Raw genomic sequence first — 55,544 nt, forward strand, 5'->3', positions numbered from 1 at the left:
CCCCGTCCTTCGACAAGCTCAGGATGAGGACTACTGGGCTTGCGGTGTGGTTCATTCCGAACCGTTGTATTTACGGGCGTCATCAACTCAACAGCCCTCATCCTGAGCTTGTCGAAGGACGGGGGCGCTTGGCACTGAACAACAGCAACGCTTCCTTCTCCCGCGAGCGGGGAGAAGGTGCCGGCAGGCGGATGAGGGGCCTGCACCCAGCCTCGAAGAAAACTGCTGCGCCTATTCGATCCGGTCCGCCATAAGCGGGCTCAGATAGGCGTCGAAACACTCATTGAGCGTGATCTGCTCATGGTCCTCGATGGCGGGCGCGTAGAGCGCCAGGAGGTCTGCATTCGCGGTCGTCAGCGGGCAGGTGGGGTGCAGAATGAGATCGGCTTCGCGCACCGCCTCCAGCGCCTCGGCGTCCGGCGGGGGCACGGTGCGGGTCGGGTCCGCGCCGATGGAGACGTGCCGTGGCGCTTCCCTGTCCATCAGCCAGGGGAAGGGGTTCACGAAATTGAGGTTCATGACCGTGTCGAAGGTGACGCCCTGTTCCGCCTCCAGTTCGCGGATCGCGGTGATGGCCTCGTCGATGGCCATCAGATGCGCGATCTGGAAATCGAATTCCGAGTAGAACACATAGGAGGGCAGTTCCTGAATGCGGATGAAGTCCGCATAGGTCTCGCGATGCTTCGCGTAAAAGCCCATCATCTTCTCCGCCCGTGCGAGGATTTCCGGACGCATGTTGAGGCGGCCAAGTGTCTTCAAATTTTCGCTTGGCATCGTCACGTTCTTGATCGCGCCGACATAGGTGCGTGCGGCCCGCTCGGCGGTGTTCACCACTGGCGGAAGTGCTGCAGCGGCGGCAAGCAGGCCGGCGGCGATGAAGGCGCTGCGCGGTGCATCGCTCTGCCAGAGCCGCATCAGGACCGGCAGAAGCACCGGCCAGATGAAGATCAGCGCCTGGCTGCCGGTGTTCTGCGTCTCGAAGAAGATGCCTGCAAAAAGCACCACCATGATCCAGAAAGCGTCATGATCGAGGAAGCGCGCAATGGCCTGAAGGCGTGGCTTGCTGCGCAGGGTTTCTGTGAGTGTCGCGCGGTCCCGGTAGAGCATGAACAGCGCCAGAAGCCCCGCCGGCACCACGATGCCGAATGTGTGCGATGCCGCCTGCAGGAAGCGGGGCAGGAGGCTGCCTTCGTTCATCACCACGAGCGCCAGAATATCGTTGATATAGGCGAGGGTGATGCCGTTCCACAGTTGCAGAACGCCCAGAATGGCGAAGAAGATCAGCGCCGAGGCGATGGCCGTGCGGAGCTGCACGCGCCCTGCCGCAAAGGCGAAGGCGCACAGAATGCCGCCTGAGGCAAAGCCGGTGATCTTGGTCAGGAACAGCGCCGTCATGCCTGCCACGATGGAGATGAGCAGCAGGCGCTGGTCGCGCAGATAAACGAGCGCCACCGTCAGTACATAGAGAAGCTGACAGATCTGCCGGTTGTAGACGGCGAACCCGTCCGAACCCGGAAACGGATAGAACTCGCGTGTGTTGAAGGGCAGAACGGCAAAGGCGAGGAAGGGCAGGAGCAGCGCCAGAGAAACACCGCGTGACGTCCTGTCGACCTGCCACAGCGCCAGCGCCATCAGCGGTGCGGTCACAACGAAGAGCGACCAGTGCACCAGAAGCAGCGGCTGGGCGTTCGAGAAGAGTTTCACGCCGCCGGCGAACAGATAATAGCCGAGCGGTCCCACAGGAGCGAAGAAATCGGTTGCCGGAACCTGCCCGGAAAAGATCCGGTTGGCCGCATCGAAATAGATGAAGAGATCCCAGTACATCGGCCCGATGGGCACGTTGAGCGGCAGCATCAAAACGACCGCCATGGCGATGGCCGTCATGCCGAGGATGGCGATCGGACTTGTCAGGCGCATGCGCTGCCCTGCCGCCGTGCCGTGTTCTACTGCCGTTGCCATGTCGTGCCCCCGGGGTGCCTTCTGCCTGTCGTCGCGTCGTTTCTACAGAAGAGGCGATCAGAAGAAGTTAATCTGGCAGCCTGATTGGCGCTTTTGCTTAATGGCGCGCGCCGTTTCGGCAATGTCGCATTCAGGCAAAGAGGCAAAGACTTTGGCGGACTAGGATCGGTCAGGGTCAAGGTGTCATCCAGCCTGCCTGCGCGGTTGGCCGGAGTGCGATCGAGGGAGTGAGAGACCATGAAGACGAAGGCGCGGGCGGTTGTCATCGGCGGTGGCGTGGTGGGCGTGTCCACGCTCTATCATCTTGCCAAAAAGGGCTGGTCGGATGTCGTTCTGGTCGAGCGCAAGGAGCTCACTTCCGGTTCCACCTGGCATGCCGCCGGTCTGCTGCCGCTGTTCAACATGAGCTATTCGGTCGGCCAGATCCACAAATACTCGGTGAAATTCTATCAGGAGCTTCAGGAGGAAACCGGCATGAATGTCGGTTTCACCCAATGCTCCAACATTCGTCTGGCGCGCACGAAGGATCGCTGGGACGAGTACATGTACTATGCCGGCATTGCCGAAACCATCGGCATTCCGGTCAACATCCTGACGCCCGAACAGGTGAAGGAGATCTGGCCGCTTTGCGAGACCGACGGGCTCCTTGGCGCGATCCAGCATCCTGACGATGGCTATATCCAGCCTGCCGATCTGACGCAGGCGCTCGCCAAGGGCGCGCGGGATCTCGGCGCAACCATCTATCGCAACACCGCCGTCACGGCGATTGCGCAGGGCGATGACGGGACATGGACCGTGACCACCGACAAGGGCGAGATTGCCTGCGAACACGTTATCTCCTGCACCGGCAATTTTGCCCGCAGGACCGGGGCCATGGTCGGGCTCGACGTGCCGGTGATCCCGGTCGAGCACCAATACATCGTCACCGAACCGCATCCGGCCATTGTCGCGCGCAAAAAGGAAGGCCTGCCGGAAATGGGCGTCCTGCGCGAGAGCGATTCCTCCTGGTACATGCGCGAGGAGAATGGCGGCCTCCTGCTTGGGCCTTACGAAGTCGGTGCGCCCTGCTGCTATGTGGACGGCCCGACCGACGACAGCGAATACGAGCTGTTTCAGGAAGATCTCGAACGCCTCATGCCCTATGTGGAAACGGCGATCGAGCGTGTTCCGGCCTTCGGCGAGGTGGGCATCAAGAAGATCTACAATGGCGCCATCGCCTATACGCCCGACGGCTCCCCCATCATCGGCCCCGCGCCGGGGCTCAAGAATTTCTGGCTGAATGAGGGCCATTCCTTCGGCGTCACGGCGGCTGGCGGTGCAGGCTGGCAGCTTGCCGAATGGATCGTCGAGGGCGAACCCTCCATCGACATGATGGGCGTCGACCCGCGCCGTTTCGGCCCCTATGCCACCGAGGGCTATCTGCGCGAGAAAAACGAGGAGGCCTATGCCAATGTCTTCACCGTTCACTATCCCGACGAGGAGCGTTCGGCGGCGCGTCCGCTCAAGACCACGCCGAGCTATGACCGGATGAAGGCGCTGGGAGCCGTGTTCGGTTCCGTCTATGGCTGGGAGCGGCCCAACTGGTTCGCGCCCGAGGGCTATGAAGTGCCCGAAAACGACCTTGGCGTCGGTGCGGATGTGCTTCTCAAGCACAATCATGCGCCGGCGCTTGAAGATGGCCGCGTGGTGGAGAAATGGTCCTTCCGCCGCTCCAACTATTTCGAGCATGTCGGCAGTGAAGTGAAGAGTGTTCACGAGAATGTCGGCCTGCTCGATATGTCGGCCTTCGCCAAGATCGAGGTTTCGGGATCGGGCGCAAGGGCCTGGCTCGACAGTATTTTTGCCAACCGTATTCCAAAGAAGCGTGGCCGTGTGGCGCTCTGCCATCTCTTGACGAAGAATGGCGGCGTGCGGTCCGAGTTCACCGTTTATGAGTGGAAGCCCGGCCGTTTCTATCTGGTCTCCGCCGGCGCTTACGAGGCGCATGACCACGACGTGCTGTTCAAGCTTCTGCCTGACGATGGCTCGGTCGTCCTGCAACCCATCACGCAGCAATATGGCGTCTTCGTTCTTGCCGGTCCGAAAAGCCGCGATGTTCTGGCAAAGCTCACCCGCACCGGGCTTTCCAATGCTGACTTCCCGTGGCTTTCGGGAAAGCCGGTCTCCATTGGCCGGGCGAGCGCCCATGCGCTGCGCGTGAATTTCGTCGGCGAACTGGGCTGGGAACTGCACCATCCCATCGAGCAGCAGAACCTTATCTTCGATCTCATCATGGAGGCCGGTGCGGCGTTCGGCATTCGCCCCTTCGGCATCCGCGCCATGACCTCCATGGCTATCGAGAAGAGTTATCGCCTGATCCCGCGCGAACTCTCCATCGAATACACGGCGTGGGAAAGCGGGCTCGACCGTTTCGTCCATCCGGACAAGGGCGAATTCATTGGCCGTGAGGCTCTGCTCAAGCAGCGCGATGCGGGGCTTGGCTGGAACTATGTCACGCTGGAAATCGGCGGCGTGCGCGATGCCGATGCGCGCGGCAATGAGGCGATCTACAGGGCCGGTGAACTGGTGGGCCGCGCCACCCATGGCGGCTATGGTTGGCGTGTGGGAAAAAGCTTGGCGCTCGCCATGGTGCGCCCGGAACATGCGGCCGAGGGCACGGAACTGGAGATCAAAATCCTTGGTGATCTGCATCCCGCCCGGGTGATCGGCGAAAGTCCGTTCGACCCGGAGAATGCAGCCTTGCGAACCGATGGTTGAATAAAGTTGGAAGAAAGCGCGCCTTGAGCGCGCTTTTTTTTATCCAGCGATCAGGAGCATCAGACCGAAAAGTGGAATCCGGTTTTCGGTTACAGGGATGCTCCTTCAATGATGTAGATCATTCTTTGTGCGTCCAAATGGACGCACGGCGATCCAGCCGAGTTGTTAGGCGACTACGTCCAATTGCCTGATTTTTGATGCCCTGTGCATGGTTTAAACTGGGGTATGTCCATTTCGTCAAAGCCCCGGCGCTTCACGAATGGCGGTTTTCTGGCCGCTCTCCTGGCGCTCTCTTGTGCTCTTCTTGCGGGCAACCGGCCCGCAGATGCGCAGGAGGCTGTCGATGTCCAGCTCGTCCTCGCCGTGGATGTCTCCCTTTCCATGTCGGCGGGCGAGCTGGAGATCCAGCGGCGCGGCTATGCCGAGGCCATGACGCATGAAGACGTCATCAAGGCCATTCTGAGCGGCCTGCACGGCAAGATCGCGGTCACCTATTTCGAATGGGCGGGCAACTACTCGCAGCGGGTTGTCGTGCCCTGGACCCGCATCGCTTCCGTCGAAGACGCGGCCGGCTTCGCTGCCCGTCTCTCGTCCAATCCGCCGGGCAGCGCGCGGCGCACCTCGATTTCAGGTGCGCTCGATTTCGCCGGCGATCTTCTGGCCGAAAGCGGTTTTCGCAGCCTGCGGCGCGTGGTCGACATTTCCGGCGACGGCCCCAACAATCAGGGCGGCCCGGTCGTTCCGGCCCGCGACCGGCTGGTGGCGCTCGGCATAACCATCAATGGCCTGCCGCTCATGACCAATGGCGGGCTCACCACCCGTTTCGATGTCGAGGATCTGGACGCCTATTACCGCGAATGCGTGATTGGAGGGCCGGGTGCTTTTGTGGTGCCGGTCAATGAATGGGCGCAGTTTCCAGAGGCGATCCGGCGCAAGCTGGTTCTGGAGCTGGCCGGTGCGCCCGGCGAGCGCCCACCGGTGATCCGCGCCCGCTATCACGACATCTATGATTGCCTGATCGGCGAAAAGATGTGGCAGGACCGCTCCTGGATGTGGACCGATCCGTGAGTCGATTCAGAGTCTTGCGGCGACCTCTTCCAGCTGTTCTGCACATTGGCCCCAGCCTTCGTGAAACCCCATCTTCTCATGCGCTGCGACGTCTTCGGCAGACCAGTGGAGGGCGCGGGCAATGTAGCGGGTCTTTCCTTCGCCCGCATCTTCAAGCGTCAGGATCATGGTCATGAAGGGTTTGGCCGCAGGCGTCCACGCATCGGTGTAGGCGTCCGTGGTCACGATCTTCTCGTTCTCCACCACCTCAAGAAAGACGCCGGGATTGGGATATTCGTTTCCCTCCGGATCGCGCATCACGATCAGCGATTTGCCACCCGGACGCACATCGAGCTCGGCCCTGGCAATGGTCCATGGTTTCGGCACGAACCATTGTTTCAGGATTTCCGGATCGGTCCAGGCGCGGAAAATCTTTTCGCGCGGCGCTGCGATGATGCGCGCCAGCACCAGTTCATGTTCGGTTTCGGGCTTTACGTCGATTGTCTCGGTCATCGCTGTGTCTCCTGCTTCTGATATTCGAGAAACGAATGAGAGCGGCCCGATCCGACACGCCCGGCGGATTTTTTCGCTCAGGCGACCAGAAGCTGCTTTCGGTCGGCGCGCTCCTGCTGCGGCGAGCGCGCGTAGAGTTCGCGGTAGCATTTGGAGAAATGCGATGCCGAGACGAAGCCGCAGGCGACTGCCACCTCCACCACCGGCAGGGAAGACTGGATGAGGAGATGCCGCGCGCGGTCGAGCCGGATTTCGAGATAATAGCGCGCCGGAGAACGCCCCATCTCCTGCCGGAAAAGCCGTTCGATCTGGCGGCGGGAAAGCCCGACAGTCTCCGCCACCTGCACCAGCGAAAGCGGCTCGGAGAGATTGGCCTCCATCAGTTCGATAATGGTCAGAACCTTCGAGTTCTGAACGCCGAGCCGGGCTCTCAGCGGCAGGCGCTGGCGGTCGGAGGGGCTGCGCACCCGGTCGGTAAGTAACTGCTCGCAGACGCGGTTGATCAGGTTCTCGTCAAAATCCTCGCCGATCAGCTTGAGCATCATGTCCATGGCGGCGGTGCCGCCGGCGCAGGTGTAGATGTTCGCTTCGGTCTCGAACAGATCCGCATAGACATTGGCGCGCGGGAACTTTTCTGCAAAGCCCGGCAGGTTTTCCCAATGGATCGCGCAGCGCCTGTCGGTCAGAAGGCCGGCGCTGGCGAGCACATGGGCGGCCGTGCAAAGCCCGCCCAGGGTCACACCGCGATTGTATTCCTCGCGCAGCCAGGCAAACACGGTCTTGTCGCTGTAATCCTCGACATTGAGGCCGCTGCACACGATCACCATCGAGGGGCGTTCATGGCCGGTCATCATCCGCCGTTCATCGGCCAATGACGAGCTGACGGCCACTTCAACACCGTTCGATGCGCGCACCGGCAGGCCATCGGCACTCGCCAGCCGCCATTGATAGGCCGCGTAGCCCGCCATGCGGTTGGCGGCGCGCAACGGCTCAAGCGCCGCGGCAAACGCCATCATGGTGAAGTCGGGGATCAGAAAGAAAACGATGGACCGCTTGCAGCTATGCTCTTCCGCCATATTGCCTCCCGATCGCGCATGATGCTCTCTCCTCATCATGCTGCTGTCGTCAAAGCGTCATCAGGAAAAGGGTTTTCTGTCAATGCGGCAGGCGCGGGCAGTCCCAGCTTTATGTGCGCCCAACCCAACTGTTTCGTGGCGAATTCTTAAACGGTAGAACGAAAAAGCCACCGTTCCGCGTGTCGGACGGTGGCTCTGAAACGGATGGGGTAACCGGGTCGGGGAACTCAGTTCACCAGAAATCCGAAACGCGCGCCGGCCAGCGCGCCGGTTTCGCCGGGCATGGTCCTGCCAAGCCGCTGGCGTGCGAAAACCGTGTTCGGATTGGAAACCCGCCTGCGGCGGAAAATGCGTGCGAAAAGCTTCATCCTGCGCTCCATGGAAACAGCAATATCGAAAGGACAGTCGGCTCTCACCGGGCGCCTTCCATGCGTGATGGAATGGGGTCGCTCGTTCGATGGCGGGAAACTAACCGCTGCGCGGGCGCTGTTGCATGGGAAATGCGAAGCGCTCCGCCGGGAAAACGACATTTCCGGCGAAATCGTCGTGTTTTCAGTGCCACCGGAGACAAAAAAGACCCCGGTGGTTTGGCCGGGGTCTTTCAATGCAGGGATGGTCTGGCTGCGGGTGCAACTAAGCGCGTGGCGGATTTGGCCATCTCAGTCCGCGTGTCTGGTCGACGACGCGTTCTTCTTCTCCGTTGGACGGAGGCCGTATTTTGCATGATGCGTCATTGCGTCGAATTCAATCGCGAAATCACGCACCGCTTTCAGGGCTTTTCCCAGCGATATCATTGAACGCACTCCTGTTTGATGCCCCGTTGTTCAGAGCCGCGAGATGCCGCGGTTGTCCTGACCATCCGATTGAAGGCCCGTATACTGGCTGGGCCAGCCGATATCCTTGCGGATCTCTGCCGGCAATGTGCCGATCAGACGCTCGGTGCGGCGGCGGTTGAGGGCTGTGCGGTAGTGACGGACAAAATGATTGACGCGTGTGAAAACAGACATCGTCTTCTCCTTTGGTTGGCTTTCGCCTCTCGTCGTTGCCTGACGCTGTTGACTATGCCGCAAGGTTGATGTTCAATCAAACACAATCGAATGATGCTTTCGTTCAAAGTTATTGAATGGAGAACGCCATGAATGCTCCCGTCAATCATCCCGTTCCCTTATTGGAGCTGGACGTTCTGCGAACCTTCGTCGCGATTGCGGAAACGGGCAGTTTCACTGCGGCGTCCAACGCCGTCTTCCGCACGCCATCGGCGGTTTCGATGCAGATCAAGAAGCTTGAGGAAATGCTCGGGCGCTCGGTCTTCGTGCGTGACGCGCGTTCGGTATCGCTCACCTCCGACGGCGAGTTATTATTAAGCTACGCCAGAAGGCTCCTGGCGTTAAACCGTGAAGCCGTCTCGAAATTCGTCATGCCCGACATCAGCGGCATCGTACGATTAGGATCGCCGGACGATTACGGCGAGCGCATCCTGCCAAACGTCCTGAAACGTTTTGCAGAAACCCATCCTGCCATTGCCGTTGACGTGGTCATCGACCAGAGCTTCAATCTGCGCAAGCGCATGGCCAACCGGCAACTTGATCTCACCCTACTCACATGCACGGACGACTCCGCTGAAAACGGCGTGCAGATCGTCTACACCGAGCCCATCGTCTGGGCCGGCGCAAAGGGCGGAAGCGCCCATCTGCGCGAACCCTTGCCGCTCTCCATCTGGGAAGAGGGCTGCGCCTGGCGCGCCGGCGCGCTGAAGGCCATGGAAAAAGACGGCCGCGATTATCGCATCGCCTATATGAGCGCCCATACGGCAGGCCAGCGCGCCGCCATCCTTTCCGATCTCGCCATCGCGCCGCTTCCCAAATCCTTCCTGCACGGAGATCTGGTGGAACTGGGCGTCAAGGACGGGCTGCCGAAACTTGGCAATTATCACATCGGCATGGTCGTCGCGCCCGACGCTTCCGCGCCGGTAAAGGCTGCAGCCGACCACATCCGCTCCACCTTCGATGCCTTCGTGGAGGACAATCGGTCCTGATCGCGGGGAGGCCATATACGATGCGTTCGGATGATCGGCCGCAGCTTGCCGGCATTGCGCTCTCCAGCCCCGACAAGGCGCTGTTTGGCGAGGCCGGCATCAGCAAGCTGGATCTGGCGCGCCATTATGAGCGTGTCGCAGGACGCATGCTCCCGCATGTTGAAAAGCGCCTCGTCAGCCTCGTGCGCTGCCCGGACGGGCAGGGCAGTCCCTGCTTCTTCCAGCGCCATGGCGGCAAGGGCTTTCCCGAAGCGGTCGGGCGCATGGAGATCACCGAGAAGAGCGGCGAGCGCGACGACTATCTCCATATTGACGATCTCGCCGGAATCATCGCCGCCGTGCAGATGAGCACGCTGGAGTTCCATGTCTGGGGATCGCGCATTGACCGTCTCGACGCGCCGGACCGGCTGGTTTTCGATCTCGATCCGGATGAAGAACTGGATTTCGCTGCCGTTCGCAGCGCCGCCTTCGCCGTGCGCACGCGGCTTTCCGATCTCGGCCTTGAAAGTCAGCCGCTCCTGACCGGCGGCAAGGGCATTCACGTGGTCGCGCCGCTGGAGCGCCGGCGCGAATGGCCTGATGTGAAGCGTTTTGCACGCGGCTTCGCGCGCAAACTGTCAAAGGACGAGCCGGATCGCTTTCTGGCGGAAGCCTCCAAAGAGAAACGGACAGGGCGGGTCTTTGTCGACTGGCTGCGCAATGAGCGCGCCGCAACCGCCATCGCCCCCTATTCGACACGGGCAAGGCCCGGCGCGCCGGTGGCGACGCCCGTTTCATGGGCGGAACTGAAAAGCATCGAAGCCGCAAACGCCTTCACGCTTGCCGATATGGCAGAACGTCTCTCCGGGCCTGATCCCTGGGCTGAAAGCGCCCGCTGGCGTCAGTCCATCACTGCGGACATGCTCAGCGCGGTTGACGCCGGCTGATACTCAGTCGCGCCGCCGCCGCGCCGCGCGTTCTTCGCGTGAGCGTCTGCGCGGGCGCGCTTCGCCATCGCCGTTTTGCGCATCCGCCAGCTGTCGTGGCGGCAGGGAAACCCGTTCGGCCAGCCTGGGAAAGGCGTCGATCTTGTTGGGCAGCGCCATGGCGTGCACGAAATGCTCCTGGAATTTCGGCTCCAGCGCCGTCTCGATCTTTTCGATGCGCTTCACCGTCTCCTCGATTTCGCGCCGGTGGTCGCGGTTCAAAAGCGCCATGCGCGCGCCGGTGCCCGCAGCATTGCCCACAGCTGAAACCCGGTCGGGGTCGCAATCGGGAATGAGCCCCAGCACCATGGCGTAAAGCGGATCGATGAAGGAGCCGAATGCACCGGCAAAGCGGATCGTGTCCACCGTCGCCACCGCCTGCTTTTCCATCAAAAGCCTGATGCCTGCATAGAGTGCGGCCTTGGCGAGCTGGATCGCCCGCACATCGTTCTGGGTCACGGTCAGCCGTGGTCCGCTCTCCTTCAGAACGTAGGAGAAGGTGCGTCCCTCGGCGATGATGCGCGGGTTCGTCTCTGCCAGTGCTCCGTTCACCACGCCATCTTCCGAGATGATGCCGCTCAGATACATCTCCGCAATCACCTCGATGATGCCCGAACCGCAAATGCCGGTTACGCCGGTTTCGCCCAGCGCTTCGGCAAAGCCGGGCTCGTCCGACCAGAGATCGCAGCCGATCACGCGATAGCGCGGAGCGAGTGTTTCGCGGTCGATGCGCACCCGCTCGATGGCGCCGGGGGCGGCGCGCTGGCCGGCGGAAATCTCGGCGCCCTCGAAGGCAGGGCCTGTCGGCGAGGAGGCAGCCACCACGCGCGCCCGGTTGCCAAGCACGATCTCCGCATTGGTGCCCACATCGACAATCAGCATCATCTCGTCCTGCCGGTGCGGACCTTCTGCCAGCGTCACGGCAGAAGCGTCCGCGCCCACATGGCCGGCGATGCAGGGCAGGAGATAGGTTCGCGCACCGGGGTTGAGCTTCAGCCTGAGATCGTCGGCCTTGAGCTTCACCGCGCCCGACACGGCCAGCGCGAAGGGCGCGCCGCCCAGTTCCGTCGGGTCGATCCCCAGAAACAGGTGGTGCATGATGGGGTTGGCGACGAACACCGCATCGAGAATGTCATGCCGTTCGATGCCGCCATCGTCCGCCACTTTCTGCACCAGTTTCGAGATTTCCTGCCGCACGGCGCGCGTCATGGCCTCGCGCCCGTCCGGGTTCATCATCACATAGGAAACCCGGCTCATCAGGTCTTCGCCAAACCGGATCTGCGGGTTCGACGCGCCGGCAGACGCCACCACGCGGCCCGACAGAAGCGAGACGAGATGCATGGCGATGGTCGTGGAGCCGATGTCGCAGGCAAGCCCATAGGCTTCGTTCTTCAGTCCCGGCCACAGCGCCACCAGCCTTGGAATGTCGTCTTCGGTATCCTGATGCACGGCTGCGGTGACCGCCCACTGGCCGGCGCGCAGTATGCCCTGAACCTGCGCCAGCAGGTGTGCATCCACTTCCATGCGCCCAAAGCCCCAGTCCTTCTGGAGCGCTGCCTTCAGCCGGTCGAGATCGCCGAGCGGCCTGTGCATGTCGGGTTCTTCCACCTCGACATAGCAAAGGTGCATTGCCGGGCGGCGCTCGATGACGCGGGTGTCGGCGTCCTTGCGCACCACCTGCGCGTTGATGACGGCATCCTGCGGCACGTCGATGACGAGATCGCCCTCGACAGTTGCCGAACAGGAGAGGCGGCGTCCCGCCGGCATGGCGCGTTTCTCCGCATAGCGCGCCTCGCGCGGGCCGACCTTCGAGATGTGATCCTCGGAGGACGTGATCCTGTGCTTTGCGAATTGGCCTTCCTGAACCTCGATCTGGCATCGCCCGCATGTGGCGCGGCCACCGCATACGCTCTCCACATAGACGCCAAGCTGTCGCGCCGCGTCCAGAATTGTCGTGCCTTTGGGAAAGCGCCCGCGCTTGCCCGACGGCATGAAGAGAACGAGCGGGTCCTGGCTCATGGCCATCCCCGCATGCCGGGAGCCTGTGTCATGTCCGATGCCCTTATGCATGTCGGTATGTCCAAGGTTATCTCACTCCCGTGCGCGGCGCGCCTCGCGACCGCCGCGCCGCCGCCCGCTGCCCGAGGCAGGTGCTGCAGCGGGGGGCGCTGCTCCGGCCGCGGCAGGCTGATGGTCGCGATAGGTCATGATCCAGCGGGAGCAGTTGGGGTCCGTGCCGTTCAGCACATTGGCTGCACGCACCATCTCCATTTCCTGCGGGCGGCAGGGGTTCATGATGGCGCTCGTCATGCCGGCCCCGATCACCATCGGAATGAAACCGGCATTGATGCCGTGCCTGTGCGGCAGGCCGAACGAGATGTTGGAAAGCCCGCAGGTGGTGTTCACCTTCAATTCCTCGCGCAGCCGCCTGAGCAGCCGGAACACCTGCTGGCCGGCCGTGCCCATGGCGCCGATCGGCATCACCAGCGGATCGACAACGATGTCATGCGCGGGAATGCCGAAATCGGCGGCGCGCTGGACGATCTTCTTCGCCACTTCGAAGCGCACATCGGGATCTTCCGAAATGCCGGTTTCGTCATTGGAAATGGCGACCACCGGCACATCGTATCTCTTGATCAGGGGCAGGATGGCTTCCAGCTTCTCTTCTTCGCCCGTCACCGAATTCACCAGCGGACGCCCCCTGGCAGCCTTGAGCCCGGCCTCGATGGCGGCGGAAACGGAAGAGTCGATGGAGAGCGGCACGTCCACCAGCTCCTGCACGATCTCCAGCGTCTGCACCAGAAGGCCGGGTTCGGTGGCGTTGGGATCGACCGCCGTCACACCGGCATTCACGTCCAGCATGGTTGCACCGGCCGCAACTTGCGCCAGCGCATCATTCTTCACCGTCTCGAAATTGCCTGCGACCATCTCTGCGGCGAGCTTCTTGCGCCCGGTCGGGTTGATGCGCTCGCCGATCACGCAAAAGGGCTGGTCGAAGCCGATCACGACTTCCTTTGTGGCAGAGGCGACGATGGTTCGGGTCATTCACTGTCCTCCTGGGAGACATGAAACGCGCTTCATGTCGCTGATCGATGATCTCAATTCGTATCGACACTCGTTTCGCTGGCGTCTTTCACCATCTCCACGGGCCGTTCGCTCGGGTTGTCATGCAGAATATGGTCGAGCCTTTCGGCGACCAGCGCATCGTCCAGACCGGGCTCGCGCTTCCATGGCCTGCGGCCTTTCAGGACGCCTGAATCGTGCACGATCTCGGCCACGAACTCCTCCTGCCGGTAGGCCATGACATGAACGCCGGAAACGCCTTCGATCTCCTTCACCTCATTGATGATGTCGATGCACAGGCGCTTGCCTTCCTCTTTCTGGTTTTCGGCCCCTTCAAGCCGTGCGATCACGGCGTCGGGAATGTGCACGCCCGGCACATTGGTGCGGATCCAGCGTGCCGTCTTTGCCGATGCGAGCGGGCCGACACCCACAAGGATGAAGCATTTTTCATCAAGCCCCATGTCGCGCACGCGCTTCATGTATTCCCTCAGCATCGGCACATCGTAGCAATACTGGCTCTGCACGAACTGTGCGCCGGCGGCGATCTTCTTGGCGAGCCGCTGGGGGCGAAAGTCACAGGGCGGCGCGAACGGATTGATCGCCGCGCCGAGAAACACCGCCGGCGGCGTGGTGAGCCTGCGGCCCGACAGGAATTTCTCCTCGTCGCGCATGGTCCGAACGGTTTCCAGAAGCGACATGCAGTCGAGGTCGAACACGGGTTTTGCGCCCGGCTGATCGCCGGCCTGCACGCCATCGCCCGTAAGGCACATGATGTTGCTCACGCCCATGGCCGCGGCCCCCAGCACGTCGCCCTGAATGGCGATGCGGTTCCGGTCGCGGCAGGCGATCTGCATGATGGTGGCGTAGCCCATGCGCGTCAGCAGCGCGCAGATGCCCATGGACGACATGTGGCAGTTCGCGCCCGACGCATCCACCGCGTTGATGCCGTCCACCCAGCCGTCGAAGATCGCCGCCCGCTCGTAGACATCCTGCGCATTGGCGCTGTCGGGCGGGTTCAGCTCTGCTGTCACCGCAAATTCGCCGCGCCGCAGAACGCGTTCCAGCCGCCCGCGCGAGGCGTGGCCGGGCAGGGGCTCCAGCGGCAGGTCGACGCCTTCGGGGTTCTCATCGATCTGCGGCGGGCGCGGGCTCATGCGGCACTGCTCCCGGCTGCATTTTCGCGTTCCTGTGCGGCCCGCGCCGTCACCCGCAGCCAGGCCGAGCTCTCCCGCAGTGACTGATCCACGGGCTTCTGCACGTCGAGGATCGCATCGCCATTCCGCATTGCCTGTGCGCCTTCCCAGGCCTTCACCCACACGCAGGGCATGTCCGGCTCCACCTCGCAGTGCCCATTGGCCCGCACGCCCCCGCAGGGGCCGTTGCGCAACTGTTTCGGGCAGTTCATCGGGCACGACATGCCGGTGGAGGAGAGGATGCACTGGCCGCACATGCGGCAGTCGAACATCAGGCCCTTCACCTGCCGTTCAACAAATTTTACCGGCTTTTCAGCCCGCGCATAGCCGACGGCGTTCCAGAACGGATGCAGCGCCAGAAACAGGCTGGAGAAGCGCGCATAGACCCATTCGAGAAACCGCGCATGCCGAACCGACCAGCGCCGCATCGTGTAGCGTCTTTGCACACGCCGCAGCGGCGACACGTCAGCCGGCCGGTAGGCAAGCCGCTCGCGGGTTTTCTTAACCAGCGTCGCCTGGGTTACCGTGGTCGTTTTTGTGCTGTCATTTCCCGTCATGACCGCCTGCCTTGACGAGCGCCACGAGGCGCGCCCTGTCATAATCGCGCTCGATGGTTTCGAGTGCTCTGTCGGCTTCCGCCTCCAGATCGTCGCTGACGGAAACCGGATCGCCGCGCCGCCACTCGGCCAGATAGGCGTCGCTGTCGCGCGCGCCCACCCGCATGGCGCACATGTCTATCGCCTCGGTGAAGCGCAGCGGCAGTTCGCGCCTGGCGTTCTGCCGTCCTTTCCGGACGATCACCTGCGCGGGGATATCACGCCAGTATACCACGATCAGATTGGCCATAAGCGCTTGTTCCTTCCTCCGTTTTCAGCATTGCCGAATGCACTGCGCGCCCGCTTGCTGGCGGGCGACGCGCGCGCATTCAAATGCGACGTGGAAGAAGGTGGAACGGCAACAGTCCGGATCGTCCTTTATGCGTCCTGTGGGACGCACAAGGGCGATCTAGTGCATCACGGCGCCGGCCATCATGCTGGCGCCGACCACGACGCCGGCAATCACCAGAAGCGAAAGCACGCCGCATGTGATGGCGATGCTGAGAAGGATGCCGTCACGCTCCGAAAGCGCGAGGCCCACCAGCACGCAGGAAAAGGCCGGGAACCAGTTGCCGAGCGGAATCGGCAGCGTCACCGCAATCGAGAGAACCAGCGCAATGAGGCCTATGACCCGGTCTGCATGGTCCCGCGCAAACGGCCAGTAACGCGGCTTGATCAGCCGTTCGACGAGGATCAGCCGGGGAATGAAGCGCTCGCTCATATGGCGAAACTTGTCGGCCCCGATGGATTTGTTGAGCAGGAAGTTGGGCAGCCAGACGGTACGGTTGCCCATCACCATCTGGATCGCAATCAGCACCAGCGGCGGTCCCAGGATCACCGTGCTGCCGGGCGGGAAAGGCAGGAGATTGAGGCAGGCGAAGAACACGAAAAGCGTCGCAAAGCTGCGATCGCCGAGCGCCTGGCGGATTTCGCCGATGGAAACCTTGTCTTCTGCACGTTTTGCCAGGTCGCGGAAAATGCGCGACAGCCGGCGCGGCGGCAGCTCAGCGGGCGGTGCGCCCAACACCGTGTCCAAGTCCGTTCCCTCAGCTTTCATCGTACTCGTCTTGCCCGCCCTGCGAATCCCAAAGGGGACGTCAAACAGTCTTGTTCGAATGCCGTTAAGCCTTCATGACAATGGCTGCAAGCTTCCGCCCCCATCCGATATGTTATTGCGCCCGTCGAATTTCCATGATGTCGAGGATGGATTCTCGCTCCGGCGCTGGAAATTCAATGCGCCATTGCGCTTCGCCGTCGCGGAAAACATAGCCCACCTGATCGGTGTCGCGCCCTGCGCCATAGGCGGGCGGTTGATCGCCGCTCACCGAAAAGACGCCGAGATAGATCATGCGCGAATCGCCATCGTCGAAAAAATGGCCGTCCGTCAGCTGCGATCCGGTCAGCTTTTCAAAGAACCAGCCCGATCCGTCGTCGCTGACCTCGCACCCGAACCAGCCATAGGCGATGAGTGGCGCAAGCCCCCCGGTCTTGATGGTGCGGCATTGCCACGCGCCGGAGAGGTCGAGCCCCTGAAAGGAGCGCTTCTGCCGCCCGTCTATCTCGTCGAGTAGCGCGATGTCTTCTGCCGCGCCGCCGGCTCTGGCCTGTTTGAAAGCCTCGCCGCGCATCCGCTCATAGGCATCAAGCCGCGCCGCATCGCGATAGGTGATCTTCTGTACGACCGTGTCTTTCTCAAAACCGGCCCGCTCCATGTCGAGTTTTTCCTGAACCAGCGACTGGGCATTGGCCGCGCCGGCCATGAGGCCGAGCGCCAGTGAAATGGTGATGAGACGGTGCATGAGTTTCTCCGGAACGCAGGTCAGCAAAGCACCGCCAATGTAACCATTTCATGGCGGTTTCCGAAGCGTCAGTGCTTTTGCAGCGCCCCCGCAAGGGCTGCCGGCAGGTCGCCATACCCGGTTTGCCGCTTTTCATAAGCGAGGCAAAGCAGGCGCGCCGCCTTCTGCGCCACGGCCTCAAGCGCAGGATCTTCCGTTTGCGCCAGATAGACAAGCTTTTGATAATTGCCGAAAAAGTCCTGAATGAGCTCCGGGTGCCGGTCGAGCCCCATCGGCTTCATGAAGAAGGCGTCGAACTGGCGGCAGAGAAAATCCGTCATGTAGAAGGAGAGCATGTCCGCCTCGGCAACCGCTTCAAAGCGGGAAAGCCCCTGGTAGAAGGCGAAGCAGTGCGGGCCTTCTATGCGTTCCACCCCATGCTTTTCGCAAACCCGGTCGAGCCCGCCGCCCGTGCCGCAATCGGCATAGCCCGCGAAAATGTGGCGATAGCCCTGCGCACGCGCCTCCCGGATGGCTTTGTCCATGGCAGGCGCGATGCGCTCGGGACGGTAGTGAAATTCCGCCGGCAGGCAGGTGAGTTCCAGATGGTCGAAGCCGTAGCGGTCGCGCACCGCAAGGATTTCGCGCGCAATCATCCCGCAAGCGATGACAAGAACGCGCTCCGGGACGGGAACTTTCGCGGGGCTGAGAACTTTTTCCGGTTTTGCGCGTTCATTCATCGTGGCGGCCCAGTCTGTTCGGGCGGTCTATCCGTGAGGGAGATAAACCATGAAACTTTCCACTCTTTCCCGTCTGGCGATCCTCGTTCTGGTCGCAGGCTCTGCAGCCGGCTGCGCCAACACGATCCGCGGCGTCGGTCAGGATACGGCCAATGCGGTCGATGCGACCCAGAATGCCGGTCGCAATGTCGTGCGCGCCGCCAACTGACATTTCGGGCAACACCCGGCCTTGAAGCATTTCGGGCACCGCCCGGCCTTGAAGAAGGTCAGGCGCCGGCCGTCAGATTGTGCTTGCGCCTGATCAGTTCCTTGGCGGTTTCCACCGTCACCGCCGCATCGCGGCAATAGGCGTCCGCGCCCACGGCCTGGCCAAATTCCTCGTTGAGCGGCGCTCCGCCCACCAGAACGATGTAATTGTCGCGGATGCCCTTTTCCTTCATCGTGTCGATCACGACCTTCATATAGGGCATGGTCGTCGTCAGCAGCGCCGACATGCCGACAATGTCGGGCTGGTGCTCTTCGATTGCCGCCAGATAGTTCTCGACCGGGTTGTTGATGCCGATGTCGATCACGTCGAAGCCCGCGCCCTCCATCATCATGCTGACGAGGTTCTTGCCGATGTCGTGAATGTCGCCCTTCACGGTGCCGATCACCATCTTGCCCTGTTTGGGTGCGCCGGTTTCGGCCAGAAGGGGCCTCAGGATCGCCATGCCAGCTTTCATGGCGTTGGCTGACAAAAGCACTTCGGGAACGAACAGAATGCCGTCGCGGAAATCCTCGCCGACGATCCGCATGCCTTCGACCAGCGCTTTTGTCAGAACCTCATAGGGCTTCCAGCCCCGGTCCAGAAGAATGCGCGTGCCTTCCTCGATCTCCTCCCTGAGCCCGTCATAGAGGTCGTCATGCATCTGCTGCACGAGTTCGTCGTCCGCAAGCTCGGACAGGATGATCTCGTCGTCGGACATTCTCTGGCTCCCGCTGCTCACATTGCGCGGGCAGGGCTTCCCGTTCCGCGCTCCGGATTGCTCGCAAACATGCGTCTCAAAGGAGAATAGGGCGCGATCTGCCGGTTCCCATGGCTGATTTGCGACCTGCAGCGCAGGGAAAGCGACGGGGGAGGGGCGGCTGGTATCTTTCCCCCGCTTCGGATGGCGCGCGTTCGCGGGTTCGGAAGGCGATAAAACTGTTAACCATGATCAGGAATAAATGCAACTTTAGATTACATTCTTCTTTTCTAAAATGCTTCCCATGGTAGTGTTTCTTCAAGGGGCGGCCCACGCGTATCAAGTAGGAGTCGCATATGCGTATGTCCCTTGTGGCGGGTGCCGTTCTCACGGTGCTTGCTTCACCATCCATCGCCTTTGCCGCCAGTGGCGTTATCCCGTTCCGTGGGGAGGTTAATTCCACCTGTGTCATTACGGTGGATTCTCCGGGAACCCTGGGTATCAGCGGTGATTTTACCGTCTTGAGTTCCGATTTGAGCGGCGGCATAGCCGGTCGCGCATCCGTTCTGGCGACGGGCGCGGGATACTCCTTGTCGACCACGGCGCCGACCGCATTTTCCTCGGCGCCGCCGACCGGCAATGCTCATGTAACTTTTGCATCCAAGTATACGACGACGGGCGCGACCAGCGTGACGGATATTCCTGGTCCAACTTTGACCCCACTTTCAACGGGCCTCACGATGGCTAGCGTCGACCTCACGGCGACGAAGTCCACGGGGATCTTTGCCGTCGGCACCTACATCGCCGACGTCACGATCACCTGCGAGTAGGAGGCAGCCATGATGGCGAAGTTTGTCGCGGCGATCGTCGTTCTGGCGACGGTCACGCCTGCCGCAGCACAATCCATGACACCAATGCGCGGGGAGATCAGAAGCTTCTCCGACAGCTTCGCCGTGCGGGTTCGCCCGCACAATCCGTACCGCCATCGCATTGAGGTGGCGGTGCGGGTCTACGACGAGGATTTCCGACCGATTGCGGCGAAGGTCGTACCCTCAAAAATGATGCTGGGGAGCGATGTGTCGCGTCCTGTTCTGGTCTCCGTCGATTTCGGCGAGAGCAGAACCAGACGCGTGCGGATTTGCACGGAGAGCATTCCCTTTCCCGATCAGAAAACGAGGATTAGAGCCCAGATATGTGGACGCTTCATCGCTTACCGCGCCAATTGAGCGTGGCCCTGTGTTTCCTGCTGGCTGGTGCGGCCGCCAGCCATGCAGAGGATCAGTACATCATCAATCAGAACCAGACAGGCGTGACCCTGCCGGGTGTCACAATGCCGAACGGGTTTGACGAAGTGCGTGCCGCAGACGGCACCACCTGTCGCGCTTCCATGTCCGGTTCCGGCGCGTATCTCGACTCCGGCGTCATTGGCGGGGCCAACGACAACGTGTCGGCCTATGGCCGTCTCGTTGTGCCCTTGGGAGAACGACCAACGCGCCTTAACTGCGACCGGCTTTATCAGCTGGAGATCGAGCGGCTGGAGCTTGAGGTTCAGCTCATGCGGCAGGGGCTGGACCCGCGCATGAGTTCCCGGTCATCGGGCAGTTGGGCGAGCGACGCCTCCTGGACCAACAAGGGCAGGCGCTGAAAAGCGCCTGCCTACTTTAAAGCAGATATGCAATGTTCCTTTATTTCATTTGACGATCTCTTTGGTTTGAGGAATTCTATATTTATTTTTCAAATGAGGTTTAAAGTGAAGTATTTATTTTCATTATTGTTATTATTACCCTATTCAACATCTGCCTCTGCATTGGAGGCCAATATTCCGTTCAAAGCAGTGATCGATGATACATGCAGCGTGGAGTTTCAGACCCCAGGCAAACTGGCGCGCGATGGCTTCTATGCGCTCGATTCTGCAGCGTCTGGCGGTCGCGCCGGTGTTGCCGCCATTTACACCACCTCGTCTGGTTTCAAGGTCAATCTGCGCAACCCGAAGAACTTCACCACCGCGCCCGCTGGTGATGCGTCTGCGACATTCACTTCCAGCTACAAAACCAGCGGTGGAACAACGACTTCCAGTGTTTCAGGGGCGACGAAGACCCCGCTGGAAATGGGCGTGACAAATGTCGTTGTAAACCTGCGCGCAGTCTCTCAGAAGTCGATCTTTCACAAGGGAAAATACGAAACCTTTGTCACGGTCGTTTGCGAGTAGGCACGGCCATGCTCCGGTTTGTCATGATGTTCGGTGCCGCTCTCGCCGCATCGACGCCACCTGCATTTTCGCAGTCAATGTCTCCCATGCGCGGTGTGGTCCGTAGCTATACGGACAGCTTTGCCGTCCGCGTTTATCCGCAAAACCCTTACAGCCACCGGATCGACGTCGCCGTGCGCGTTTACGATGCCGAATTCCGGCCCGTGAAAGCACGCGTGACGCCGCAGATTTTTACGCTCGGAGCAAAACAGTCGCGTCCGGTTGTTGTTGTGGTCAATTTCGAAGGCGAGCGCGAACGTCGCGTGCGGATATGCACGGAAAGCATCCCGTTTCCCGAAGCTCATCTTGGTATGAAGGCACAGATATGCGGAAAGTTCATTGCACACCGGCTGTGATCGGTTTGGCCGTCTGCATGGCCTCTCTAGCGGGTGGAGCCAGAGCAAGCGAGCAGGTCTATGCCGTCAGGCAGAACCACAGTGGTTTCGCCCTGCCGGGGGTCGTCTCACCCAATGGATATGACGAAGTTCGCGCGGCCGACGGCACGACGTGTCACTCATCGATATCCAGTGGCGGAAGCTATTTCGATACGGGCGTCATCAGCGATTCCCTGAACTCGCCCGACAAATCGCTGTCGGCTTATGGCCGGTTGGTCATTCCCCTGGGCGAACGGCCGAAGCGTCTCAATTGCGACCGGCTCTATCAACTCGAACTGCGGCGGTTGCAGCTTGAGGTCAAGCTTCTGGAACAGGGGCTTGATCCGCGGATGATCGGTCACCAGCCCGCAGACCGGGCAGACTGGTCGGAAAGCGGGGGCTGGACCGATGCCGGGCAAAGATGATGCGCCCTGACGTCCACAAGCCATGCCCTGCGACCGGCAGACCAGTTGCGACACCGCGTGCCGCTTGCGGAATGGAAGTCCATGCTGCAAACGCTAGGCTTGTGTTAGCACGATTGCTTGAGGACCCCTGACAGGGAGCTTGTGGGATGACGGTGATGGCTGGAGACGACGAAGCACAGGATCGGCCACGTCGTGGACGGGCAGGGCGTGGCGAGCGCGGTGGTGCGGCGGCCCGCAGGGCGGCGAGGGCCGGTGCAGGGCCCGGGCCGCAGCTGACCTATATTCGCCGCACGCTCAGGCCCTTCGAGGTTCTGGACGAAGAAGCGCTGGCCTTGATCGAGGCCAATGCCGATACGGTTCTCGAAGAGATTGGCATCGAGTTTCGCGACGATCCCGAGGCGCTCTCCATGTGGAAGGAGGCAGGTGCGGATGTGCAGGGCGACCGGGTGCATTTCCCCAAAGGGCTCTGCCGCGCGCTCCTGAAAACCGCGCCTTCCACCTTCACCCAGCATGCACGCAATCCCGAGCGCTCGGTCGAGATTGGCGGCAACACCACCGTATTCGCGCCGGTCTATGGCCCGCCCTTCGTGCGCGATCTCGATGGCGCGCGCCGTTATGCAACGATCGAGGATTTCCGCAATTTCGTGAAGCTCGCCTATATGGCGCCGTCCATTCATCATTCGGGCGGCACTGTCTGCGAACCGGTCGATGTGCCGGTCAACAAGCGGCATCTCGACATGGTGTTTGCGCATATGCGCTACTCCGACAAGCCCTTCATGGGCTCGGTAACAGCGCCGGATCGCGCCGAGGACACGGTGTCGATGGCCCGCATCCTGTTCGGCGAGAAGTTCGTCGATGAGAATGCGGTGGTGATCAACCTGATCAACGCCAATTCGCCCATGGTGTTTGACGAGACCATGCTGGGCGCGGCCAAGGTTTATGCGCGGGCCAATCAGGCCTGTATCGTCACGCCCTTCATTCTGGCCGGCGCCATGAGCCCGGTAACCGTGATCGGCACGCTGACGCAGGTTCTGGCCGAGGTCATGGCGGGCGCAGCCTTCACGCAGCTGGTGCGCCCCGGCGCGCCGGTTCTGTTCGGCACCTTCGCCTCGTCCATTTCCATGCAGTCGGGCGCGCCGACCTTTGGCACGCCGGAGCCCTCGCTGGTCTCCTACGGCGCAGCACAGCTCGCCCGCCGGCTGGGATTGCCGTTCCGTACGGGTGGTTCGCTGACGGGGTCCAAGATCCCCGACGCGCAGGCTGCCTATGAGAGCGCGAACACGCTGAACTCGACCGTTATGTCGGGCACCAATTTCGTGCTCCACGCCGCTGGCTGGCTGGAGGGCGGGCTGGTGTCGTCCTATGAGAAATTCATGATGGACATCGACCAGCTGGGCATGCAGCAGCGCTTTTGCGAGCCGCTGGATGTTTCGGAGAACGGGCAGGCCATGGACGCCATTCGCGAAGTGGGGCCGGGCAGCCATTATCTTGGATGCGCCCACACCCAGGCCAATTTCCAGGCCGCTTTCTACCGCTCTTCCATCGCCGACAACAATTCCTATGAACAGTGGGCGGCGGAAGGCGAGAAGGCGGCGCATCAGCGGGCGAACCAGCTCGCCCGCAACTGGCTGGAAGCCTATGAAGCGCCCCCGCTCGATGCGGGTATCGAAGAGGGGCTTCTGGACTTCATCGCCCGGCGCAAGGAATCGATGCCCGACGCCTTCACCTGAGCGCACCGGGCATCCGAAATCAGCCGGCCGGGAAGGCCTTGAGCGTGCGCCCGTCGACAGTCTGGAGGACGAGTGCGCCCTCGGGCGTCATGGTGAAGAAGATGACGTCTGCGAGAATCTCCAGGAATTTCTGTTCCTGATTCATCAGCGCTTCCGCGCAGGCCATGCGGGTCAACGCGGCCTGGCTGATGGTCAGCCTGCCATTGTCTTCTTCCCATCCGGCCGTGTAGCGATTGCACGAGGCGTTGCCGGCGACCCGGCCATCTTCGCCGAAGGTCACCGTGACATTTGAACTGTCGATGATGCCGCCGCCATCAATGTCCTCGACCACCCATTCGGTGCCCGTGATCTTGTCCATGCCGACAACGCCGAACGGGGCCGGGGCCTCGTAGGGCTTCATGATCAGCGTGCCCAGATCGATCTCGGTCTGGGCAATGTCGATGGTGACGGGCTCGGAGATCCAGCCGGGCTGGAGGCCATCAAGAATGCCGCCGCGCAGCTGATAGGTTCCGTCCTTGTCGAGCGTTTCCCGGTCGACCGAAAGCGTGAAGGGGATCGGCACCTGCCGGCCTTCCGTTGCAATGCGCGTCTCCGCTGCGACCGACTGCGAAGCGTCTGCGTCAGCCTCGCGCAGCTCGACGATGGCGAGGGCGTCTTCCGGCAGCGCGATCCGCGCGAAATAGGTCAGCTCACCGGTGATTTTCAGCATGCTCTCCTCCTGTGCGAAGGACGGTGCGCTCCAGATCGTGGTGGACAGAAGAGCAAGGCCAAGAAGAACCGAACGGCGTTGAAAGGACATGGAAACCTCGAATTTGAACGTGTTGTCGACTCTATACTCTAGCCGACATTCCGGATGAGCAATTGTTTTGCACTGTATTGTGACGTGATTGCGTTGATAGCGGCGCGAATGCGTCCTGCTTTGCGTGCGGATGCTTGCGCGCCCACTGAACGGCCTTATGATGCCGGCATTGGCGCGTTCGCGCCAGATTTCAGCATCCGGAGACTTTTGATGGAAAAGCGCCGTCTTGGACGCAGCGACCTCCTTGTTTCGCAGATTTGCCTGGGCACGATGACCTTTGGCGAACAGAACACCGAGGCAGAAGGCCACGAACAGATGGACCGCGCCGTCGAGCGTGGTGTGAATTTCCTCGACATGGCGGAACTCTATCCCATCCCGCCCAAAGCCGAGACACAGGGGCGCACCGAGCGCTATGTGGGCACATGGATGAAAGAGCGCGGCAACCGCGATCAGCTCATCATCGCCTCCAAGGTGATCGGCCGCACCGACAATGAATGGTTTCGCGGCGACCGTCCGTCGAAGCTCGTTCGCGCCGATATCATGGACGCCATCGACAAGTCGCTGGCGCGGCTTCAGACGGACTATATCGACCTCTATCAGATCCACTGGCCGGACCGGGAAAACCCTTTCGGTTCCAACCCCACGCGGGTGACCGCGTTGAACGAGCCGCTGGCCGACGAGACGCCGATTGCAGAGACGCTGGCCGTGTTCGACGATCTGGTGAAGGCTGGCAAAATCCGCCATTTCGGTCTGTCGAACGAAAGCTCCTGGGGCGTGATGCGCTACGTCGCCGAAGCCGACAAGGGCGTTGGTCCGCGTGTGGTTTCGCTCCAGAACGCCTACAGCCTGGTCAACCGCACCTATGAGGTGAACCTTGCCGAAACCTGCCAGCGCGAAGAAGTGGGCCTGCTTGCCTATTCGCCGCTGGCGCAGGGCTATCTGACCGGGAAATACGACGATGGCGCGCTGCCGGAAGGGTCGCGCAAGGCGCTGTTTGACCGTCTCAAACGCTATGAGAAGCTTGGCGCGCAGGATGCGGTCAAGGCTTACAACACCATGGCGCGCGCGTTCGGGTTGACGCCGGCCGCTTTTGCGCATGCCTTCGTCAATTCGCGCCCCTTCATGACGTCGAACATTATTGGCGCGACCAAGATGGAGCAGCTCGAAGAGGCGCTTGATGCGCTCGATGTGCGCTGGACCGAGGAAATGCAGACTGCCGTTGATGATCTGCATCAGAAAATCGGCAATCCCAGCCCCTAGAGCGTTTCCGCTTTTCGTTGAATCGCGAAAACGCTCTAATGTACTGATTTTGCACAATTCCGGACGGAAAACCGGTTTCCACTTTTCCTGGAATTGCTTTAGATAATGTCGGTTGCGGTGTTGCCGCAGTTGATGTGAAACAACGAAAAACCCCTGCCGTGTGGGAACATGGCAGGGGTTTTTGTCTGTCTGTCGCGCCGTAAGGTTCAGACCGTGCCGGGCTGCGGCTGGCCTGCGCCCAGAACAACCATGCGGGCGCCGCGTGGAACGCGCTTGTAGAGATCCATGATGTCGTGGTTCAGCAGGCGGATACAGCCCGAGGACACCGACTTGCCGATGGACCACGGCTCGGTGGTGCCGTGGATGCGGTAGAGCGTGTCCTTGCCATCCTTGTAGAGGTAGAGCGCACGCGAACCGAGCGGGTTGGTGAGGCCGCCCAGCATGCCGGCTGCCAGCGGCCGATAGCGCTCCGGCTCGCGCTCGATCATGGCGAGGGTGGGGGCCCAGTTCGGCCATTCGGCCTTGCGGCCGATCACGCCATCGCCTTCGTATTCGAGGCCGGCCTTGGCAACGCCGATGCCGTAGCGCATGGCCTTGCCGTTTTCCATGACCAGGTAGAGGAAGCGGTTGCCCGGATCGATGACAATCGTGCCCACGGGCTCGCTGGTCGGGTAGTCGACCATCTGGCGCAGATACTGGCGGTCGATCTTGGTCACGTCCACCGCAGGGATGACGATGCCGTTGTCTTCGATCTCGCCATACATGTCCTGATAATAGGAGAGCATCGGCCATGGGGCGTTTGCAGAGGTGCCGGGCCCGCTGCCGGTGGTGGTGCATGCCGCCGCGAAGGCGGGCAGAAGCAACAGCAGGAACACCCGCGCGCCGCGATTGGCTGCGCGTGCAACAGTGGTGTGGAACAAGGAAACTCTCCTTAAGTGTAAAATACCGGTCGGTTTTTGATGTCTTTCGCCCCGAAGGCGCGGCTGCGCAGAGGCGTTGCGGGGCACTTGCCACCCGGTTCTTGATAAATTGTGGCAAATCCCGGCGATCGTGCCCGAATGTCGCGTGAATCGTAGTGGGACTGGCCATTCTGATTGCGGGGTGAGGCATTTTTCCCACAGTGACGCTGCGTAAGGTTGTGCGTGCCCGAAAAGCGGTGTGCCGGGCCATGGCGCTTTTCCAACAGGCATGACGGGTGTATTCTTGAAACATGAGAGACCAGCAGGCGACCGGACGACGGTTTGGCGCGGCGCTGGCTTTCGCAAGGGGCGGTATGACGCCGCCCTTGTCCGCATATCCAGAACCGCGCCCGACGCGCCGGCTGACCGATGGGTCAGAAACCGGGCAGGGCCGATGCGCAATCCATGTCTGCATCCGCTGCCGGCCCGAAGGCAGGAAAGGAACGGTACCATGGGTATCGCCATGACGATGCATGAATTTCTGGAAGACAGCCACGTGCCCTATGACGTGGCCAGACACAACCGCACGGCAAGCTCTGCCATGACGGCGCGGGTGAGCCACATTCCGGGCCGCGAAATGGCCAAGGGCGTGGTGCTCAAATGGGATGACAGCTATCTGCTGGCCGTGGTGCCGGCCTCCAGGCAGGTCGATCTCGGCAAGGTGGCCGACATTCTGGGTGAGAAGGTCGTGCTCGCAAGCGAGGAGGAAACGGCGGCGCTGTTTCCCGATTGCGATGAGGGTGCGGTTCCCGTGTTTGGTGCGCCATACCGCATCGCATGCATGATTGATGAAGCGCTCGATGCCGATGACGACGTCTATTTCGAGGGCGGCGATCATCGCACGCTGGTGCATGTGACGCGGCAGGGGTTCGAGCAGTTGATGTATGGAATGCCAAGGGCGCATATCAGCAGCTAGAACCTTTGCCGGTTGCCAGTTTCCAGGTGGAGTGCAGGCGTGCGGAAACGCTCCCGCGCCTGCGCCGGGGTTTGGCTGGAGAAGGGGAAGACGGGCGGCTGAAGCGACGCTCATCTTTATTGTAAAACGTGCGACCCTTCAGCCACCCGCCCGGCTCTTGACAACTTCCGACAGGGATCGCCCTGGAACCGGGTGTTCAGGCTTCGCCCTGGGGCGGGCCATCGCACCAGACCGTGCTTGCGCACGACCCTTTGCCGGACCAGCCGCCCGCTAGCAGCGACCACACACGTTATGCGACCGGCCCGGGCACCGTCCCATCTCCGCGAGATCACCGTCGCGACCTGCTTTCCCACGAGATGGGCAGGGAGGAGGATAAGCCTGTTTGAACGGGAGGGGAGAAAACGCTCCCCGAAAGGGGAAGCGATGACCGGTCTTTATGGGATGTGCGGGGATGATGCGCTGGATCTATCCCCGTTCTGCGGGTCAGGCGGCCGTGATGGCCACCTGTTCGACCCGGTTGCGGCCACGCTTCTTGGCGGCGTAAAGGCCGCTGTCGGCGACGGAGAGAAGCGTTTCCAGATCGCGCGTGCGCTTCGCGTTGCTGTAGCAAAGACCGGCGCTCAGGGATGGGTGCATGACGCCGTTTTGGGTGGGCACCGCTATGGCTGCCACATTGGCGCGGAGCCTGTCGACGGCGAGTGCGGCCTCCACGGGGGAGAGGTCGGGCAGGAGGGCGACAAACTCCTCGCCACCCCAGCGCGCGATGATCGCAGACTGCTCGAAGGTTTCACGAAACGCCTCTGCGCAGGCCTCAAGAGTTCGGTCACCCGTGGCATGGCCGTGCTGGTCGTTGATCTGCTTGAAATGGTCGAGGTCGAAGATCGCAAGCGCGAAGGGCTGCTCGGGATTGCGCTCCAGAAAGCTGCGGGCCTCGGCTTCAAAGGCGCGGCGGTTCAGGAGGCCGGTCAGGCCGTCATGCGAAGCGAGGTGATGCAGCTTCTGCGCATCGCGTTCATAGGCAAGGGTAAGCGCAAAGGCGCTTGAAGCCAGAAAGTGGAAGAGGGCGACGTAAAGCTGGATGGTCAGGATCGTGTCGAGGGACATCTGGCGCACGAACCCATCGCCGACGAGCAACGCCTGTGCGAAGCGGATGATGAATGTGGCTGCGAGAATGCCGTAGGCGAGGATCAGCCCCTTGCGCGACAGGCTTTTGTCATCGTTGTCGCGCCAGAACTCATAGGCGCAAGCCAGGGCGATGGCTGTCTGAATGACGTTCGTGACCAGATGGAAGGCGGGGTAGGAGCCTGCGGCAAGGGGCGCCGCGCTCAAGACAAGGAAGAGCGCAAGCGGCAGGAAGAAGAGCGCCAGCGGGGCGTGCCTGTTTTCAAACTGGCGCGCGGCGCGCCAGCGCAGGCTGATGCCCAGCACGAGAAGCCCGTTGGGCAGTGCGCCGCGCAGCGCGTCGGGCAGATGGGCGCCGGCCATATAGCAAAGAAGCGCGAGACAGATCACGAGATTGGCGACGCCCCAGGTGTCCCAATAGGGCTCGCGCCGCGCCCGACCGGCGATGAAGAACACCGAAGCCATGACCAGAACGACAATCGCGTTTGCCGCAAATAGCGTGAAATTGTTCAAAACCGCGCGCCCGTTTTCCTGTGCAGCGGGCGGTGTAACGTCTCGCAGCCTAACGGCAGGTTTCAATCTGCGGTTTTTATTTGCCAGCTTGTGGATAGGGCGGCGCATTGGGGGCGGCGCATGGGGACGGAGGTGGGCCGACATCCTTGCAGCGTGGTTAACGGCTTGATTCAAACTTTATTGGTAAGTTGAGGCTATTACTGGCTATTCGCCCGGCGAAAGCTGCCGGGGACCCAGATCCCTCGAACCCATGCAGATCGTATATGCGTCTTCCCGCGTTCCTTCGACCTGTCGTTCTGACCCTTGGCCTTGCCGGTTGCACCGGTGGCCCCAGTATCGATACAGCGCTCAAGATTGACCCGCCCTCGAACGAGGTGACGAGCTCCATTGTGCGGCCCGGCGTCGGTGTCCCCGGGGCGGGGAGCGCCGATGTGATGGCCGAGCCTGCGAGCGAAGCGGGCATGATGGCGATTGCCGAGCCGGACCGGGTTTCCGCGCCTGCACTGCAGCAGGTGGCGATGATCACGCCGATGCCGGCGCCCTCCGTGCGGCCCAAAAGCTCTTCTTCCGGCAAGGTGTATCGCAGCCGGTTCGGGGATGCGCATCCGATCAATTTCGGCAAGGTGACGCCCAAGCATCATGCGGTGCATGGCGTCGATGTTTCGCGCTGGCAGGGCGACATTGACTGGGTGAAGCTGCGCTCGCGTGGCGCGAATTTCGCTTACATCAAGGCGACCGACGGCATCGATCATATCGACCCGATGTTCAAGACGAACTGGAACGGGGCCGCGAAGGCGGGCATTCGCCGGGGCGCCTATCACTTCTTCTTCTGGTGCCGGAAGGCGTCTGACCAGGCCGAGTGGTTCATTCGCAATGTGCCCAAGGTGAAGGGCGCGCTGCCGCCGGTTCTGGATGTGGAGTGGAACCACCAGTCGAGCTGCAAATGGAAGCCCTCGCGTGCCGAAGTTCTGGAGAAGATGAAGGTCTTCCTCGACCGGCTGGAGCGCCATTACGGCCAGCGGCCTGTCATCTACACCGCACCGGATTTCTATGAGGACAATCTGAAGGGCGCGTTCCCGAACCATCCGTTCTGGCTGCGCGCCGTGGCCGAACATCCCTCGAAGGTCTATCCGGGCCGTGACTGGGTGTTCTGGCAGTATTCGGGATCGGGCCTGAGCCAGGGCGTTGACGGCAAGATCGACCTGAACGTCTTCCACGGCAATGAAAGCGCCTGGTGGCGCTGGGTCGGGAAGGTGGCGGGCTGACCGCCTGTACGGAAATGACCGCTTGTTCGGGGGGCTTTACGCCCCCCCTTTCTTTTGCGGTGTTTCTGTTTTGCGCAATTTTGGACGCAAAACCGGTTCCCGTTTTTGCCGGAATTGCTTTAGCCACGGGCCTCGGCAATGGCGGCAACAATGTCGTTTCGGCGCATCGCGCCATACTGGATCTTGGTGTTGAAGAGGAATGCCGGCGTTCCGTTGAAGCCGAACGCATTGGCCTGCTCCATGTTGCGGGAGAGAATCCCTTCAATGCGTTGGCGGTCCTTCTTGAAGTTCGACAGGAGTTTTTCCGGGTCATGGCCGGCGGCGGCAAGCGTCTCGTCGACCTCGTCCTGCGTCAGTCGTCCAGGCGTGGCCATCAGCGCGTTGTGGACGGCTTCATAATCCGGGCCGGCGGCGAGGACGAGGCTTGCCGCATGGACGGACGGGCCGCCGAAAATGGGCCAGTCCTTCATCACCAGCCGGACATTGCCGTCTTCACGCACCACGTCGAGCAGGTCGGGGTGGCCGCGTTTGCAATAGGGGCACTGGTAATCGAAGAACTCGGCGATGGTTACGTCGCCATCCGGATTGCCGATGACCGGGATTTCGGGGTCGAACAGAACCTCTTCGACGGTCGGGTAAAGCTGGGCGCGGGCCGGACCGACGGCGGTGACGAGCGTCGCTGCGCCGGCGACGAGCAGGGTACGGCGGTTCATCATGGCCTTGTGTCTCCTGATGGGCTGATGCTGGTTTTGAGGTTCTCGATCTTTTCGACGAGCACCTCGCGTGAGATTTCGCCCAGATGTGCGTGTTGCAGGACGCCGTCGGCGTCGATGAACAGCGTGGCGGGCAGTCCGGGGGCGCTGTAGAAGCGCGACAGATCGCTGAACTGGTCGACAAGTATCGTGTCGAGCGAGAGGCCGGAGGCGGCGAGATAGCGCTGGATGGCGGTGCGGCCTTCGCCCTGATTGGCGAAGACGAAGGTGACGTCGTCCGTCGAGGCGGCGATGTCGGCCATCATGGGCATTTCACGCCGGCAGGGCGGGCACCACGTCGCCCACAGATTGACCACCTGCGGCGTGCCCTTGTGCTCTTCGAGGCGGTAGCCATTGCCCTCCAGCGTTTCAAAGGCCTGATCCGGGACGGCGAGCGGGTCGGTGCCGCCGGTGAGCTGCCATGTCGTGTTCCAGACGATGAGGGAGAGGGCGAGCGGCAGGACCGCCCAGAGGCGCTGGCGGCCGGTGGGCAGCATGACGAGCAGGCTGACGATGACGGCGGCTGCACCCGTTGGCCAGTAGAAGCCGCCCTGCCACACCGCGAAAATGCGCAGCGGGTCGGCCACAAAACTTTCCATGTTGATGAGCACATGGCCGAGGCGCGCGCCGATGATGCCGCCGAGAAACGCCCACCAGGACCAGGCGTTGAAGCGTTCGTCCACCTTGCGGGCCATGATGCCGGTGACGATGAGGAAGACGAAGATGGCGAGTACGACCGCGAAGCGGTCTGCCGCAAGCACGAGCGGCCCGAGAGATACGGCATTCATGATCAGAGCGCCCCTGCGGTTTTGGCCGAGCCGGTCAGGTTTTCCACCGTGACGGAGCCGACGAGGCGGGTGCCGGCGACCTCGCGGCCTGCGGGATCGAAGAAGAGCATGGTGGGCGGGCCTGCCACTTCAAGGGCTTTCATGAGAGCTGCGTTCTCGTCGTTGAAGTCAGACAGGTCGGCCTTGATGAGCTGGAAACCGCCAAGACCGTCGATCACGCCGGCATCCGGCAGGATCGAGCGCTCGATGACGCGGCAGGTGACGCACCAGTCGGCGGTGAAATAGACGAGGGTGGGCGCATCGCCGGCGCTGGCGAGCTGCGCTTTGAGCTCGGGGATCGAGCCGGCCTGCCCGAAGGCGAGTTCACGGGCCGGGGCGGATGCCTCGCTGCGCTGGGCGATCTGGGCCAGCGGCTTGAGCGGATCGGTGCCGCCGGACGCCGCGCCCAGCATCAGGATGATGCCGTAGATGAGCGACAGCGCGCCAACCGAGCGGACGGCGGCGAGCGGCGTCGTTTCGGCGATCTTTGCGCTGAAGGCGAAGCTTGCGATGGCGATGAGAAGGGCTGACCAGAGCGCGAGATCAAGGCCGGCGGGCAGGAGGGGTGTCGCCGTCCAGATGGCGGTGGCCAGGAAGCCGAAGCCGAACACGCGCTTGACGCTTTCCATCCATGCGCCGGCGCGCGGCAGGGCCTTGCCGCCGAGCGTGCCCATGATGATGAGCGGGATGCCCTTGCCGATGCCAAGGCCGAAAAGGGCTGCCGCCCCCAGCGCCACATCGGCGGTCTGGGCGATGTAGAGGAGTGCGCCGGCAAGCGGAACGGTGACGCAGGGGCCGACGATGAGGGCGGACGAGAAGCCGAGAATGGCCGCCGAGCGGCGTGAGCCGCCGACGCCGCCCGTGCGGTTTGCCACCCAGCTTGTCCATGCGGTGGGCAATTGCAGCTCAAACAGGCCGAACATGGAAAGCGCCAGAACCGCGAAGAGCGCGGACAGAATGCCGATCGTGACAGGCGACTGCAGAACGAGCTGCAGGTTCTGCCCGGACCAGCCGGCGGCAGCGCCCAGAAGCGCGAAGGCCGAGGCGAGCGCGATCACATAGATCGAGGAAAGCTCGAAGCCGCGCCAGGCGGTGAGCCGGTCGCCCTCGCGCGCCAGTGCGCCGGCCATGATGGGATACATGGGGAAGACGCAAGGGGTGAAGGCGAGAAGCAGGCCAAAGAGCGGGAAGCTGACCAGAACGAGCAGAACGCCGCCGCGACCGAGCAGCGACTGGATGAGCCCGTCATCTTCGGCAAGCGCGAAGCCGGTGTCTTCACTGGTTGCGGGGGCGGCGGGTGATGCGGCGGCCGGCGCTTCTTCCGTGACCCATTCCACGGGCGCTGCGGCCTGCGGGGCCGCCGGCGTGGTGACGGCAAGCGACAGGGCGTTTACCTGCCGGTTTTCCGGTGCATAGCAGATGCCGCCATCCTGACAGCCCTGAAACGTGACGTCGAATGTGCCGAAGACCTGTTCGGCTAAGTGTGCGCTCGCCGCATCGTAATAGACTTCGGAGAGGCCGAATGTGGGATCGTCCTTGCGGATGCCGGGGCTGGTTTCCAGTGGCAGTTCCGCGCCGTTTTGCGAAGCGCCGATGTGATCGCGATAAAGATAATAGCCTTCGGCGATCTGCCAGTTGAGGGCAAGCGTGCCGTCTTGCGTGCGGGTGACCTCAAGGGTGAAGGCGTCTTCGACCGGCAGCGGTTTTGCGGTCTGGGCCGAGGCGGGGGCGGGCGCAAGGCTGACGGACAGGAAAGCCACAAGCGCGATCAGGATCGTCTTCATTCTGTCACTTCAAATTGTGTGGACCGCCGGGTTCGTACCCTCATGGCGGGATGCTGGAGAGCGAATTGAACGCCTCAACTTAAGGCAGCCTTAAGGTGGGTGTTGTTTGGGCAGACGGCAAACAGCTCAATGCAGCAAGGAGTTTTCAGCATGGCGCATTTTCGCACGGGCATGAGCGCCCGGATGCGGGCGTCCGACCGACCGGACGAGGAACATATCGACGATGGACATTCTGTCGGTTCAGGACGGTTGGGGCGGCGTGGCTTTCTGGCCGGGTTAAGCGCGCTGGCGGTTTCGGGCTGCGTTGCGACGCCAAGGCCCGAGGCTCCCAAAGTGGTTGAGCCGCCCAAGCCCAGGCGCGTCGTTCCACCGATGTATTACGCCATGCCGAATGAGCGTTTTCCCATTCCCGAAGTGGATGTCAGTCATCTGGAAGAGCGCTGGTGGCGCAAGGATGTGGATTATCCCACCAGCGAGCGCAAGGGCACGCTGATCGTGGATACGCCGAACAGGTATCTTTACCACGTGACGGGACCGAACCGCGCGACGCGCTATGGCATTGGCGTCGGACGCGACGGCTTCTCCTGGGCAGGGCGTGCGATCATGGCCTATCGCCGTGAATGGCCGCGCTGGACGCCGCCGAACGAGATGGTGGCGCGGCGGCCGGAACTGGAGCCCTACAGCATCGCCAATGGCGGCATGCCGCCGGGCCTGCGCAATCCTCTTGGCGCACGCTCGCACTATATCCATCTGAACGGCAAGGACACGCTTTACCGCATTCATGGCACGCCGGAGCCGTGGAGCATCGGCAAGGCGGTGTCGTCCGGCTGTATCCGCCTGATCAACCAGGATGTGATTCACCTGCACGATAATGTAAGGGACGGCAGCCCGATTGTTGTCATTCCCGATCCGAAGATGGAACATCTTCTGGTGACCTGATGCGGGCCTTCGGGTCTGAATGCTTGATCGAATGAGACGCGTGCGATGCGACTTTTGGTGGTTGAAGACGATCCGCTGCTTCTGGACGGGCTGACCGTGGGGCTGGGGCTTGCCGGCTTTGCGGTCGATGCCGTGGCCACCTGCGAGGATGCTTTCGCCGCGCTCAGCGCGCAGGCCTATGAAGGGGTCGTACTCGATCTGATGCTGCCGGATGGCTCTGGCCTCGACGTGCTTTCGGATCTGCGCCGGCGGGGTGACGCCACGCCGGTGGTTCTTCTGACGGCGCGCGATCAGGTTCCCGACCGGATCGCCGGGCTGGACGCCGGCGCAGACGACTATGTGGGAAAGCCCTTTGATCTCGACGAATTGTCGGCGCGTGTGCGCGCGGCGGTGCGCCGGGGCAAGGGGCGCTCCAGCGCAACGCTTGCATGGGGCGGGGTGACGCTCGATCCGGCAAACCAGTCGGTGATCCGCGACGGTGATCCGGTGATCCTGACGCGGCGCGAATTCGCGCTTCTGGCGGCGCTGATGGAGCGGCCGGAAAGCATCCTTTCCAAGCCGGCGCTGGAAGAAACGATCTATGGCTGGCAGGAAGAGGTGGAGAGCAACGCCGTGGAGGTGCACATCCACAAGCTGCGCTCGAAGCTTGGCTCCGATTTCATCAAAACCGTGCGCGGGGTTGGCTATCGGCTCCGGGAGGCGGGCGCATGAGATCCATCCGCGCACGGCTGATCCTGATCCTCATGGGCTCGACCGGGCTCGTGTGGCTGCTCGCGGTCGGCTGGATCTATCTCAGCACGCAGGCCGAGGTGGAGCGGGTGCTGGATGCGCGGCTGATGGAAGCGGCGCGGATGGTCAATTCGCTCCTTTCCGACCACCGTATCGAGGTGGGGCTGGAGGAAAATGCCGCCCGCAAGGCGATGGGGGAGTTCGAACTCAGCAATCGCCCCTATGAACGCCAGCTCTCCTGCCAGATCTGGACGCTGGAAGGCAGCCTTGTGGGGCGCTCGGAAAATGCGCCGGAAGCCCAGCTGACGGAAATTCAGGACGGGTTTTCAGAGACCGAAGTGGGTGGCGAGCGCTGGCGCGTGTTCACCGTGGAAAACGAGGTTCTGGGCGTGCGGGTGATGGTGGGCGACAGCCTTCAGATCCGCGACAGCCTGGTGAGCGATGTGATCAAGGGGCTGGTGGTGCCGGCGCTTCTGATCCTGCCGTTTCTGGCCGGGGTCATTCTCGTTTCGGTGCGCCGCGGCCTTTCGCCCCTGAGCGACATGGCCGAAACGCTTTCGACGCGCGCGGCCAATGATCTGCGCCCGCTGGAGGCGGCCAGTCTGCCGAAGGAGATTGCGCCGGCGGTGAACGCGCTGAACGGACTTTTCAAGCGGGTGGAAGATGCGCGCGACCGCGAACGCAGCTTTACGGCTTTTGCCGCTCATGAACTGAAAACGCCGCTGGCCGGCGTGAAAACGCAGGCGCAGATTGCGCTGGCGAGCGATGACCCGACCGTGCACGCCAATGCGTTGCGGCAGATCACCATGGGCGTGGATCGAACGAGCCGGCTTGTGAAGCAGCTTCTCGACCTGACCGCGCTTGAGGCGAATGACAGTGAGCCGACCCTGCAACCCGTGAGCGCGCGGGCGCTGATGCGCAGTGTGGCGGCGGAGCTGCCGCTGCCGCAGGGCGCGGCGCGGCTGAGCGTGGAGGCGGATGGCGAAGGCGCGGACAGGGTGCTTGTCGAGCCGCATTTCCTCTCGCTGGCGCTGCGCAACCTGATCGAGAACGCGCTGAACCATGCGCCGGAAACCACGGGCGTGGTGTGCCGGGTGGAAAAGGCGAATGGCGGTGTGCGCCTTGTGGTGGAAGATCGCGGTCCGGGCATTCCCGAGGCAGAGCTTTCGCAGGTGGTGGAGAAATTCGTGCGCGGGCGAAACCGCTCGGCAACCGGCAGCGGGCTGGGGCTTGCCATTGCACAGGCGGCGATGGCGCGCATGGGCGGAACGCTGGCGCTCGAAAACCGCGACGGTGGTGGTCTGCGCGCCATTCTGACCGTGCGAAAGGCGGAGGCGGCTGCATGATTTCCCGACGTTTCTTTCTGGCTGGAGCCTCCGGCGCGCTGGCGGTTGCGCCGCTGGCGGCACGCGCCGCGCCCAGCCTGAACGACATGGTGCGCGACCCGTCGCTTCAGGCGCTGGGCAATCCGGCGGGCGATGTGACCATTGCGGAGTTCTTCGATTATCTCTGCCCCTCCTGCAAGGCGATCCACCCGGCGCTGAAGGAGATCGTGCGCTCTGACGGCAATCTGCGGCTGGTGATGAAGGACTGGCCGATCAATGGCGATGTGGCGTGGTATGCCTCGCGCATGGTGCATGCATCGGCGGCGCTGGGCGTCTATGAGGCGGCGCATAATGAAGTGATCGCCATTGAGGGCGGGTTGACGCATGGCAAGGTGGACGATGCGCTGCGCAGCGTGGGGGCGGACGCCGGCGCGGTGCGTGACATGCTGGATGTGCATCTGAAGGCAATCGATGCGCTGATTGGCCGAAACGAGGCCCATGCAAAGGCGCTCAAGCTTGCCGGAACGCCGAGTTTCCTGATCGGCAACCGGCTCTATCGCCGGCCGATGAGCGCGGACGAGATCGTGGAAGCGGTGGCGCTGGCGCGCTCCGGGCGCTGAGGCCGCGGCTTGACAGATCCGCCATGGCGGAGATTATGGCGTCATGATCGAACAGGACACCCACATCGTTTCCCGGATGGCCGGCATCTCTTCAGGCGAGATGCCGGGGTTTAAGACACGCTGACAACCAGACGCGGTCCATGATCCTGCAACCTCGCCGCAGTGCGGACGGGGTTTTGTGCGTGAAGCTGCGCCCCGTTCTTTTTCAAGGAATGGAGACTTTCAATGGCACAGAACATCTACGACAACCCGGAGTTCTTCGAAGGCTACAGCCAGCTGCCCAGGCAGGTGCATGGTCTGGCGGGCGCGCCGGAATGGCCGGCCATCAAGGCCATGCTGCCGGATATGACGGATCGGCGGGTGGTTGATCTGGGATGCGGGTTTGGCTGGGCGTCCCGCTATCTGCGCGAGGCCGGGGCGCGGAGCGTTCTTGGCCTCGATGTCTCGCAGAACATGATCGAGCGCGCCCGCGCCGACACGAATGATGCGGCCATCGAATACCGCATTGCCGATCTGGAAACGCTGGAACTGCCGCAGGGTGCGTTCGATTTCGCCTTCAGCGCGCTGACCTTCCACTATATCCGGGATTTTGACCGGCTGGTCCGGATGATCCATGCGGCGCTGACGCCGGGTGCGCAATTCGTGTTCACCATCGAGCATCCGATCTTCATGGCCGCCACACAGCCGCGCTGGCTGCCGGAAGAGGACGGGCACAAGACCTGGCCGGTCAATTGCTACGCGCTGGAGGGGGAACGGCGAACGGACTGGTTCGCAAGCGGCGTGCTCAAATATCACCGCACCATGGCGACGACGCTGAACACGCTTGTCGGCGCAGGGTTTGCGCTGCGTGAGATCAGGGAATTCGCCCCGACCAGGGCGCAGATCGCGGAGATGCCGGATCTGGCCGAGGAACTGGAGCGGCCGATGATGCTGCTGGTTTCGGCCGGACGGTGAGGGCGGGCAGGTCGCCCGTTTCAAGCTGAATGAGGCGGGGTTTCTCGCCTGTTTTCTCTGGGGCGCGGGCGCGGTGCCCTGTGTCCATGGACAGCAAACGCCATGGCGAAAGCCGCGCCCAGAAGATAAGCCGACACATGGCCGGGCTTTGGGTAGCCTGCGAATATGCAATCGAGCAGAAGTCCCGGAACCACGATCAAGGCGATGAGGCTGATTGCCCATTTGCGATTATCCTGATCCCTTTTCGAGACCCTGCATCCAGAGACGGCTCAACTGCCCGGCGGAGAACCCGGGGGCAGGGGGACTGGACTTCGACTGGTCTCCAAAAATTCGCTGTGCGACCTGTCGCCCCGCAGACTGCGCCGCAGACGTCTTCACGATGCGCGTCTCATAAAACCGCGAAAGCGCTGTCTCCAGACGATCATGTTCCGCCAGCATTCTGGAAAGATGCCACGCGTCTTCCAACGCCTGACAGGCACCCTGACCGGAGGTGGGCAGGGGAGCGTGGGCCGCATCCCCGATGATCAGGACATTGTCCCGATGCCAATGGGGCAGGGCATCGAGGTCATGGACGAAAATGCGATTGAGCGATGTTTCGTCACGCGATTGCAGCACATTCCGGACCGGGCCGGGCCAGTCCCGAAAACGCTGGTCCATCTCATCGTACCAGACGGGCAACGGCCGCGTCCTTTCGATCGGGGTGCGCCACGCGGCTGCCCAGAAACACAGACCATCACCAACAGGGACGATGCCGAAACGTTCTCCCGCCCCGCAGAAATCGTGAATGGCGGCATCGATGACTCCACGCTCCGGCTGGCTGATGCCGATAATGTTGATGAAACCCTGATAACGGGGGAGCACGTCTTCTGCATGGATCGCCTGACGCACCGCCGAGTTCATGCGGCCATCTGCGCCGACGACGAGATCATACTGCGTCCTGAGCCCCTCGATATCCTGCGCGGCAATTGAGCGATTGAACTTGATGTCGACGCCCAGTGCATGCAACGCCCCGGCCAGAATGCGCATGAGATCGCGACGCAATATGGTCACGCTTGGGAAGCCGCACAGCCTGTTCACTTCCAGAATATCGAATTCGGCCTTCTGGATGCCGTGCTGATCGAACTGGCGCATGAAGCGGGGTGCGCCGCCCTTGCGTTTGATGGCGTCTGCCAGCTCCATCTGCTCCATAACGAAGACGGCATTCGGCCACAGGGTGACCCCGGCTCCCATTGAGGAAACCGCACTGCCACGCTCAAAAAGGCTCACCTGATGGCCTTGTCTGGTGGCGAAAATGGCGAGCGCCATACCGGCGACACCGGCGCCCACGATGGCAATTCGCTTTGCACTGGTCATCCGCTCTCTCCTGATCAAGAAATCTGATGCAGCTTGTATCGAGCTCCTGATTGGCGATAAATCTGGCTTTGTTGCTTTGTTAATCCTGTTATTTGGGCGATTGGATGCTGGAAAAAATCGAACTTCAGTGGTTGCTCTGCTTCCAGGCGGTCTATGACAAGCTGAGCTTCAAGCTGGCGGCGGAGCAGCTTCAGTTGCCGACATCCAATGTCAGCCGGCATGTCGCCTTGCTGGAGCGGCAGCTCAATGTTCGTTTGCTGGAACGCACGACGCGGAAGATGATCCCGACGGCGGCAGGCAAGCAGCTTTACCGGTCCATGACACCGCTCACGCAAGCGATGGATGATGCGCTGGAAGAGGTGTCCCTGTTCGGGGATTCCCTGTCCGGTCACCTGCGGATCATCACGCCGGACCTCCCGTTCATGGCCGAAATCCTCGCGGATTTCTGCGTTCGGCATCCGCAGATACAGCTTAGCTGCGACACCCGGCTGGACCCGACGGACGGATTGCTGGAAGGGTTCGATCTGGTGTTGCGCTTTGGACGCGGACCGCTGGAGAATTCCGGCTGGGTTGCAAGGGAAATCCTGCGCTGGCCGAGCTGTGTGGTGGCTGCGCCAGAGCTTCTGGAGCGATACCCGGCGCCGCAATCGCTGGAGGCGTTGAGCAGGGCCCCGTGTATTACGAGCATGTCGGTGCTTCAGGGAATGCCCTGGCGTTTCAAACAGGGGCAGACCGTTCAGGTGCAATCCAGCTACAGGGTGAACAGCGGTCAGATGGCGCGGGCGGCTGCCCTGAAAGGATTGGGTTTTGCCGTTTTGCCCCTGCATGCCTGCCAGTCAGACATCGATGCCGGCTCCCTCATCAAAATTGACCTCGAGCCCGCGCCAGAGGATCTGGTGCTTTATGGGTTTTACTCAGGCAGAAAATATCCGCAGGTCAGGGTGAAGGCGTTCCTGGAGCACCTTCAATCGGCGCTCGCTGAGTTCTCTGCGGGGCCGGTCGAATGAAGGCTTCCGATAGCGCCTGAAACGAAAAAATCCGGGCCGATGGACCCGGATTTTCTCTGGTTCTGTCGTCGCATGGCGCCGGCAAATTACCAAACTGCCATTGCGGACATTTCAGGGTGCAGGAGGACAGACCATGTTGCCCTCCTCATGTGAGGGCGAGCATAGTTTGTCCCAATTCTGAAGCTAACTAATTGAAATTATTGAATACGGGGTGAAAAGCGGCAATTTAGTTTGTCCGCAATGGCAGCTTGGTGGTGTCCCAAAGTTGAGTGCTTTGAGCGGCAGGGAGCGAAGCGGTAAAAAAAAACGCCCCGGCATTGCCGAGGCGCTGATCTAGATACTCGTGTCTGTCGAGGCTTACTGGAGTTCGGCTCGTGGATAAAACCGGGCCCCGATAAGGTCGGCCACGAATGCAGGTTCGACACCACGGCTATTGAGCTCGTTCTTGACCTTTCTGAAATGCTCGCCACGCTCCTTGGCGAGGTTCATGAGGGACACGTAGGCCTGTTGGAAGCGAGCCAGGTCCTCCGGCATGACGACCGTTTGCGGGCACCGATTGATCGGGTTTACCGCAGTGCGCGCAGATAGGTGCCCGTGCTCGATCAGAGCTTTCACGACGTTGGTAGTCGCTCGCAGCTGACGTTCAACTTCACGCAGTGAGAGTCCGCCATGGTCTTCGAGCATTGTCTTTTCGCGAAGTTCGGTCGGGTCGATCAGCACTGCCATGTAGCCGTGCCGGCTGGGATCGCGGAAAGCGCGCTCTAGCTTCCCAGCCAACAGTAGATCCAGGATCTCGACCGTCTTGCAGTTCGCCCTCCGAACGGCCTGAGGGATGCTACACAATTCGGATTCCTGGTCCGTCAACTGCTTCGTGTTTGCCAGCAGTCGGTTTAAAAACACACTGACATCTTCGCGACGAAATCGGAATTGGAGGCCGTGTTTGGCTCCCGCCCCAACGTGGGGTGCAAGGTAACCCCGGTCGACCAGGATGCCCCAGTGAACCCGTGGTGCGTTGACGAGTTCCTGCGCCTCCTTCGCGGATACGGTGCCCTCGATCTCCGCAATAAATTCCGCGATCTCCTCAGCATCGAGCATGATGCGGGCATTGGCGAGCGTCGCAGCATCCTTGGAGAGGACATCCGCTTCGATGAGAAGCTTTCTTAGGCGCTTTGGGTGCACGCCGAATTCCTTGGAGGCTGACTGTACCGAATGCCAGCGTCGATCTGTGATCGGGCCGAAGAAGTCATCACCTGGGCCGAGAGGAAGGGTGTCGATCGCGTGCTCGCGGATCAGCTTTCGAACCGGATCGTAAGCGGGGTCGTCGCAGTCGTGTGCGAGCGTTTCGTACAGACGACCGTAGAGCGCCCGTCCTCCAACATCTCCGGTCTTACCCCCGAATGAGGCCTGCTTCTCCGATAGCCAGCTACGGATTCCATCTTCTCCGCAGGAGGTGACGGAAAAGCCGGCTGTCCCTGCTTGCCACCAGTCGTCCCCGCTGAAGCCGCGGATTGGAGCCTTGAGTCCCCGCGTCTCCACGGCACCCAATAGCTCGGTGAACCTTGCAGCGACATAGAAGGGCAGTGCGTCCAGGAAGGGAGCCGCACCGATATGTCCGTTAATCCGATCGAGGAGATAACGTTCGAAAGCTGAAGGTTCGCGCACAACCGAATGCTTGGCCGCTTCCAGGATTTCCCCGTGGTCCGCTTTTACCATCGCAGCAAAGTCATGGATCATCGAAGGCTCCTGCTGTACGGAGCACTCGACAAGCGAGACGTTGTGGACGTCACATGTCCGGATGAACGAGATCAGCCATTTCCTGCGGCCCCATGCCCGTGCCAGTGGATGTTCATCCTGGCTGCGCATGTCCTCAGCCAGGCATTCCGGACAGAGACGCAGGCGGTTGCGGATCATCAGGTTCCGTGTCACCCGCTGACCATCGGCTTCGTATCCGTCCGCCGTTCTCCGGATCGCGCTTTCCTGGAGAGATTTCACGTCGATGTCCGTAAGATATGCAAGCCTCGAAAGGGCACTGTCACTGCCGTCGACGACGTCCTGAAAGCTGAAGCCCATATCGGCGCAGAAGTGGCGTGCTTTCGGGCGGCCGTTCACAGCCGCTAATCTGGAGCAGAAGCTTGCCAGAGTTTCGCCGGAATGAAGACGGGTTCTGATCGTTAACTTGGGCATACCTGTCTCCTCAAAACTTGCTGGGGCGCTTCAAGGCAGGGGTGCCTCCTTCAGTCGGACGATTTCGGACGAGAGCCGCCGAAGGCTGTAGCATTTGCCAGTCGGTGCGAAGAAAAACGTTCTCGTCCTCCGTACAACCGGAGAAGCGGCTGTAAGCCGCCGCGAAATGTCTTGCCTTCACCTGTTCGCCTGCAGCTTCATCGGACATCGCTTGCTCGATCGCGCCGCGGACGATCTGAATTACAACGCCGAAGCGGCCGTAAGCGGCGTGGAGCAGGCGGTGGATGAACTCGTCTGGCAGGGCCGAGGCGAGCTGCATTTCGGCATGCTTCGTGACCATGTGTTCGATCATCCTTCGTACGGAGGCGGCGTGTTTAGCAAATTCCAGGTTACTGAATTCGAAGATGCGGGATCTGCGCATAAGCTGCACATCGGATGAGACCAAGCGGGCGAGTGTCGGAATACCAGACAGGATAAACGACACAGGCCAGTCCGGCTGCTGCATGACGTTCTTGATCGTATCCGACAGCTTCTGCTGTTCGTTGTCGTTCAGCGTGTTCACCGCATGCTGCATCTCATCGATATGAATAAACATCACCTTACGAATCCGGATCTGCTGACGGACGAGCTCCCACACCATGTGCTCTTTGATTTCTCGGGAGAGGGGATATCCTAGCGCTCTGAGTACCTCCCGGCCCAATTGCTTAAGCGTGCAAGGGGAGGGGGCAACGACGCTGATAAGGGGAGATGTCGAGATGCCGTAGCGGTCCTCATAGGGCGCAAATTCGGGTCTGTCCGCGATGATGCGTTTGAGAAGAGTCGTCTTCCCCGCCCCGGAATCTCCGATAACCACCAGCGCCGACCCATCACGGCGTACGCTGTCCTGCGAGCCGGCGGCATTCTGGATTAGCATCTCGATCTCAGTTGCAAGAGCGTCATCCCTTGGAGTGGAGACGTGCTTCGAATGCAGCTTTGCAAGGCGTTTTGCCCGCTCACGTGATCCGTCGGGCATTGCCGATCTCAGACGGTTGAGTGCCTCTGCGGCGTCTTCTGTAAAATGGGGGTGCTCCAACGTCTCCATGTTTGAGTTCCTTTCTCTTTTATCAGTCATCGAACGACCAGTCGTCAGTGCGATCGGCTTCGTTGGATCCGTCGTCGTCATCGGCGTAGGATTCAACTTGCATTTCGTAAGGGGATGGTTGCGGCTCCCGCACTACAGGGGCAGCGCGAACGTCATCATCATCGGGATTGAGGTCATCGGCTGGCCGGTCTTCTCGACTTCTCTCCGGAAGGGTGATGACTTCGCTGCCCCTAGGTGTGTGGACCTCGCCGTCTTCCATCATCTCGAATGTAAGGAAGAGCTTCCGGTCGGCTTCACTGAGGTCGTCAGTGTTCATCACTGGTGAGCCAAGCTCTGCGCGTTGGACAGCCATTTCGCCGAAGGTTCGGCATTCGGTGATGGTCTCGGCCACTACTGCTTGGGAAACACTGGCATTTTTGGCGTGGATACTGGTGAGGTGTCTGACTGCTGCAGTCCATTCCCACACGCTGACGCCCTTAAAACCTTCGAAACGTGGTCGGGCCACAGCCCATCCGCCGGTCTCCTCATGCCAGAACGAAATTTCGCCGAGATCGAAGCGGTTCACGCGGATCTGAACGGAGGGCTTTGCCTTCGAGGCCCGGATCTTTTGGAGCAGCGGTGACTGGTAATGGATCCCCAGGAAGCGGACGCCTTTGCTGCCAATCCTGCACGAGCATTGGATCCCGAAAATGCTCCGACGCTGAAAGACATCTGGCGGTTTGGCGACCGGGTTTTGCTTTGTTTTGCGGAGCCACGCATTGCGGGGCGTTTCGCCTGCAAGTCCCGTATGCGGCGTATTGTGATAGGCATCCACAATGGCGCGGACGAGAAGGCGGTTCAGTTCCTCCACGGAGATAGACGCGTTGCCTTCCGAGTCATAGTCACCCCGGACCACGACGTTCGCAAATGTCTGACCAGTGTACCAAGAGAGGAACTTCTGTCGAATGGTCCGGAACATACGCTCCACAGTCCCCCGCAGGTATGGCTTTCCGGAAGCTGGGATAACAGCGTTGCCAGTCAGCGCCAGTACCGTCGCCTTGAAAGAATTGGCTACAAAGGCAGCGCCGGCGTCCGTGTAGACGTTTTCCGGCCTGCCGTGCATTTCCCAAGGCGTGTGGGTCCCTACTGCATCTGCGATGTACTGTTTGTCATGAACCGCCATCTCCAATGTAACGATGGACGACTCGGCCGACGGTGGCTTGGCGATAAACCGCATTGCCAGAATGCACCGAGTGGCAGCGTCAATTGCGAGCGACAGCCAGACGCGCGCGGGTTTGACCGCTTCCTTTTGTTCTTTGGAAAGAGTGTTCCAGATGCCGATATCCATAAGGATCGTCATCAACTCTACCTGGTACTCATCCATCTCCACGCGCTCTAGAGGACGTTCGGCGTTGACGCCTGACTGGGTGATCTGGAGTTTATTTGTCGCGTAGTCCGTGCCCTTTCTTCCGGCCAGCACGAAGAAGTGGTCGAGTTTGTCGATCATCGTTTCGAAGGTGCGCCGGCTGGGAGAGCGGAGAGCTTTCTCGCCATTCAGCTCACGCTTCTTGTTCTCCAAAGCAAGCTCCGCATTCATGTCTCTGAACAGGGTGGCCTTCGATGGTTGGTTAGAGCTGGCGTACCTCGCAGCCCACCTGCGGTGGATCTCAGTTTCCTCAGCTGTGAAACGGGACGGACGCGTGCCGGGATAGCGGTATTCGTCTCGAAGAGAACAGGCGTCAAACCCGGTTTGCTCGTATTTTTTCAGCCAGCGACGGAATGTGCGAGGCGTTACCGGAGCTCGCCGAAGTTCTTTGGTCCCTCCGCGAGGTTTTTTGCCCTTTGCGCACGCCTCGGCATCATCGAGTTCCTTTTGCCGTACATGCATGTACTTGGTGAGGCTTTCATCCGAGCGAGAGTATCGGCCTTCGGCTTCGTGGCGGAAGAAATCGTGGATCAGAGAATGTCGCCAGAGGATAGTGTCTTGGGCCTTCTTGCTCAGATCAGTAACCGGATGTGCCCTGTGGCCGGAGCGAACAAGCGCGTCAGACCCGCTAAACCAGTTACAGTCGACGAGAAGTTCGCCATCCGTGAACTTGCGGTAGACGCGTTCATGCGAAAAATGCTCGACTAGGTCCGAGTTGTCATAGCGGCGGAAGAAATGTCCATTGGAATTGCCCCCATCATACATATACGCTGTCTTTCCGATCCTAATACGATCCTGCCGACCGAAACGATAAACGGGAACAACGGGAACAACTGGAGCGGTCGCTCCAACAGGTGCAATGGTTTCAGCGATGCTCATTTGAAATCTCCTTTTTGTGCGGCAAGCACATCGTGGTTCACGCGTACGAACGTGTGGTCACAGATGCGCGTGTGCAGAGGGTCTCGATTGATAGCTTCGAGGACACCGTCATCGATCAGGCACCAGAAGGCTGTCCTTGCGAGGCCGGGATCCGGCGTCTCTTTCAGTAGAGCGTGGACCGGCACTGAGCCTGTGATGTCGGAGACGATGCGGCGAAGCTCTGTGCAATCCTGTTCATTGCGCATTTGCCGTGCTCTGAGCACTTGTTCAGCGTTGTACACACGTGCACGGGAGATCTGCTTCTCCGTGAGGATGACCGCCTTATCAGCAATCTGGGCCAGACTTTGCTGCCGGATCAACTCAATCTCGAGATCGAGGCCGGTTCGTCTTACACGGCTGTAAGGCTTTACCGCATAGGCTACTCGGCAGCCGTCATCGAACTGCGCGAGCAGGTCAAACGTGTGTTTGCGTTTCACGCCGTCATGGTCGACGAACCAGACCGGCTCTGGCTGTTCCCAGACTTCCAGGACATTGCGTCTAGCCAATAGGACCGTCATCGCTTTGGCCTCAAGCAGGCTTTCTGCGATCATGCAGCGGTTCGATGCGACGTTTGCCACGCTTGCGCGCGTTGATGCCTTGGTTTTCCAATCGAAACGTCGAGAAGCTTTAGATTCTCCAGGCGGTACCCAAACTTGGGTCATGCTCAAAACATGGTCCGTGCGGACGGCACGATATTTCGCACCCTCCTCCCTCGGTCTCGATCACGCGGCCCATGAACACGTGGTCAGGGCGCAGGAAGCTCGTTGTCGTGGGAATGTTTCCCGACGCCAAGGCAATGCCCGCACGACGGTCATGCAGGTGATTTAGAAAAAGTCGTTCGCTCATTTGCTGTCCTTTCAAAGCTGATGATCTTGCTTTTCGAAAGGACGATCCGGACACCGATGCTGAACATCGGCATGAATTCACACCGATGTTTAGGCTGTCGCCGCGCGGTCGTCCCGCTTACGTATCGATATGAATATGATCATGTTGTTCCGGTCCTGTGTTTGCCGATGGGTGCATCGGGATGCGGCTTATGTCAGCCTATGCGGAGGAGATCAATATCTCAGTACCCAACGATTGCACTCATTAGGTAGATTGTTGCAAATTTGCAACGAACTATTGTGTGGTAGTATGGCTCAAATATCCGGTTTCTGATTCTGACAAAACCATTCTTTCGTTTATGCGATGTAATAAGAGTTATTTTGAATTAAATTTTCTAATTTTGTAATGGAGCGTTTTTATTTTGATTGACATTTTTGTGAAGTGAAGTTTGTATTCATCGGTGTTCATTTTTGCGCATCGCGAACATTGGTAAGATCAGACCCCATTTTGTATTTTGAGGGGACCCGGACGATTTGAAGCCCAGTTTTTTATATACGGCAATGGCTCGTTCATTGGCTGGGTTCGGATCTGTGGCGATAACGGGTGCGCCTGCTTCGAACAGTGCTTTCATTCTTGCTTCGATAAATGCTGATCCGTGCCCGATCCCAAGTATTTCCAAGGCTCTGATAGATTAAATATCCGGCATGCAAGCGCAATGCTGACGCCCTTCATAACCGCCGCCTTTGCGGCGAACTCTCGGCGTTGAGCTGGCCATATCATTCTCTTCCGCCCTGGCTTTCATCTCACTGGTAAGGCTGTGGCGTCCATCCCACTCTACTTGAGCGCAAAATGTAGACCGTGGCGCTGCTCATGCCGTATTCTCTGCACAGCTTGGATACCAGCACGCCGCTCTCCATCTGACGCAGGATGCCCATGATCTGCGCCTCGGTGAATCTCGCTCATCTTGCTGAGAAGACTCTAACTTCACATCCCCTGAGATCGGGGGAGGCGCGACAATCCCTTCTGTAGTTAAGCTGTGGGCTCCAAGTTTTATAGAGCCATTCGTGACATGTCTCATTGGCCTTCCTGCCTTGCTGGTGCACACCCTCAGCCCCGCAGCAATTAATCGGCAATAAGCAAATATATATTGTAATGTATTCTTAAAGCAGGGCGTTCCAGAGATTGCCGTCTAAAACAAATAGCCGGATGCTACCATCAGAGGTCGGAGCGCCAAATTGCTTTGACATGCGGACCACGCCGCCATTGCGTTGACCGCCGAGGTGGCTAAGGTTGAAACGACACTCTTGGGGGCGGGGGATTTCATGGACAACCACAGTGCGGTCGACGCAGCAGACTCGATCAAAGATCGCCTTCTTGCCGATCGTCGTATCTTGCTCGATTTGAGCACTCGGAATCGTCTGGTCAACATCCCGCTGCGTTCGAGAAATATAAGAACGGTCGAGATCGTCGATGAAAAGTCGACTGAAATCTTTCGGCTTTTGGTTGAAGGAAAGGGACTCACATTTCTCCCTGGACGACAGCTTACAAAGGAGGAGAAGGCAGAACTCGATGAGGCCGATGACATCACCGGCGGCATTCCACAGCCCGATGACGATGAAGAGGTGGATGAACGCGGCATAGCGCGCCGCCACACGGACACACGTCTGCAGACACGGTTGACTTCGCAAGGGCTGCAAAAGCGGCTATTCGACATCTGGTATGATGCTCGAACGCTCGAGGAAGAGCAGGGCGTCAACATCCTCTATCTGGCGTTGGGGCTTGTTCGGTGGTTCGATGCTGAAAACTCAGACATCGAGCGCCATGCTCCCATCGTCCTTCTTCCCGTGCAACTTGACCGCACAAGTGCTGCCGATCGATTTACGCTTCGTTGGCGTGGAGAGCCACCATCGTCCAATCTTTCACTTCAGGCCAAGTTGAATGCTGAGTTCGGTCTGAAGCTGCCGGATCTGGCCGATGAGGAAGAAGTCGATATCGCGAGCTACATCGAGAAGATTACCGAGGCGGTGTCGAGCAAAGAACGTTGGTCGGTTTTGCCGGACGGGATGGTTCTTGGCTTTTTCTCGTTTGCCAAGTTCTTGATGTATCGCGATCTTGATCCGGACAACTGGCCTGAAGAGAAGCCTCTTGAACGGCACGCCGTTGTTGAAGGCCTGTTGGGCGATGGGTTCCCGATGCGCGAACCGATTATACCGGATACAGGACGCATCGATCCATATATTCCACCAGAGAAAACCCATCATGTTGTGGATGCCGACTCGTCACAGGCGGTTGTCATCGAAGAAGTGGCGCAAGGCGGCCATCTCATCGTCAAAGGACCGCCTGGGACGGGGAAAAGCCAGACCATCACCAACATAATCGCAGCTGCGGCAAAGGAGGGCAGAAAGGTTCTCTTCATGGCGGAGAAAATGGCGGCGTTGGATGTGGTGCATCGGCGGTTGAGAGATGCGGGGCTCGGACCGCTGACCCTGGAACTCCATTCGAACAAATCCAACAAGCGTGCGCTTCTTGAAGAGCTCCGCAGAACGAAAGATTTAGCGGGCCGGGTCCCGCAGAGTGATGCCACCGTCGTCACGCGCCTGAAGGAAGCTCAGAGCGGGCTCAACAATCATGCAGATGCTATGCATAGTGTGCATGAACCCTGCGGCATGACGCCATACCAGCTTATCGGGCACCTCGTCCGCGTCGGTGAAGGAGGTGGACTTCCGGGATTTGCGCTCGCTGCCCCAGAGAATTGGACGCCTCTGGACTATGAAAAACGACTGGATGTCTGTGGCGAACTGAGAGATCGCTTCGGTTCCATTGGTCGACCTGTAGAACATCCTTGGTACGGCGTGCGTCGGGAAGCTCTCGATCCAGGTGAGATCGACCAACTGCGCCGGAGTGTCGCCGAGTTGCGTGCGGATTTTGAACGCATTCGGACTATTTCTCTGGAAGCATCCAGTCGTCTAAATATCGAGGGGCCGAATAACTTCTCCGATCTCGTGGCTCTGGTGAGGGTTTTGCGGGCGATCACTTCAGTCCCGGACTTCAACCGGGAAGCATTCGCGGACCCCATATGGCAGCAACCGGGGCGGATCGCAGAGCTGGTTGAGGCTGGTAGCAAACTCAAGTCTCTGCGGGATACGGTAGGCACTTCGTTTGTGGAGACGGTTTGGACCTCATCGCTGGCAGAATGCCGATCCGTGCTAGCAGCGAAGGGGGCGTCGATATTCCGGATTTTTAGCGGCGAGTATCGATCGCGGCTTGCCTTGCTGAAGTCATACATGAAACAGCCATTGCCGAAGGAATTATCCGCCAGACTCGCGCTGGTAGACACTGTGCTTTCTGCACAGGTTGCTCTGCGCGAATTCAATGACTTTGAGCCAATGGGCGTTTCGGCGCTGGGAACGCAGTGGAGCGGCGAGAGATCGGATTGGGCGCGGGCCCGCGCTGTGGTGGAATGGCGGCAGGCAAATGAAGGTATCTTAACGCCGGACATTCTCAAGTATCTGGCTCAGGCGACTGACCTGCCGCGCCAAGTTGAGATTTCGCGTGAGCTATCGGAGCTGCTGACACGGCATGTGAAGAAGTGGAGCGAATTGCAGAAGTTCCTGGAGCTGGATATGCAGCAGTCTCTGGCGGCTGATAATTTCTCGTCTGCGGAGATCGAGTGCCTCGCACAGCGACTGGACCTCTGGAGTGATAATATCGAAGGCGTCACTAAGTGGACTGCATTTTACGACCGATGTAGAATCGCATCCTCACTCGGCCTCCAAAGTCTTGTAGACGGCGTACTTCGCGGCGATCTTGATGCGGATACCCTGGTCTCGACGCTAGAAAGATCATATTTCGAGGCACTTCGAACTGATTTCTTTGCGCGTGAACCTGACCTCAAACGCTTCGACGGCGAGCTACATTCCCGCTTGGTGGAAACGTTCTGCGGGTTGGAGGCTGCCCGCATGTCGCTTGCCCGGGAGCAGATCGTTGCCCTGCATGCAACGGAATTGCCTCGTAGCAACGGCGGTATCGGTCCACTCGGTGTTCTCAATGGCGAATTGGCGAAGAAGCGCAATCATCTACCCATACGTCAGCTTCTCGATAGGGCCGGACCCGTCATTCAGCAAATCAAGCCGATCTTCATGATGAGTCCACTATCGATCGCTCAGTTCCTGAAGCCGGGCTCAATTTCGTTCGATCTTCTGGTTGTCGACGAGGCTTCGCAGATCGAACCGATCGATGCACTGGGGGCGATCGCCCGATGCGCCCAGGTCGTCGTCGTGGGGGACGAGCGTCAGCTCCCGCCAACGCGCTTCTTTGCGAAGCTCACCTCCGAAATTGACGAGCAAGAGGACGATGACAGTGTCACATTCCAGGCCCGGGATGCGGAGTCGATCCTTGATCTCTGCCTCGCCAAGGGAATGCCGTACCGCATGCTTAATTGGCACTACCGCAGCAAGCATCAATCCCTGATCGCAGTGTCGAACCGCGAGTTTTACGACAATAAGCTCTTTATCGTTCCGAGCCCATATGACGCGGTCGCAGGGATGGGGCTCAAGTTCAATTACCTTCCGCATGCACACTACGACCGTGGAAACACGCGCACGAATCCAGTTGAGGCCAAGGCCGTCGCTGAAGCTGTAATCAGGCACGCCACGGAGCGGCCCGAGCTTTCTCTGGGTGTTGCGACATTCTCGGTGGCTCAACGTCAGGTGATCCTGAAGGAACTCGAGCTTCTTCGCCGAGCTCATCCCGAAACGGAAGACTTCTTCAACCGGGCTTCCACCGAGCCCTTCTTCGTCAAGAACCTCGAGAATATTCAGGGAGACGAGCGCGACGTTATCTTCATATCGGTTGGGTACGGAAGGACGAGCACCGGCTACATGGCGATGAGCTTCGGACCTCTGAATTCCGAAGGTGGTGAGCGACGCCTGAATGTGTTGATCTCACGGGCCAAACTTCGGTGCGAAGTCTTCTCTTCCATAACGGGGGACGACATCGACCTTGATCGGGTCCGCAGCCGAGGCGTCACAGCACTCAAGCTCTTCCTTACATTTGCACAGACGGGCAAATTCGGCATTGCAGAAGAGACCGGCAATGGGCCGGACTCTGTCTTCGAAGAACAGGTGGCCGACAAACTTCGTTCGCTTGGCCATGATGTGAAAGCCCAGATCGGATCGGTTGGATTTTTCGTCGATCTCGCCATCTCCGACCCTGAAAAGCCGGGGCGTTTTATTTTGGGTATCGAGTGCGACGGCGCACAATACCACTCATCCCGGTCGGCGAGAGAACGTGATCGTCTCAGGCAGAGAGTGTTGGAAGACCATGGATGGATCATTCATCGAATTTGGTCGACGGACTGGTATCTCCGCCCCAACGAAGAATTGGCCAAGGTATCGGCAGCGATCGAGAGCGCGAAGGCAGAATGGCGGAGCCGTGATGACGGTCTGGCAAAGCCTCGGCAGGCCGTGCCATTGCACTTCACCACGCATACTGAAGCAGATGTCGACGTGATCACCGCACACGTGTCGCCGGAAGAGCCACTTCTCGCAATTCCATACGAGGAATCCTCACTAGCGGTCCGTACCGATCGCGAGCCGCATGAAATTTCCGTATCGGAAATGGCACGTTACGCAATCCAGGTAGTCAAGGAAGAAGGGCCACTTCACCAGAGCGAGATCGTCACGAGAATACGATCGGCGTGGGGGTTGGCACGCGCGGGTAATCGGATTCGGGACGCCGTTTTGGCGGGGATCAGTGCAGCTAAGTCGCAGGGGGAAATCAATGGTGACGGGCAATTCTATACCGTACCAGGCCAGCAAATCCGCGTGAGAGATCGTTCAGCGGTCATGTCTCAGTCGCTAAGGCGACCGGAAGCTCTGCCGCCGTCCGAAATCCAGGCCGCGGCCGTTGCAGTGCTGGAAGTGAACTTCGGAGCCAGTCGGGAGGAACTCATCACGGCTATTGCGCGGTTGTTCGGGTTTGCATCGACGAGCGCGCAGCTTCGTACAACCATTGAGCGGTCGGTAGAAAATGCAGCTCACACCGGTTTGATCCAGGAGGTAAACGGATTTCTGACGAGTGCCTCCAGCGGCGGCTCGGCGGCAGTGGAAGAGAAAACGATGCAGGCGTGAAAAATGCGCATATCATGGCATATTAAACGTGATGAGACAGTCCGGTCTGAAGATCCTGAGAAAGATTCGGGCAAGCGCTCTTCATTTGGAGACCCGTAGGGATAGATGCGGTGCTGCGGATGTGGCTTTCTGTTCTTCGGTGCCTGGCAGGTCGGGATAAACTGATCTTGCGCATCAGCCAGTGCACCCGCCTGCGGCCGGCCCACCAGTCTTGACGCCGCGGGGGCCGAGTCAACTGTCTCGAGCTATACCGTGGTGTCTTCATGAGCGCCGCGTCTATGAGGCGCATCAGTTCGAGGTTCTCAGGCGTTTTGCCCGCCGGTTGGCAGTAGAGCGACGTCCGTGAGATTAGGATCAGTTCGCACTGTCGACGGATCGGGAGCCCGTTGTGAGCGAGGGCAATCATCATTCTCCTCCGGTTCAGGCTCAGCGATCGATGGCCTTGGCCAAAAAAATCCCGCTCGACGGCGAACTGGTCGATCTTGGTATGCAGCTTCGTCACCTCAGCCTCCCGACCGACCTGCACTTCGGAAACCTTGTCGTCGAATGCCTTAATCAGGGTCTCAATTGCCTACCGTTGCCACTACGTCACCTGATTTGGGTGAAGCTGGTGCTTCGTTGCCACTTCCGAAACCGCCCGTTCGCCACGGATCGTCTCAATCGCAAGGTAGGCCTTGAACGGGGCCGTAAACCGTCTGCGTCTCTTCATGGTGGATCGTACTTTTCATCGGACGATCCATCATATGCCTTGTCTCAGAAACTCGCACTACCTCTCAGTGCCAACAGTGGCCTTATGGTGCGTTGTCAGGTGGCACACCCTCAGGTGATCCTAGTCGGTAGTATCTGGATAGGGTGCGTACGTACCCATCAGCAGGCGCGAAAGCAAATACCTCAGTTGTGACGCCCTGATCTCCTTGAGTGATGCCTGGGTGCCCTGTGACTTTGCCTGTCAGGCAACCTACAGGCCGCAGTACAAAGGTCCAGCCTTCGATCAACGGAGCGTTTGAGAGTTCCGTTTCGTCCGGTTTCTTACCGTTGAGGATCTGTTCGAGGTCGTTGGCAAGGCCGCGTAGCCGATTAATCTCGAACGTCATGTCGAAAGCGTGTGATTGATCTTCGGATACAATAATCATGAGAGTCTCCTGCGCCAGCTGACCTGCGTGGTCGAAGCTGACGTGAGTCATTGAATGATGGATTGGAATTCTAAGAAGTGGATTGAACGCCTGTCAGTTCAGCGTATCAGTGGTCCGTGTGTCACCAGCAGTTCAAGCCTCATGAGGAGTAAGTGTACCACGCCTCTACAACGGGCCCCGGTAGCGCTACACATGGTCAACCTCTTGGGTGAACTCTTGTGCGGTGTGACACTGGACTAAGCTCTGCTGCATGATCGCTTCGACATCGGCTCCGGTAAGGCTTTGTGTTTGGAGCAGTTCGGTTGCGATCAACTCAACAGTGTTTCGATGAGTAGATACAATACTCTTGGCGTGATTGAATTCGTTGGACAGCAGTTTGTCGACCCGCTGTCGAAGATCGAGGTTCTGTCGCAGCAAAGTCAGTGGTTCAGTTTCGTTTGCAGCTAGCAGGTAGCTGAGTTGGTCTCCCAGTCCAAAGGATGCCTCGATATTCAAGGCGCAGAGCGTGGCCATGTGCAGATCTGCTCCTTCCTGGCCTCCGCCTCCTGATGAGCGAGATCCCAACAGCACTTCTTCCGCTGCCAATCCGCCGAGCATTGTGGTGATCTCGCCTAAGAGCTCGCATCTCAACATCGTCGGGGAAGAGTTGTACGAGAAACGGGTCTGTCCACCACTCTGCTGGTCGCGATCATCGAGTGTCAGGGAGGTCGCGATCGATACGTCCACCAAGCGGCCGACTTTAAGTACATGCCCCACCAAAACATGACCTGCTTCATGAACGGCTAGTCTGTGTTGTAGGCGCTCAGTAAGGGCTAGGCGAAGGGGGAGGGATGCTGTCAGATCATCGACTGTCATTGCACGCCTTGCACGGCGTGCAATTCGACGTGCATCGCGTACCAGCTTTTCCAGGGCGGCACCGGTGTATCCTTCCGTCCCATCAACAACCTCATTGAGGTCAGCCCCGACGAGATTGCCTTTCAAATGCCATTTGAGAATTCCCGTTCGAGCATCGTGATCGGGGAGGGGGATACGGATAATTCGGTCCAGACGCCCTGGTCTGATCAATGCTGTATCCAGTTGCTCAGGATAGTTTGTCGCCCCAATGACTACTACGCCTTCCCGTCCACCCACGCCATCAAGGCATTCCAGTAGGCCGTTTGTGACTTCCCTGTTGTAATGTGCATGGTGATCTGACAAGCGAGACCTATCCCCAACGCTGTCCATCTCATCGATGAAGAGGATCGCCGGTGCATTTTGCGGGTTTCGGTAATTCCCGGCCACGGATTTCAGTAATTCCCGG

Annotated in this window: 51 protein-coding genes and 1 pseudogene; 22 read left to right on the forward strand and 30 right to left on the reverse strand. The window is 60.3% G+C overall.

Annotated elements, in window-relative coordinates:
- Positions 1 to 231: 231 nt before the first annotated feature.
- On the reverse strand, positions 232 to 1,959 hold the full coding sequence (locus NDI72_RS18745; RefSeq protein ID WP_283801375.1) for a hypothetical protein: 1,728 nt from the start codon (positions 1,957 to 1,959) through the stop codon (positions 232 to 234).
- Between the two features lie 237 nt (positions 1,960 to 2,196).
- Here NDI72_RS18745 and NDI72_RS18750 point away from each other — a divergent pair, with 237 nt between their 5' ends.
- Positions 2,197 to 4,716 (forward strand): GcvT family protein, encoded by a 2,520-nt coding sequence (locus NDI72_RS18750; RefSeq protein WP_283801376.1) that lies wholly within the window; start codon positions 2,197 to 2,199, stop codon positions 4,714 to 4,716.
- Between the two features lie 225 nt (positions 4,717 to 4,941).
- Positions 4,942 to 5,784, forward strand: a complete 843-nt coding sequence (locus NDI72_RS18755; protein ID WP_206554560.1) for a DUF1194 domain-containing protein — start codon at positions 4,942 to 4,944, stop codon at positions 5,782 to 5,784.
- A gap of 6 nt (positions 5,785 to 5,790) precedes the next feature.
- Here the strand turns inward: NDI72_RS18755 and NDI72_RS18760 are convergent, their stop codons facing one another.
- From NDI72_RS18760 to NDI72_RS18775, 4 genes are all read right to left on the reverse strand, one after another.
- Positions 5,791 to 6,276, reverse strand: coding sequence for an SRPBCC family protein (locus tag NDI72_RS18760; protein WP_113155564.1), 486 nt, complete (start codon positions 6,274 to 6,276; stop codon positions 5,791 to 5,793).
- Between the two features lie 77 nt (positions 6,277 to 6,353).
- Positions 6,354 to 7,352, reverse strand: coding sequence for a GlxA family transcriptional regulator (locus NDI72_RS18765; protein ID WP_113155563.1), 999 nt, complete (start codon positions 7,350 to 7,352; stop codon positions 6,354 to 6,356).
- Between the two features lie 227 nt (positions 7,353 to 7,579).
- The gene (locus NDI72_RS18770; RefSeq protein WP_206543832.1) at positions 7,580 to 7,720 is read right to left on the reverse strand and encodes a hypothetical protein; all 141 of its coding nucleotides are present in this window, start codon (positions 7,718 to 7,720) and stop codon (positions 7,580 to 7,582) included.
- 456 nt (positions 7,721 to 8,176) lie between these two features.
- Entirely contained in the window at positions 8,177 to 8,359 is a 183-nt protein-coding gene (locus tag NDI72_RS18775) for a hypothetical protein (RefSeq protein WP_206543831.1), read from the reverse strand.
- Between the two features lie 128 nt (positions 8,360 to 8,487).
- Here NDI72_RS18775 and NDI72_RS18780 point away from each other — a divergent pair, with 128 nt between their 5' ends.
- Both NDI72_RS18780 and ligD read left to right on the forward strand, forming a co-directional pair.
- Positions 8,488 to 9,387 carry a LysR substrate-binding domain-containing protein gene (locus tag NDI72_RS18780; RefSeq protein ID WP_283801380.1) on the forward strand — a complete coding sequence of 300 codons (900 nt, stop codon included), beginning with the start codon at positions 8,488 to 8,490 and terminating at the stop codon, positions 9,385 to 9,387.
- 20 nt (positions 9,388 to 9,407) lie between these two features.
- Positions 9,408 to 10,313 (forward strand): non-homologous end-joining DNA ligase, encoded by a 906-nt coding sequence (gene ligD, locus NDI72_RS18785; protein ID WP_283801381.1) that lies wholly within the window; start codon positions 9,408 to 9,410, stop codon positions 10,311 to 10,313.
- Positions 10,314 to 10,316: 3 nt separating this feature from the next.
- Here the strand turns inward: ligD and NDI72_RS18790 are convergent, their stop codons facing one another.
- From NDI72_RS18790 to NDI72_RS18825, 8 genes are all read right to left on the reverse strand, one after another.
- Positions 10,317 to 12,371 carry an ASKHA domain-containing protein gene (locus NDI72_RS18790; protein ID WP_283801383.1) on the reverse strand — a complete coding sequence of 685 codons (2,055 nt, stop codon included), beginning with the start codon at positions 12,369 to 12,371 and terminating at the stop codon, positions 10,317 to 10,319.
- A 72-nt stretch (positions 12,372 to 12,443) separates the two neighbouring features.
- The gene (locus NDI72_RS18795; RefSeq protein ID WP_283801384.1) at positions 12,444 to 13,397 is read right to left on the reverse strand and encodes a methyltetrahydrofolate cobalamin methyltransferase; all 954 of its coding nucleotides are present in this window, start codon (positions 13,395 to 13,397) and stop codon (positions 12,444 to 12,446) included.
- A 53-nt stretch (positions 13,398 to 13,450) separates the two neighbouring features.
- On the reverse strand, positions 13,451 to 14,569 hold the full coding sequence (locus tag NDI72_RS18800; protein ID WP_206548833.1) for a methylenetetrahydrofolate reductase: 1,119 nt from the start codon (positions 14,567 to 14,569) through the stop codon (positions 13,451 to 13,453).
- Entirely contained in the window at positions 14,566 to 15,165 is a 600-nt protein-coding gene (locus tag NDI72_RS18805) for a methylenetetrahydrofolate reductase C-terminal domain-containing protein (protein ID WP_206548834.1), read from the reverse strand. The genes NDI72_RS18800 and NDI72_RS18805 overlap by 4 nt, the downstream gene beginning before the upstream one ends.
- Positions 15,152 to 15,454, reverse strand: coding sequence for a virulence factor (locus tag NDI72_RS18810; RefSeq protein ID WP_206543824.1), 303 nt, complete (start codon positions 15,452 to 15,454; stop codon positions 15,152 to 15,154). Before NDI72_RS18810 ends, NDI72_RS18805 begins: the two co-directional genes overlap by 14 nt.
- Positions 15,455 to 15,613: 159 nt before the next feature.
- Entirely contained in the window at positions 15,614 to 16,231 is a 618-nt protein-coding gene (locus NDI72_RS18815; protein ID WP_224873593.1) for an exopolysaccharide biosynthesis protein, read from the reverse strand.
- Between the two features lie 142 nt (positions 16,232 to 16,373).
- Complete coding sequence (locus NDI72_RS18820) at positions 16,374 to 17,003, reverse strand: DUF4893 domain-containing protein (protein ID WP_283801385.1); 630 nt, start codon at positions 17,001 to 17,003, stop codon at positions 16,374 to 16,376.
- A gap of 68 nt (positions 17,004 to 17,071) precedes the next feature.
- Positions 17,072 to 17,722: a DUF1638 domain-containing protein gene (locus tag NDI72_RS18825; protein WP_283801386.1), complete on the reverse strand. Its 651-nt coding sequence runs from the start codon at positions 17,720 to 17,722 to the stop codon at positions 17,072 to 17,074.
- A 49-nt stretch (positions 17,723 to 17,771) separates the two neighbouring features.
- Here NDI72_RS18825 and NDI72_RS18830 point away from each other — a divergent pair, with 49 nt between their 5' ends.
- On the forward strand, positions 17,772 to 17,930 hold the full coding sequence (locus NDI72_RS18830; protein WP_113155552.1) for an entericidin domain-containing protein: 159 nt from the start codon (positions 17,772 to 17,774) through the stop codon (positions 17,928 to 17,930).
- 58 nt (positions 17,931 to 17,988) lie between these two features.
- On the opposite strand, the gene NDI72_RS18835 is transcribed toward NDI72_RS18830, so the two are convergent.
- A complete protein-coding gene (locus tag NDI72_RS18835) occupies positions 17,989 to 18,687 on the reverse strand; it encodes a cobalamin B12-binding domain-containing protein (RefSeq protein WP_283801388.1) in 699 nt (232 codons plus the stop codon).
- Between the two features lie 335 nt (positions 18,688 to 19,022).
- On the opposite strand from NDI72_RS18835, the gene NDI72_RS18840 reads away from it, so the two are divergent.
- From NDI72_RS18840 to NDI72_RS18870, 7 genes are all read left to right on the forward strand, one after another.
- Entirely contained in the window at positions 19,023 to 19,496 is a 474-nt protein-coding gene (locus NDI72_RS18840) for a hypothetical protein (RefSeq protein WP_224873591.1), read from the forward strand.
- Between the two features lie 9 nt (positions 19,497 to 19,505).
- Entirely contained in the window at positions 19,506 to 19,892 is a 387-nt protein-coding gene (locus NDI72_RS18845; RefSeq protein ID WP_206543821.1) for a hypothetical protein, read from the forward strand.
- The gene (locus NDI72_RS18850; protein ID WP_222474228.1) at positions 19,859 to 20,311 is read left to right on the forward strand and encodes a hypothetical protein; all 453 of its coding nucleotides are present in this window, start codon (positions 19,859 to 19,861) and stop codon (positions 20,309 to 20,311) included. Before NDI72_RS18845 ends, NDI72_RS18850 begins: the two co-directional genes overlap by 34 nt.
- A 105-nt stretch (positions 20,312 to 20,416) precedes the next feature.
- Entirely contained in the window at positions 20,417 to 20,875 is a 459-nt protein-coding gene (locus NDI72_RS18855) for a hypothetical protein (RefSeq protein ID WP_162742329.1), read from the forward strand.
- An 8-nt stretch (positions 20,876 to 20,883) separates the two neighbouring features.
- Positions 20,884 to 21,270: a hypothetical protein gene (locus NDI72_RS18860; protein WP_113155548.1), complete on the forward strand. Its 387-nt coding sequence runs from the start codon at positions 20,884 to 20,886 to the stop codon at positions 21,268 to 21,270.
- Positions 21,271 to 21,287: 17 nt separating this feature from the next.
- Positions 21,288 to 21,713 carry a hypothetical protein gene (locus tag NDI72_RS18865; protein WP_113156357.1) on the forward strand — a complete coding sequence of 142 codons (426 nt, stop codon included), beginning with the start codon at positions 21,288 to 21,290 and terminating at the stop codon, positions 21,711 to 21,713.
- Between the two features lie 155 nt (positions 21,714 to 21,868).
- Positions 21,869 to 23,443 carry a trimethylamine methyltransferase family protein gene (locus NDI72_RS18870; protein WP_283801391.1) on the forward strand — a complete coding sequence of 525 codons (1,575 nt, stop codon included), beginning with the start codon at positions 21,869 to 21,871 and terminating at the stop codon, positions 23,441 to 23,443.
- A 19-nt stretch (positions 23,444 to 23,462) separates the two neighbouring features.
- Here the strand turns inward: NDI72_RS18870 and NDI72_RS18875 are convergent, their stop codons facing one another.
- The gene (locus tag NDI72_RS18875) at positions 23,463 to 24,242 is read right to left on the reverse strand and encodes an META domain-containing protein (RefSeq protein WP_283801393.1); all 780 of its coding nucleotides are present in this window, start codon (positions 24,240 to 24,242) and stop codon (positions 23,463 to 23,465) included.
- A gap of 210 nt (positions 24,243 to 24,452) precedes the next feature.
- Between NDI72_RS18875 and NDI72_RS18880 the strand changes: the two genes are divergently transcribed.
- Entirely contained in the window at positions 24,453 to 25,502 is a 1,050-nt protein-coding gene (locus NDI72_RS18880; protein WP_113155546.1) for an aldo/keto reductase, read from the forward strand.
- A 206-nt stretch (positions 25,503 to 25,708) separates the two neighbouring features.
- Here NDI72_RS18880 and NDI72_RS18885 read toward each other — a convergent pair whose 3' ends face one another.
- On the reverse strand, positions 25,709 to 26,422 hold the full coding sequence (locus NDI72_RS18885; protein WP_236042258.1) for a L,D-transpeptidase: 714 nt from the start codon (positions 26,420 to 26,422) through the stop codon (positions 25,709 to 25,711).
- A 490-nt stretch (positions 26,423 to 26,912) separates the two neighbouring features.
- Here NDI72_RS18885 and NDI72_RS18890 point away from each other — a divergent pair, with 490 nt between their 5' ends.
- Positions 26,913 to 27,377 (forward strand): aminoacyl-tRNA deacylase, encoded by a 465-nt coding sequence (locus NDI72_RS18890; RefSeq protein ID WP_113155545.1) that lies wholly within the window; start codon positions 26,913 to 26,915, stop codon positions 27,375 to 27,377.
- Positions 27,378 to 27,860: 483 nt separating this feature from the next.
- Here NDI72_RS18890 and NDI72_RS18895 read toward each other — a convergent pair whose 3' ends face one another.
- Positions 27,861 to 29,012: a GGDEF domain-containing protein gene (locus tag NDI72_RS18895; protein ID WP_283801396.1), complete on the reverse strand. Its 1,152-nt coding sequence runs from the start codon at positions 29,010 to 29,012 to the stop codon at positions 27,861 to 27,863.
- Positions 29,013 to 29,275: 263 nt separating this feature from the next.
- Here NDI72_RS18895 and NDI72_RS18900 point away from each other — a divergent pair, with 263 nt between their 5' ends.
- Positions 29,276 to 30,277, forward strand: a complete 1,002-nt coding sequence (locus NDI72_RS18900) for a glycoside hydrolase family 25 protein (RefSeq protein WP_113155543.1) — start codon at positions 29,276 to 29,278, stop codon at positions 30,275 to 30,277.
- A gap of 119 nt (positions 30,278 to 30,396) precedes the next feature.
- On the opposite strand, the gene NDI72_RS18905 is transcribed toward NDI72_RS18900, so the two are convergent.
- Genes NDI72_RS18905 through dsbD form a run of 3 tightly spaced genes read right to left on the reverse strand, consistent with a single transcriptional unit; the run spans position 30,397 to position 33,640 of the window.
- Entirely contained in the window at positions 30,397 to 30,993 is a 597-nt protein-coding gene (locus NDI72_RS18905; RefSeq protein WP_206543815.1) for a DsbA family protein, read from the reverse strand.
- Entirely contained in the window at positions 30,990 to 31,817 is an 828-nt protein-coding gene (locus NDI72_RS18910; RefSeq protein ID WP_206994242.1) for a TlpA disulfide reductase family protein, read from the reverse strand. The genes NDI72_RS18905 and NDI72_RS18910 overlap by 4 nt, the downstream gene beginning before the upstream one ends.
- Before the next feature lie 2 nt (positions 31,818 to 31,819).
- Entirely contained in the window at positions 31,820 to 33,640 is a 1,821-nt protein-coding gene (gene dsbD / locus NDI72_RS18915) for a protein-disulfide reductase DsbD (protein WP_283801397.1), read from the reverse strand.
- 150 nt (positions 33,641 to 33,790) lie between these two features.
- Between dsbD and NDI72_RS18920 the strand changes: the two genes are divergently transcribed.
- The 5 genes from NDI72_RS18920 (at position 33,791) to NDI72_RS18940 (ending at position 38,207) form a co-directional block, all read left to right on the forward strand.
- Positions 33,791 to 34,579, forward strand: coding sequence for a L,D-transpeptidase (locus tag NDI72_RS18920; RefSeq protein ID WP_224873519.1), 789 nt, complete (start codon positions 33,791 to 33,793; stop codon positions 34,577 to 34,579).
- A gap of 45 nt (positions 34,580 to 34,624) precedes the next feature.
- The gene (locus NDI72_RS18925) at positions 34,625 to 35,290 is read left to right on the forward strand and encodes a response regulator (protein ID WP_206543812.1); all 666 of its coding nucleotides are present in this window, start codon (positions 34,625 to 34,627) and stop codon (positions 35,288 to 35,290) included.
- Positions 35,287 to 36,654, forward strand: a complete 1,368-nt coding sequence (locus NDI72_RS18930) for an ATP-binding protein (protein WP_283801398.1) — start codon at positions 35,287 to 35,289, stop codon at positions 36,652 to 36,654. Before NDI72_RS18925 ends, NDI72_RS18930 begins: the two co-directional genes overlap by 4 nt.
- Entirely contained in the window at positions 36,651 to 37,253 is a 603-nt protein-coding gene (locus tag NDI72_RS18935) for a thioredoxin domain-containing protein (RefSeq protein ID WP_283801399.1), read from the forward strand. Before NDI72_RS18930 ends, NDI72_RS18935 begins: the two co-directional genes overlap by 4 nt.
- 225 nt (positions 37,254 to 37,478) lie before the next feature.
- Positions 37,479 to 38,207, forward strand: coding sequence for a class I SAM-dependent methyltransferase (locus NDI72_RS18940; RefSeq protein ID WP_206543809.1), 729 nt, complete (start codon positions 37,479 to 37,481; stop codon positions 38,205 to 38,207).
- Positions 38,208 to 38,435: 228 nt separating this feature from the next.
- On the opposite strand, the gene NDI72_RS18945 is transcribed toward NDI72_RS18940, so the two are convergent.
- Entirely contained in the window at positions 38,436 to 39,560 is a 1,125-nt protein-coding gene (locus tag NDI72_RS18945) for an FAD-dependent monooxygenase (protein WP_283801400.1), read from the reverse strand.
- Positions 39,561 to 39,664: 104 nt separating this feature from the next.
- Between NDI72_RS18945 and NDI72_RS18950 the strand changes: the two genes are divergently transcribed.
- Positions 39,665 to 40,567 carry a LysR family transcriptional regulator gene (locus tag NDI72_RS18950; protein ID WP_283801401.1) on the forward strand — a complete coding sequence of 301 codons (903 nt, stop codon included), beginning with the start codon at positions 39,665 to 39,667 and terminating at the stop codon, positions 40,565 to 40,567.
- A 357-nt stretch (positions 40,568 to 40,924) separates the two neighbouring features.
- Here the strand turns inward: NDI72_RS18950 and NDI72_RS18955 are convergent, their stop codons facing one another.
- The 6 genes and pseudogenes from NDI72_RS18955 to NDI72_RS22125 form a co-directional block, all read right to left on the reverse strand.
- Complete coding sequence (locus tag NDI72_RS18955) at positions 40,925 to 42,751, reverse strand: TniQ family protein (RefSeq protein WP_283801402.1); 1,827 nt, start codon at positions 42,749 to 42,751, stop codon at positions 40,925 to 40,927.
- A 10-nt stretch (positions 42,752 to 42,761) separates the two neighbouring features.
- Positions 42,762 to 43,832, reverse strand: coding sequence for an ATP-binding protein (locus NDI72_RS18960; protein WP_283801403.1), 1,071 nt, complete (start codon positions 43,830 to 43,832; stop codon positions 42,762 to 42,764).
- 22 nt (positions 43,833 to 43,854) lie between these two features.
- Positions 43,855 to 46,116, reverse strand: a complete 2,262-nt coding sequence (locus NDI72_RS18965; protein WP_283801404.1) for a TnsB C-terminal domain-containing protein — start codon at positions 46,114 to 46,116, stop codon at positions 43,855 to 43,857.
- Positions 46,113 to 46,706, reverse strand: coding sequence for a hypothetical protein (locus NDI72_RS18970; protein WP_283801405.1), 594 nt, complete (start codon positions 46,704 to 46,706; stop codon positions 46,113 to 46,115). Before NDI72_RS18970 ends, NDI72_RS18965 begins: the two co-directional genes overlap by 4 nt.
- Positions 46,707 to 47,434: 728 nt before the next feature.
- The gene (locus NDI72_RS18975) at positions 47,435 to 47,659 is read right to left on the reverse strand and encodes a GNAT family N-acetyltransferase (RefSeq protein ID WP_283801406.1); all 225 of its coding nucleotides are present in this window, start codon (positions 47,657 to 47,659) and stop codon (positions 47,435 to 47,437) included.
- Positions 47,660 to 47,783: 124 nt separating this feature from the next.
- Positions 47,784 to 47,927: pseudogene (locus NDI72_RS22125) on the reverse strand (hypothetical protein); the annotation flags it as partial.
- Positions 47,928 to 48,302: 375 nt separating this feature from the next.
- Between NDI72_RS22125 and proA the strand changes: the two are divergent.
- A complete protein-coding gene (gene proA / locus NDI72_RS18980) occupies positions 48,303 to 53,111 on the forward strand; it encodes an anti-phage protein ProA (RefSeq protein ID WP_283801407.1) in 4,809 nt (1,602 codons plus the stop codon).
- 583 nt (positions 53,112 to 53,694) lie between these two features.
- Here proA and NDI72_RS22130 read toward each other — a convergent pair.
- From NDI72_RS22130 to NDI72_RS18990, 3 genes are all read right to left on the reverse strand, one after another.
- Positions 53,695 to 53,820, reverse strand: a complete 126-nt coding sequence (locus NDI72_RS22130; RefSeq protein ID WP_502888429.1) for a transposase — start codon at positions 53,818 to 53,820, stop codon at positions 53,695 to 53,697.
- Between the two features lie 82 nt (positions 53,821 to 53,902).
- Positions 53,903 to 54,244: a DUF6634 family protein gene (locus NDI72_RS18985; RefSeq protein WP_283801408.1), complete on the reverse strand. Its 342-nt coding sequence runs from the start codon at positions 54,242 to 54,244 to the stop codon at positions 53,903 to 53,905.
- 186 nt (positions 54,245 to 54,430) lie between these two features.
- Positions 54,431 to 55,544 (reverse strand): AAA family ATPase (locus NDI72_RS18990; protein ID WP_283801409.1); only part of this gene is annotated, 1,114 nt, incomplete at its 5' end.

The sequence above is a fragment of the Nitratireductor sp. GZWM139 genome, from assembly GCF_030068685.1.
GTDB lineage: Bacteria > Pseudomonadota > Alphaproteobacteria > Rhizobiales > Rhizobiaceae > Nitratireductor > Nitratireductor aquimarinus.

Bases quoted from the DNA above. Each gene is read 5' to 3' on its own strand.
- NDI72_RS18745 (WP_283801375.1), bottom strand. From the start codon at position 1,959: ATGGCAACGGCAGTAGAACACGGCACGGCGGCAGGGCAGCGCATGCGC.
- NDI72_RS18750 (WP_283801376.1), top strand. From the start codon at position 2,197: ATGAAGACGAAGGCGCGGGCGGTTGTCATCGGCGGTGGCGTGGTGGGC.
- NDI72_RS18755 (WP_206554560.1), top strand. From the start codon at position 4,942: ATGTCCATTTCGTCAAAGCCCCGGCGCTTCACGAATGGCGGTTTTCTG.
- NDI72_RS18760 (WP_113155564.1), bottom strand. From the start codon at position 6,276: ATGACCGAGACAATCGACGTAAAGCCCGAAACCGAACATGAACTGGTG.
- NDI72_RS18765 (WP_113155563.1), bottom strand. From the start codon at position 7,352: ATGGCGGAAGAGCATAGCTGCAAGCGGTCCATCGTTTTCTTTCTGATC.
- NDI72_RS18770 (WP_206543832.1), bottom strand. From the start codon at position 7,720: ATGAAGCTTTTCGCACGCATTTTCCGCCGCAGGCGGGTTTCCAATCCG.
- NDI72_RS18775 (WP_206543831.1), bottom strand. From the start codon at position 8,359: ATGTCTGTTTTCACACGCGTCAATCATTTTGTCCGTCACTACCGCACA.
- NDI72_RS18780 (WP_283801380.1), top strand. From the start codon at position 8,488: ATGAATGCTCCCGTCAATCATCCCGTTCCCTTATTGGAGCTGGACGTT.
- ligD (WP_283801381.1), top strand. From the start codon at position 9,408: ATGCGTTCGGATGATCGGCCGCAGCTTGCCGGCATTGCGCTCTCCAGC.
- NDI72_RS18790 (WP_283801383.1), bottom strand. From the start codon at position 12,371: ATGAGCCAGGACCCGCTCGTTCTCTTCATGCCGTCGGGCAAGCGCGGG.
- NDI72_RS18795 (WP_283801384.1), bottom strand. From the start codon at position 13,397: ATGACCCGAACCATCGTCGCCTCTGCCACAAAGGAAGTCGTGATCGGC.
- NDI72_RS18800 (WP_206548833.1), bottom strand. From the start codon at position 14,569: ATGAGCCCGCGCCCGCCGCAGATCGATGAGAACCCCGAAGGCGTCGAC.
- NDI72_RS18805 (WP_206548834.1), bottom strand. From the start codon at position 15,165: ATGACGGGAAATGACAGCACAAAAACGACCACGGTAACCCAGGCGACG.
- NDI72_RS18810 (WP_206543824.1), bottom strand. From the start codon at position 15,454: ATGGCCAATCTGATCGTGGTATACTGGCGTGATATCCCCGCGCAGGTG.
- NDI72_RS18820 (WP_283801385.1), bottom strand. From the start codon at position 17,003: ATGCACCGTCTCATCACCATTTCACTGGCGCTCGGCCTCATGGCCGGC.
- NDI72_RS18825 (WP_283801386.1), bottom strand. From the start codon at position 17,722: ATGAATGAACGCGCAAAACCGGAAAAAGTTCTCAGCCCCGCGAAAGTT.
- NDI72_RS18830 (WP_113155552.1), top strand. From the start codon at position 17,772: ATGAAACTTTCCACTCTTTCCCGTCTGGCGATCCTCGTTCTGGTCGCA.
- NDI72_RS18835 (WP_283801388.1), bottom strand. From the start codon at position 18,687: ATGTCCGACGACGAGATCATCCTGTCCGAGCTTGCGGACGACGAACTC.
- NDI72_RS18840 (WP_224873591.1), top strand. From the start codon at position 19,023: ATGCGTATGTCCCTTGTGGCGGGTGCCGTTCTCACGGTGCTTGCTTCA.
- NDI72_RS18845 (WP_206543821.1), top strand. From the start codon at position 19,506: ATGATGGCGAAGTTTGTCGCGGCGATCGTCGTTCTGGCGACGGTCACG.
- NDI72_RS18850 (WP_222474228.1), top strand. From the start codon at position 19,859: ATGTGGACGCTTCATCGCTTACCGCGCCAATTGAGCGTGGCCCTGTGT.
- NDI72_RS18860 (WP_113155548.1), top strand. From the start codon at position 20,884: ATGCTCCGGTTTGTCATGATGTTCGGTGCCGCTCTCGCCGCATCGACG.
- NDI72_RS18865 (WP_113156357.1), top strand. From the start codon at position 21,288: ATGGCCTCTCTAGCGGGTGGAGCCAGAGCAAGCGAGCAGGTCTATGCC.
- NDI72_RS18870 (WP_283801391.1), top strand. From the start codon at position 21,869: ATGGCTGGAGACGACGAAGCACAGGATCGGCCACGTCGTGGACGGGCA.
- NDI72_RS18875 (WP_283801393.1), bottom strand. From the start codon at position 24,242: ATGTCCTTTCAACGCCGTTCGGTTCTTCTTGGCCTTGCTCTTCTGTCC.
- NDI72_RS18880 (WP_113155546.1), top strand. From the start codon at position 24,453: ATGGAAAAGCGCCGTCTTGGACGCAGCGACCTCCTTGTTTCGCAGATT.
- NDI72_RS18890 (WP_113155545.1), top strand. From the start codon at position 26,913: ATGGGTATCGCCATGACGATGCATGAATTTCTGGAAGACAGCCACGTG.
- NDI72_RS18900 (WP_113155543.1), top strand. From the start codon at position 29,276: ATGCGTCTTCCCGCGTTCCTTCGACCTGTCGTTCTGACCCTTGGCCTT.
- NDI72_RS18905 (WP_206543815.1), bottom strand. From the start codon at position 30,993: ATGATGAACCGCCGTACCCTGCTCGTCGCCGGCGCAGCGACGCTCGTC.
- NDI72_RS18910 (WP_206994242.1), bottom strand. From the start codon at position 31,817: ATGAATGCCGTATCTCTCGGGCCGCTCGTGCTTGCGGCAGACCGCTTC.
- dsbD (WP_283801397.1), bottom strand. From the start codon at position 33,640: ATGAAGACGATCCTGATCGCGCTTGTGGCTTTCCTGTCCGTCAGCCTT.
- NDI72_RS18920 (WP_224873519.1), top strand. From the start codon at position 33,791: ATGGCGCATTTTCGCACGGGCATGAGCGCCCGGATGCGGGCGTCCGAC.
- NDI72_RS18925 (WP_206543812.1), top strand. From the start codon at position 34,625: ATGCGACTTTTGGTGGTTGAAGACGATCCGCTGCTTCTGGACGGGCTG.
- NDI72_RS18930 (WP_283801398.1), top strand. From the start codon at position 35,287: ATGAGATCCATCCGCGCACGGCTGATCCTGATCCTCATGGGCTCGACC.
- NDI72_RS18935 (WP_283801399.1), top strand. From the start codon at position 36,651: ATGATTTCCCGACGTTTCTTTCTGGCTGGAGCCTCCGGCGCGCTGGCG.
- NDI72_RS18940 (WP_206543809.1), top strand. From the start codon at position 37,479: ATGGCACAGAACATCTACGACAACCCGGAGTTCTTCGAAGGCTACAGC.
- NDI72_RS18945 (WP_283801400.1), bottom strand. From the start codon at position 39,560: ATGACCAGTGCAAAGCGAATTGCCATCGTGGGCGCCGGTGTCGCCGGT.
- NDI72_RS18950 (WP_283801401.1), top strand. From the start codon at position 39,665: ATGCTGGAAAAAATCGAACTTCAGTGGTTGCTCTGCTTCCAGGCGGTC.
- NDI72_RS18955 (WP_283801402.1), bottom strand. From the start codon at position 42,751: ATGCCCAAGTTAACGATCAGAACCCGTCTTCATTCCGGCGAAACTCTG.
- NDI72_RS18960 (WP_283801403.1), bottom strand. From the start codon at position 43,832: ATGGAGACGTTGGAGCACCCCCATTTTACAGAAGACGCCGCAGAGGCA.
- NDI72_RS18965 (WP_283801404.1), bottom strand. From the start codon at position 46,116: ATGAGCATCGCTGAAACCATTGCACCTGTTGGAGCGACCGCTCCAGTT.
- NDI72_RS18970 (WP_283801405.1), bottom strand. From the start codon at position 46,706: ATGATCGCAGAAAGCCTGCTTGAGGCCAAAGCGATGACGGTCCTATTG.
- proA (WP_283801407.1), top strand. From the start codon at position 48,303: ATGGACAACCACAGTGCGGTCGACGCAGCAGACTCGATCAAAGATCGC.
- NDI72_RS22130 (WP_502888429.1), bottom strand. From the start codon at position 53,820: ATGAAGAGACGCAGACGGTTTACGGCCCCGTTCAAGGCCTACCTTGCG.
- NDI72_RS18985 (WP_283801408.1), bottom strand. From the start codon at position 54,244: ATGATTATTGTATCCGAAGATCAATCACACGCTTTCGACATGACGTTC.